The organism is Streptomyces sp. NPDC033131 (assembly GCF_055578365.1).
Window position 1 is genome coordinate 56,285 of record NZ_JBVIPA010000016.1, and the last position, 56,213, is coordinate 112,497.

Annotated in this window: 51 protein-coding genes (2 of these 51 running past the window's edge); 25 read left to right on the forward strand and 26 right to left on the reverse strand. The window is 71.6% G+C overall.

The window, feature by feature from the left end; translation table 11 throughout:
• Together ACZ5XS_RS21475 and ACZ5XS_RS21480 are read left to right on the forward strand one after the other, a co-directional pair.
• On the forward strand, positions 1-123 hold the final stretch of the coding sequence (locus tag ACZ5XS_RS21475) for an MFS transporter (protein WP_468653570.1). It extends 1,482 nt beyond the left edge of the window; the window shows 123 of its 1,605 coding nt (coding positions 1,483-1,605); its start codon lies off the left edge, out of view; it ends in the stop codon at positions 121-123.
• 206 nt (positions 124-329) lie between these two features.
• Positions 330-1,505: an acyl-CoA dehydrogenase family protein gene (locus ACZ5XS_RS21480; RefSeq protein WP_468653572.1), complete on the forward strand. Its 1,176-nt coding sequence runs from the start codon at positions 330-332 to the stop codon at positions 1,503-1,505.
• A gap of 39 nt (positions 1,506-1,544) precedes the next feature.
• Here the strand turns inward: ACZ5XS_RS21480 and ACZ5XS_RS21485 are convergent, their stop codons facing one another.
• Positions 1,545-1,985 (reverse strand): cell division protein SepF, encoded by a 441-nt coding sequence (locus ACZ5XS_RS21485; RefSeq protein WP_217238808.1) that lies wholly within the window; start codon positions 1,983-1,985, stop codon positions 1,545-1,547.
• 301 nt (positions 1,986-2,286) lie between these two features.
• On the opposite strand from ACZ5XS_RS21485, the gene ACZ5XS_RS21490 reads away from it, so the two are divergent.
• Positions 2,287-3,474 carry a DUF5685 family protein gene (locus ACZ5XS_RS21490; RefSeq protein WP_468653574.1) on the forward strand — a complete coding sequence of 396 codons (1,188 nt, stop codon included), beginning with the start codon at positions 2,287-2,289 and terminating at the stop codon, positions 3,472-3,474.
• A gap of 62 nt (positions 3,475-3,536) precedes the next feature.
• Here the strand turns inward: ACZ5XS_RS21490 and ACZ5XS_RS21495 are convergent, their stop codons facing one another.
• Positions 3,537-4,478: an ABC transporter substrate-binding protein gene (locus ACZ5XS_RS21495; protein ID WP_468653576.1), complete on the reverse strand. Its 942-nt coding sequence runs from the start codon at positions 4,476-4,478 to the stop codon at positions 3,537-3,539.
• Positions 4,479-4,898: 420 nt separating this feature from the next.
• On the opposite strand from ACZ5XS_RS21495, the gene ACZ5XS_RS21500 reads away from it, so the two are divergent.
• The 9 genes from ACZ5XS_RS21500 (at position 4,899) to ACZ5XS_RS21540 (ending at position 18,062) form a co-directional block, all read left to right on the forward strand.
• Positions 4,899-5,756, forward strand: a complete 858-nt coding sequence (locus tag ACZ5XS_RS21500; RefSeq protein WP_468653578.1) for an amino acid ABC transporter permease — start codon at positions 4,899-4,901, stop codon at positions 5,754-5,756.
• On the forward strand, positions 5,753-7,519 hold the full coding sequence (locus ACZ5XS_RS21505) for an FAD/NAD(P)-binding protein (RefSeq protein ID WP_468653580.1): 1,767 nt from the start codon (positions 5,753-5,755) through the stop codon (positions 7,517-7,519). The genes ACZ5XS_RS21500 and ACZ5XS_RS21505 overlap by 4 nt, the downstream gene beginning before the upstream one ends.
• 82 nt (positions 7,520-7,601) lie before the next feature.
• A complete protein-coding gene (locus tag ACZ5XS_RS21510) occupies positions 7,602-8,363 on the forward strand; it encodes an amino acid ABC transporter ATP-binding protein (protein ID WP_468653582.1) in 762 nt (253 codons plus the stop codon).
• A gap of 34 nt (positions 8,364-8,397) precedes the next feature.
• Positions 8,398-9,480 carry an LLM class flavin-dependent oxidoreductase gene (locus ACZ5XS_RS21515; protein ID WP_468653584.1) on the forward strand — a complete coding sequence of 361 codons (1,083 nt, stop codon included), beginning with the start codon at positions 8,398-8,400 and terminating at the stop codon, positions 9,478-9,480.
• A gap of 51 nt (positions 9,481-9,531) precedes the next feature.
• Complete coding sequence (locus ACZ5XS_RS21520; protein WP_468653586.1) at positions 9,532-10,314, forward strand: DUF1684 domain-containing protein; 783 nt, start codon at positions 9,532-9,534, stop codon at positions 10,312-10,314.
• A gap of 209 nt (positions 10,315-10,523) precedes the next feature.
• Complete coding sequence (locus ACZ5XS_RS21525) at positions 10,524-11,429, forward strand: S1 family peptidase (protein ID WP_217238813.1); 906 nt, start codon at positions 10,524-10,526, stop codon at positions 11,427-11,429.
• A 619-nt stretch (positions 11,430-12,048) separates the two neighbouring features.
• On the forward strand, positions 12,049-13,131 hold the full coding sequence (locus ACZ5XS_RS21530) for a S1 family peptidase (protein ID WP_468653588.1): 1,083 nt from the start codon (positions 12,049-12,051) through the stop codon (positions 13,129-13,131).
• Between the two features lie 492 nt (positions 13,132-13,623).
• On the forward strand, positions 13,624-17,061 hold the full coding sequence (locus tag ACZ5XS_RS21535; RefSeq protein WP_468653590.1) for a DNA polymerase III subunit alpha: 3,438 nt from the start codon (positions 13,624-13,626) through the stop codon (positions 17,059-17,061).
• Positions 17,058-18,062, forward strand: a complete 1,005-nt coding sequence (locus ACZ5XS_RS21540; RefSeq protein ID WP_468653592.1) for a DNA polymerase Y family protein — start codon at positions 17,058-17,060, stop codon at positions 18,060-18,062. The genes ACZ5XS_RS21535 and ACZ5XS_RS21540 overlap by 4 nt, the downstream gene beginning before the upstream one ends.
• 3 nt (positions 18,063-18,065) lie before the next feature.
• Here the strand turns inward: ACZ5XS_RS21540 and ACZ5XS_RS21545 are convergent, their stop codons facing one another.
• Positions 18,066-18,440 carry a cupin domain-containing protein gene (locus ACZ5XS_RS21545; RefSeq protein WP_468653594.1) on the reverse strand — a complete coding sequence of 125 codons (375 nt, stop codon included), beginning with the start codon at positions 18,438-18,440 and terminating at the stop codon, positions 18,066-18,068.
• A 93-nt stretch (positions 18,441-18,533) separates the two neighbouring features.
• Between ACZ5XS_RS21545 and ACZ5XS_RS21550 the strand changes: the two genes are divergently transcribed.
• Together ACZ5XS_RS21550 and ACZ5XS_RS21555 are read left to right on the forward strand one after the other, a co-directional pair.
• Positions 18,534-18,980, forward strand: coding sequence for a MarR family winged helix-turn-helix transcriptional regulator (locus tag ACZ5XS_RS21550; protein ID WP_468653596.1), 447 nt, complete (start codon positions 18,534-18,536; stop codon positions 18,978-18,980).
• Between the two features lie 183 nt (positions 18,981-19,163).
• The gene (locus tag ACZ5XS_RS21555; RefSeq protein WP_468653598.1) at positions 19,164-20,027 is read left to right on the forward strand and encodes an esterase/lipase family protein; all 864 of its coding nucleotides are present in this window, start codon (positions 19,164-19,166) and stop codon (positions 20,025-20,027) included.
• A gap of 54 nt (positions 20,028-20,081) precedes the next feature.
• On the opposite strand, the gene ACZ5XS_RS21560 is transcribed toward ACZ5XS_RS21555, so the two are convergent.
• Positions 20,082-21,146: a lytic polysaccharide monooxygenase auxiliary activity family 9 protein gene (locus tag ACZ5XS_RS21560; RefSeq protein ID WP_468653600.1), complete on the reverse strand. Its 1,065-nt coding sequence runs from the start codon at positions 21,144-21,146 to the stop codon at positions 20,082-20,084.
• Between the two features lie 159 nt (positions 21,147-21,305).
• On the reverse strand, positions 21,306-21,884 hold the full coding sequence (locus tag ACZ5XS_RS21565; RefSeq protein ID WP_468653602.1) for a dihydrofolate reductase family protein: 579 nt from the start codon (positions 21,882-21,884) through the stop codon (positions 21,306-21,308).
• Between the two features lie 138 nt (positions 21,885-22,022).
• Between ACZ5XS_RS21565 and ACZ5XS_RS21570 the strand changes: the two genes are divergently transcribed.
• On the forward strand, positions 22,023-22,472 hold the full coding sequence (locus ACZ5XS_RS21570) for a GNAT family N-acetyltransferase (RefSeq protein ID WP_468653604.1): 450 nt from the start codon (positions 22,023-22,025) through the stop codon (positions 22,470-22,472).
• A 31-nt stretch (positions 22,473-22,503) separates the two neighbouring features.
• Here the strand turns inward: ACZ5XS_RS21570 and ACZ5XS_RS21575 are convergent, their stop codons facing one another.
• Positions 22,504-22,638: a hypothetical protein gene (locus ACZ5XS_RS21575; protein ID WP_095749573.1), complete on the reverse strand. Its 135-nt coding sequence runs from the start codon at positions 22,636-22,638 to the stop codon at positions 22,504-22,506.
• 140 nt (positions 22,639-22,778) lie between these two features.
• Between ACZ5XS_RS21575 and ACZ5XS_RS21580 the strand changes: the two genes are divergently transcribed.
• Positions 22,779-23,396: a class I SAM-dependent methyltransferase gene (locus ACZ5XS_RS21580; protein ID WP_468653606.1), complete on the forward strand. Its 618-nt coding sequence runs from the start codon at positions 22,779-22,781 to the stop codon at positions 23,394-23,396.
• Between the two features lie 78 nt (positions 23,397-23,474).
• Here ACZ5XS_RS21580 and ACZ5XS_RS21585 read toward each other — a convergent pair whose 3' ends face one another.
• Complete coding sequence (locus ACZ5XS_RS21585) at positions 23,475-23,975, reverse strand: ribonuclease FAU-1 family protein (protein WP_468653608.1); 501 nt, start codon at positions 23,973-23,975, stop codon at positions 23,475-23,477.
• Positions 23,956-24,885: a GNAT family N-acetyltransferase gene (locus ACZ5XS_RS21590; RefSeq protein ID WP_468653610.1), complete on the reverse strand. Its 930-nt coding sequence runs from the start codon at positions 24,883-24,885 to the stop codon at positions 23,956-23,958. Before ACZ5XS_RS21590 ends, ACZ5XS_RS21585 begins: the two co-directional genes overlap by 20 nt.
• Positions 24,886-24,956: 71 nt before the next feature.
• On the opposite strand from ACZ5XS_RS21590, the gene ACZ5XS_RS21595 reads away from it, so the two are divergent.
• A complete protein-coding gene (locus tag ACZ5XS_RS21595) occupies positions 24,957-25,328 on the forward strand; it encodes a GntR family transcriptional regulator (protein ID WP_468653612.1) in 372 nt (123 codons plus the stop codon).
• Between the two features lie 385 nt (positions 25,329-25,713).
• On the opposite strand, the gene ACZ5XS_RS21600 is transcribed toward ACZ5XS_RS21595, so the two are convergent.
• A complete protein-coding gene (locus ACZ5XS_RS21600; protein ID WP_468653614.1) occupies positions 25,714-26,484 on the reverse strand; it encodes a DUF72 domain-containing protein in 771 nt (256 codons plus the stop codon).
• A gap of 21 nt (positions 26,485-26,505) precedes the next feature.
• A complete protein-coding gene (locus ACZ5XS_RS21605) occupies positions 26,506-27,600 on the reverse strand; it encodes a DUF5925 domain-containing protein (protein WP_468653616.1) in 1,095 nt (364 codons plus the stop codon).
• Positions 27,601-27,798: 198 nt separating this feature from the next.
• Between ACZ5XS_RS21605 and ACZ5XS_RS21610 the strand changes: the two genes are divergently transcribed.
• Positions 27,799-29,229 carry a GH39 family glycosyl hydrolase gene (locus ACZ5XS_RS21610; RefSeq protein WP_468653618.1) on the forward strand — a complete coding sequence of 477 codons (1,431 nt, stop codon included), beginning with the start codon at positions 27,799-27,801 and terminating at the stop codon, positions 29,227-29,229.
• 3 nt (positions 29,230-29,232) lie between these two features.
• Here the strand turns inward: ACZ5XS_RS21610 and ACZ5XS_RS21615 are convergent, their stop codons facing one another.
• The 7 genes from ACZ5XS_RS21615 to ACZ5XS_RS21645 all read right to left on the reverse strand — a co-directional run bounded on the left by ACZ5XS_RS21615 (position 29,233) and on the right by ACZ5XS_RS21645 (position 38,905).
• Positions 29,233-33,039 (reverse strand): lipopolysaccharide biosynthesis protein, encoded by a 3,807-nt coding sequence (locus ACZ5XS_RS21615; RefSeq protein ID WP_468653620.1) that lies wholly within the window; start codon positions 33,037-33,039, stop codon positions 29,233-29,235.
• Positions 33,032-33,832 (reverse strand): polysaccharide deacetylase family protein, encoded by an 801-nt coding sequence (locus ACZ5XS_RS21620; protein WP_468653622.1) that lies wholly within the window; start codon positions 33,830-33,832, stop codon positions 33,032-33,034. Before ACZ5XS_RS21620 ends, ACZ5XS_RS21615 begins: the two co-directional genes overlap by 8 nt.
• Positions 33,825-34,841, reverse strand: a complete 1,017-nt coding sequence (locus ACZ5XS_RS21625) for a glycosyltransferase family 2 protein (protein ID WP_468653624.1) — start codon at positions 34,839-34,841, stop codon at positions 33,825-33,827. Before ACZ5XS_RS21625 ends, ACZ5XS_RS21620 begins: the two co-directional genes overlap by 8 nt.
• A complete protein-coding gene (locus ACZ5XS_RS21630) occupies positions 34,838-35,659 on the reverse strand; it encodes a glycosyltransferase family 2 protein (protein ID WP_468653626.1) in 822 nt (273 codons plus the stop codon). The genes ACZ5XS_RS21625 and ACZ5XS_RS21630 overlap by 4 nt, the downstream gene beginning before the upstream one ends.
• 365 nt (positions 35,660-36,024) lie before the next feature.
• On the reverse strand, positions 36,025-37,122 hold the full coding sequence (locus tag ACZ5XS_RS21635) for a GNAT family N-acetyltransferase (protein ID WP_468653628.1): 1,098 nt from the start codon (positions 37,120-37,122) through the stop codon (positions 36,025-36,027).
• Position 37,123: 1 nt separating this feature from the next.
• On the reverse strand, positions 37,124-37,423 hold the full coding sequence (locus ACZ5XS_RS21640) for a hypothetical protein (protein ID WP_468653630.1): 300 nt from the start codon (positions 37,421-37,423) through the stop codon (positions 37,124-37,126).
• Between the two features lie 273 nt (positions 37,424-37,696).
• Positions 37,697-38,905, reverse strand: a complete 1,209-nt coding sequence (locus tag ACZ5XS_RS21645; RefSeq protein ID WP_468653632.1) for a S8 family peptidase — start codon at positions 38,903-38,905, stop codon at positions 37,697-37,699.
• Between the two features lie 295 nt (positions 38,906-39,200).
• Between ACZ5XS_RS21645 and ACZ5XS_RS21650 the strand changes: the two genes are divergently transcribed.
• Complete coding sequence (locus ACZ5XS_RS21650; protein WP_468653634.1) at positions 39,201-40,007, forward strand: SGNH/GDSL hydrolase family protein; 807 nt, start codon at positions 39,201-39,203, stop codon at positions 40,005-40,007.
• A 4-nt stretch (positions 40,008-40,011) separates the two neighbouring features.
• Here the strand turns inward: ACZ5XS_RS21650 and ACZ5XS_RS21655 are convergent, their stop codons facing one another.
• The 4 genes from ACZ5XS_RS21655 to ACZ5XS_RS21670 form a co-directional block, all read right to left on the reverse strand.
• Positions 40,012-41,658, reverse strand: a complete 1,647-nt coding sequence (locus ACZ5XS_RS21655; RefSeq protein ID WP_468653636.1) for a serine/threonine-protein kinase — start codon at positions 41,656-41,658, stop codon at positions 40,012-40,014.
• A gap of 156 nt (positions 41,659-41,814) precedes the next feature.
• Positions 41,815-43,551, reverse strand: coding sequence for an urease accessory protein UreH domain-containing protein (locus ACZ5XS_RS21660; RefSeq protein WP_468653638.1), 1,737 nt, complete (start codon positions 43,549-43,551; stop codon positions 41,815-41,817).
• A complete protein-coding gene (locus ACZ5XS_RS21665; protein ID WP_468653640.1) occupies positions 43,548-45,788 on the reverse strand; it encodes a tetratricopeptide repeat protein in 2,241 nt (746 codons plus the stop codon). The genes ACZ5XS_RS21660 and ACZ5XS_RS21665 overlap by 4 nt, the downstream gene beginning before the upstream one ends.
• Before the next feature lie 101 nt (positions 45,789-45,889).
• A complete protein-coding gene (locus ACZ5XS_RS21670) occupies positions 45,890-47,422 on the reverse strand; it encodes a DUF4331 domain-containing protein (protein ID WP_468653642.1) in 1,533 nt (510 codons plus the stop codon).
• A gap of 208 nt (positions 47,423-47,630) precedes the next feature.
• Here ACZ5XS_RS21670 and ACZ5XS_RS21675 point away from each other — a divergent pair, with 208 nt between their 5' ends.
• The 3 genes from ACZ5XS_RS21675 to ACZ5XS_RS21685 all read left to right on the forward strand — a co-directional run bounded on the left by ACZ5XS_RS21675 (position 47,631) and on the right by ACZ5XS_RS21685 (position 49,375).
• Positions 47,631-48,173, forward strand: coding sequence for a sigma-70 family RNA polymerase sigma factor (locus ACZ5XS_RS21675; RefSeq protein ID WP_468653644.1), 543 nt, complete (start codon positions 47,631-47,633; stop codon positions 48,171-48,173).
• Positions 48,170-48,979: an anti-sigma factor gene (locus ACZ5XS_RS21680; RefSeq protein ID WP_468653646.1), complete on the forward strand. Its 810-nt coding sequence runs from the start codon at positions 48,170-48,172 to the stop codon at positions 48,977-48,979. The genes ACZ5XS_RS21675 and ACZ5XS_RS21680 overlap by 4 nt, the downstream gene beginning before the upstream one ends.
• Before the next feature lie 126 nt (positions 48,980-49,105).
• The gene (locus ACZ5XS_RS21685) at positions 49,106-49,375 is read left to right on the forward strand and encodes a hypothetical protein (protein WP_217238842.1); all 270 of its coding nucleotides are present in this window, start codon (positions 49,106-49,108) and stop codon (positions 49,373-49,375) included.
• Between the two features lie 181 nt (positions 49,376-49,556).
• On the opposite strand, the gene ACZ5XS_RS21690 is transcribed toward ACZ5XS_RS21685, so the two are convergent.
• Together ACZ5XS_RS21690 and ACZ5XS_RS21695 are read right to left on the reverse strand one after the other, a co-directional pair.
• A complete protein-coding gene (locus ACZ5XS_RS21690) occupies positions 49,557-50,339 on the reverse strand; it encodes an ABC transporter permease (RefSeq protein WP_468653648.1) in 783 nt (260 codons plus the stop codon).
• Positions 50,336-51,283: an ATP-binding cassette domain-containing protein gene (locus ACZ5XS_RS21695; RefSeq protein WP_468653650.1), complete on the reverse strand. Its 948-nt coding sequence runs from the start codon at positions 51,281-51,283 to the stop codon at positions 50,336-50,338. The genes ACZ5XS_RS21690 and ACZ5XS_RS21695 overlap by 4 nt, the downstream gene beginning before the upstream one ends.
• A 63-nt stretch (positions 51,284-51,346) precedes the next feature.
• Here ACZ5XS_RS21695 and ACZ5XS_RS21700 point away from each other — a divergent pair, with 63 nt between their 5' ends.
• On the forward strand, positions 51,347-52,069 hold the full coding sequence (locus ACZ5XS_RS21700; RefSeq protein ID WP_468653652.1) for a TetR/AcrR family transcriptional regulator C-terminal domain-containing protein: 723 nt from the start codon (positions 51,347-51,349) through the stop codon (positions 52,067-52,069).
• Between the two features lie 45 nt (positions 52,070-52,114).
• Here ACZ5XS_RS21700 and ACZ5XS_RS21705 read toward each other — a convergent pair whose 3' ends face one another.
• The 3 genes from ACZ5XS_RS21705 to hmgA are packed head-to-tail and all read right to left on the reverse strand — an operon-like array spanning position 52,115 to position 55,401.
• Complete coding sequence (locus tag ACZ5XS_RS21705; RefSeq protein WP_468653654.1) at positions 52,115-53,272, reverse strand: type ISP restriction/modification enzyme; 1,158 nt, start codon at positions 53,270-53,272, stop codon at positions 52,115-52,117.
• A gap of 26 nt (positions 53,273-53,298) precedes the next feature.
• Positions 53,299-54,048, reverse strand: coding sequence for a GntR family transcriptional regulator (locus ACZ5XS_RS21710; protein ID WP_217238847.1), 750 nt, complete (start codon positions 54,046-54,048; stop codon positions 53,299-53,301).
• Positions 54,049-54,075: 27 nt separating this feature from the next.
• Entirely contained in the window at positions 54,076-55,401 is a 1,326-nt protein-coding gene (hmgA, locus tag ACZ5XS_RS21715; protein WP_468653656.1) for a homogentisate 1,2-dioxygenase, read from the reverse strand.
• Between the two features lie 158 nt (positions 55,402-55,559).
• Here hmgA and ACZ5XS_RS21720 point away from each other — a divergent pair, with 158 nt between their 5' ends.
• On the forward strand, positions 55,560-56,201 hold the full coding sequence (locus ACZ5XS_RS21720; protein ID WP_468653658.1) for a hypothetical protein: 642 nt from the start codon (positions 55,560-55,562) through the stop codon (positions 56,199-56,201).
• A protein-coding gene (locus ACZ5XS_RS21725; RefSeq protein WP_468653660.1) for a TetR/AcrR family transcriptional regulator crosses the window boundary here: on the forward strand, positions 56,198-56,213 show its 5' portion. 605 nt of this gene lie beyond the right edge of the window; only the first 16 of its 621 coding nucleotides appear in the window; it begins with the start codon at positions 56,198-56,200; its stop codon lies beyond the right edge, outside the window. The genes ACZ5XS_RS21720 and ACZ5XS_RS21725 overlap by 4 nt, the downstream gene beginning before the upstream one ends.

Sequence of the window (56,213 nt, forward strand, 5' to 3'; positions counted from 1 at the left end):
TTGCTGCTGGGGGCCGTGATGGCGTTGCGGTTGCCGCGCGTGATGCAGTGCGGGGAGGTCGGGGGCGGGGCCGTGGAGGTACCTGCGCCTCGGGAGGTCGCGGAGTCCCGCGTCTCCGCCTGACGGCGGCAACGTCTCCCACCCACGCACCGCCCGTGGCGGTTCTTGAGAGGTGGAGCTCTCCTGCGGGGGTGCACCGCCGTCGGCGGCTGCCCCTCGTCGCCTGTCGGTGCGTGGCTGGGCGATGACCTGGACGTGCGGGACGCTGCCTCGTATCGTCAGCCCCGCAAGTGCGTAACTAGCGGTGCTAGTTTTGGGAGGATCTGCTCATGGCTCCGTTCGACCCCGCCGACCCCCTCGGCATCGACGACCTGCTCGAGCCGGAGGACCTCGCCGTCAGGGAGACCGTGCGGGCGTGGGCCGGTGATCGTGTGCTGCCGTATGTCGCCGAGTGGTACGAGAGCGGTGAGCTGCCCGGGATCCGCGAGCTCGCCCGGGAGCTGGGCGGGATCGGCGCGCTGGGAATGTCGCTCAGCGGGTACGGGTGCGCCGGTGCGAGTGCCGTGCAGTACGGGCTGGCCTGTCTGGAGCTGGAGGCCGCCGATTCCGGGATCCGGTCGCTGGTGTCGGTGCAGGGGTCCCTCGCCATGTACGCCGTCCACCGGTTCGGCAGCGAGGAGCAGAAGCAGGGCTGGCTCCCGCGCATGGCCTCCGGTGAGGTCATCGGGTGCTTCGGGCTCACCGAGCCCGACCACGGATCCGACCCCGCCGCCATGCGGACGTACGCCAAGCGCGACGCCGGGGGAGACTGGGTGCTGAACGGCCGGAAGATGTGGATCACCAACGGGTCCGTCGCCGGGGTGGCCGTGGTGTGGGCACAGACCGAGGACGGGATCCGCGGGTTCGTCGTGCCGACCGACAGCCCCGGGTTCTCCGCGCCGGAGATCAAGCACAAGTGGTCGCTGCGCGCCTCCGTCACCAGCGAGCTCGTGCTCGACGAGGTACGGCTGCCGGCCGACGCCGTGCTGCCGGAGGTGACCGGGCTCAAGGGCCCGCTCAGCTGTCTGTCCCACGCCCGCTACGGCATCGTCTGGGGCGCCATGGGCGCGGCCCGCACCTGCTTCGAGGCCGCGGTCGACTACGCCAGGACGCGGGAGCAGTTCGGCCGGCCGATCGGCGGGTTCCAGCTGACCCAGGCCAAGCTGGCCGACATGGCGGTCGAGTTGCACAAGGGGATTCTGCTCGCCCATCACCTCGGGCGGCGCATGGACGCCGGCCGCCTGCGTCCCGAGCAGGTCAGCTTCGGCAAGCTCAACAACGTCCGCGAGGCCATCGACATCTGCCGTACGGCCCGGACCATCCTCGGCGCCAACGGGATCTCGCTCGAATACCCCGTGATGCGGCACGCCACCAACCTCGAGTCGGTGCTCACCTACGAGGGCACCGTCGAGATGCACCAGCTCGTGCTGGGCAAGGCGCTCACCGGGCTGGACGCCTTCCGCTGATTCCCCCGAGCAGCGGCAGGGCCGGTGAGCGGCCCTGCCTCAGCTCTGGTTGAAGAAGCCGTCCGTGCGGTGCGCGGCCGGGTCGCCGTTCACGATCTCCGTGTTGGCGGGGGTCAGCAGGAACACCCGGGTGGACACGCGCTCGATCGAACCGCGCAGGCCGAAGATCAGCCCGGCCGCGAAGTCGACGACGCGCTTGGCGTCGGCGGCCTCCATGGCCGTGAGGTTCAGGATGACCGGGACACCTTCGCGGAACAGTTCACCGATGGCGCGGGCGTCCCGGAAGCTGTCCGGGGTGACCGTGCCGATCCGGCGGCCCTTCTCCTCGGCGACGTCCGAGGCCACCTTGACCCGCGGGTCCGTGACCCAGGCCTCCCCGGGCTGCTCGGTCCCTTCGGAGTAGTCGTCGTCGTAGTAACGCTCGTCATCGTTGTCGTCGACGAGGCCAAGCCAGGCACTTGCCTTGCGTACCGATCCCATGGACGCCTCCTCTCACAGCGGTCTTTTCTGCTTTCCGCATCCCTATGGTCATCCATGATGCGGACGTCGCGCCAAGTGGATAGACGCCGCCCGGGGGGTTTGTGACGGTACTGGTGCACAGCGAATCCGTCGAGAGTCCAAGTGTCCCAAGGGTCGTTCCGCAAACGGCTGCTGACTGTGAGTGAAATATGATTCTTCACGGCGTACGGGTGATGGGCGGTGCGTACGGGTGAATGCAGCGATCGGTACGATGCCGCAGCTCACCGCAGTTCAACGCCGTACGGATCACCGGGGGATCGTCGTGTTCGGAATCGTCAGGCCCTGCCGTCACCGGCTCGGCGAGAGTCTCAGCACCCAGTGGATGGCCCATTTGTGCGGGCTGTGCCTCGCGCTGCGCAAGGACCACGGGCAGTTCGCGAGGATCGTCACGAACTATGACGGCTTGCTGATATCGGTTCTGACGGAAGCTCAGGCCGAGCGGGCCGGTGGCGGGCGGCGTACCGCGGGGCCCTGTCCGTTGCGCGGAATGCGTACCGCGTCCGTCGCGCACGGTGAGGGGGCGCGGCTCGCGGCCGCCGTTTCGCTGGTGCTCGCCTCCGCCAAGGTGCGCGACCATGTCGCCGACGGGGACGGGGTCCTGGCCCGCAAACCGGTGGCGCTCGCCGCGCGCCGGGTCGCCACGAGCTGGGGCCGGGCCGGGGAGCGGACCGGCTCGGACGTCGGGTTCGACACCGCCCTGCTCGTCGACGCGGTGGACCGGCAGATCGGCATCGAGGCGCTGGCGGGGCCGGGAACGCCCCTTTTGACGGTCACCGAACCCACCGAGACCGCGACCGCCGCCGCCTTCGCGCACACCGCGGTCCTCGCCGGACGGCCGGGCAACGCCGAACCGCTCGCCGAGGCCGGACGCCTCTTCGGACGGCTCGCGCATCTCCTGGACGCCGTGGAGGACAGGGGAGCTGACGCCGCGTCGGGTGCCTGGAACCCCCTCACCGCGACCGGGACTCCGCTCACGGAGGCCCGGCGGCTCGCCGAAGACGCCGTGCACGGGATACGGCTCGCGTTGCGGGAGGCGGAATTCACGGACGCGAAGCTCGCGCACCGACTGCTCGTGCACGAGCTGCGCACCTCCGTGGACCGGGCCTTCGGCACCGCCTCCTGCGCCCACGGGCCCGCGCCGACGGCGGCGATGCCGGGCGGACCGTACGCCCCGCCCGGCGGTCCGGGAGCCCCGCTGCCCCCGGAGCCGCCCCGCCGCGACCGGCGCGGGCTGCTCGCCGGGTGCGCGGTGTGGGCGGGACTCGCCTGCACGTGCCAGATGTGCTGCGGGCACTTCGACGACCCGTGGAGCGGCCGGCGCCGGGAAGGACTGTGCACCAACACCGACTGCAGCGGCTGCAGTGACTGCTGCAGCTGCTGCGACTGCTGCGGGAACTGTTGCGGCAGCTGCTGCGGTGGCGACGGGTGCGACTGTGGCTGCGACTGCTGACCTGCCTGCGCCTGATCTCGTCGATCCGCCCCCATGGGCGGGTCGACGCCCGGAAGCTTCGCCTACTCCTTGAGTTCCGGGGGCGAGATCTGCGAGGTCGTGATCGCCGAGCCCGTCGTCCCCCACTTCTTGAGGATCCTGTCGTACGTCCCGTCTGCGATGAGGCTGTTCACCGCGGCCTGGAAGGCGGGGGTGAGTTTGCTGCCCTTCTCGAAGGCGAAGCCGACGTCCAGGCGGTGGAACTCGTTGAGGAACTTCACGCCCTCCTGGTGGGCGACCGCGTACCGAAGGCCGTTGATCGTGGACATCACGATGTCACTGCGGCCCTGCTGGAGTGAGGACCAGGTGGCGCCCTGCTCGTTGTAGGTCTGCACCTTGTACGTCTTCCTGCCCGCGTCGGTGCACAGGTGCTGGTTGTCCTCCAGCGTGGCCTCGAAGGTGGTGCCCGCGCCGGTCGCGATGTTCAGGCCGCACAGCTGGATCAGGTCGGTGACCTTGGGCAGCTTGCTGTCCTCGCGGGTGGCGAAGCCCTGGCCGTCGTTGATGTAGGTGACGAAGTCGATGGCTTTGCGGCGCTCGTCGGTCACGCCGAAGTTCCCGACGCCGAGGTCGTACTTGCCGCTGTCGAGGGCCGGCAGGATCGCCTCGAAGCTCGCCTGCTCGGTCCTGAGTCCGATGCCGAGGACCTTGGCGACCGCGTTCGCGAAGTCGACGTCCTGGCCGGCCAGGGTCCTGCCGTCGTCCAGGATCGAGGTGCCGGGCGGCTGGCCGGAGACGCTGACGGCGATGGTGAGGTTCGACGCGCCGGAAGGCAGGAGGGCGGCCGCTGCCTCGTCCTTCCCGACGGCGGAGACGACGTCCTTGGTCGGGACCTCGTCGGACCGGGCGGAGGCGCTGACGGCGTCGTCCGTGCCGGAGCCGCACGCGGTGAGGAGCAGGGTCGCTGCGGTGATCAGGGCAAAGGGGATGATGAGCCTGTTTCGGGCACGCGTGGGCGTACGCATGGTGTGGCGGTCTCCTGGGAGCGAGAAGCGCTGGGTGAGGGGGAGCGCGTGTGAAGGCGAAAGAAAGGAAAGCGAACGGGGAGAACGCGAAAGCGCCCCGCCGGATCAACAGCTCAGGGCGCGCAGGGGGTCAGCTCAACAGGAAGAGGACCACACGCGACCGAAGTCGATGTGGGAGCGCTTGACCAGCCACTGCTGTGGATGCATGGGCCAAGTGGAGCAGGCATCCGGTGGTGCGTCAACCGACGTGAGACGTACGGCTCACAGTCCGGACAGCCTTGACAGTGAAGGGAATCGCACCCGTAGTCTCAGGGGACGGCCCTGCTGAGGGGCTCGGCCGTACCGCGCGGCACGTTCCGCGCGTATCCGTGTGAAGGCACCCACCCGAGTTCTCCCGACTCGATGCCACGGAGCCTTCGCATGTCCTCCGACACCCTCGCCAAAGCACCCGCCGCACCGGACGTCCCCGAGCACGCGGACTCCCTGCGGATCGTCCCGCAGCGCCGGACCGGCCAGTGGGCCGCCGCCCTCGCCGTACTGGTGCTGCTGGCGCTCGCCGTCAACTCCGTCCTGCGCAACAAGGCGTTCCAGTGGGACGTCGTCGCCGACCACCTCACCTCGGACGCGGTGCTGCGCGGCCTGTGGCTCACCCTGTGGCTGACCGCGCTCGTGATGGTGCTCGGCTTCGCGCTGGGCACGCTGCTCGCCGCGTTCCGGCTGTCCGCCAACCCCGTTCTCAGAAGCGTCGGTTGGGGTTACGTCTGGCTGTTCCGGTCGATTCCGATCCTGGTGCAGCTGCTGCTGTGGTTCAACATCGGTGTGCTGTACCCGCAGATCCTCGGCGTGCAGACGGTCGACCTGCTCGGCCCGGTCACCGTCGCGATCATCGGCCTCACCCTGCACGAGGCCGCGTATGCCGCCGAGGTCGTCCGCGGTGGCATCCTCTCCGTCGACCGCGGGCAGATCGAGGCCGCGCAGGCGCTCGGCCTGAGCCGGTGGCGCCGCTGGTGGCGGATCGTGCTCCCGCAGGCGATGCGCTCCATCGTGCCGCCCGCCGGGAACATGCTGATCGGCACCCTCAAGGGCACCTCGATCGTCAGCGTCATCGCCGTGCACGACCTGCTCTACTCGGTGCAACTCGTCTACCACCGCACCTACCAGGTCATCCCGCTGCTGATGGTGGCCACCGTCTGGTACACGATCGTCACCTCGGTGCTCAGCCTCGGCCAGCACTACGTCGAGAAGCACTACGCGCGCGGCTCGGAGCGCACCCGATGAGCGCTCACCGGCCCTCCCTGGTGATCGTCGGGGCCGGGCCGCGGGGAACCGGTCTGATCGAGCGGATCGCCGCCAACGCACCCGAGCTGTACGCCGGTCCGGGCCTCGACATCCACCTGGTCGACCCGCATCCGCCGGGTGCCGGACGCATCTGGCGCCCGGCCCAGTCGCCGCTGCTGTGGATGAACTCGCACGCCGAGGACGTCACCATGTTCACCGACGAGACGGTCGACATGGCCGGGCCCGTGCGGGAAGGCCCGACCCTGCACGAGTGGGCCGGCATCGACGGCCGCACCTTCGCGGACCGGCGGCTCCAGGGCGCCTACCTGAGCTGGGTGCACGAGCGGGCGGTGGCCGAGCTGCCGCCGGGCGTCGTCGTCCACCACCATCCACGCCGTGCCCTGCGGGTCGGCGGGCCGCCCCAGGGACGCCAGCAGGTGTGGCTGGAGGGCCGCGCCCGCCCGCTCCTCGCCGACCTCGTGGTGCTCGCCCTCGGCCACCTGGACGCCGAACCGGACGGTGAGCAGCGCGAGTTGGCGGCGTACGCCCGCGAGCACGGCCTCGTCCACCTCCCGCCGGACTTCACCGCCGACAGCGACCTGTCCCGGCTCGCGCCCGGCGAACCCGTCCTCGTCCGCGGCTTCGGGCTCGCCTTCGTCGACCTGATGGTGCTGCTCACCGAGGGCCGGGGCGGGCGGTACACCGGGGACACGTACGTGCCTTCGGGGCGGGAGCCGGTCCTGTACGTCGGTTCGCGGCGCGGAGTGCCGTACCACTCGAAGATCGGTTACGACTGGACCGGTGAACGGCCGCCGCTGCCCCGGTTCTTCGGGCCGGCGGAGGCGGACGGTCTGCTCGCCCGGCCGGGGGGCTTCGACTTCCGGCGGGACGTGTGGCCGCTGGTGGAGAAGGAACTGGGCTTCGCCCACTACCACCGGCTGTTCACGGTCCACCCCGAGCGGACCACCGTGGCCTGGAGTGTCTTCGAGGAGAAGTACGCGGCCGTCGACGACCCGGCCGGGCGGGCTGCCCTGGTCGCGTCCGCCGTGCCCGATCCCGCCGACCGGCTCGACCTCGGCGCGCTCGACCGTCCGCTTCAGGGAGTGCGGTACGGGTCGTACGAGGAGCTCCAGGAGGGGTTGCGCGGGTACGTCGACAGCGACCTGAGCCGCCGTCACGACCCCTCGTACAGCCCCGACCTGGCCGTCTTCCTCGGGTTGCTCTCCGTCTACGGCCAGTTGGTCCGGCTCGGGGACATCGGCCCCTGGTGGCACGGGTTCTTCAGCTATCTGGCCTCCGGGCCGCCCGGGCCCCGGCTGCGGCAGCTGCTCGCCCTGTCCCGCGCGGGCGTGGTCCGGTTCCTCGGCGCGGGCATGACCGTCAGCACCGGCGGCGGGGTGTTCCGGGCGTCGAGCGCCAGCGTCCCGGACTCCGTCGTGGAGGCCCGGGCACTGGTCGAGGCGCGGCTGCCCGAGCCGACGGTCGGGCGGGCCCGTGACCCGCTGCTGCGTGAGCTGCACGCCGACGGGGTGGCCGAGACGCCGGACGGTCTGCTCCGGGTGGACCCGGCCGACGGGCGGATCCTCGACCGGGCAGGCCGGCCGCATCCCCGGCGCTTCGCGCTCGGGCCGCACACCGACGCCCGCGCCCCCGGCGCGTTCACCCGGCCGCGCACCGGAGGGCCCGCGTTCCGGCAGAACGACGCGACGGCCCGGGCCGCGCTGGCCTTCCTGAGCGCACTGTCCGGACGGGCGGCCGCGTGAGACACCCCCTTCGACCGCCCTTCGCTCCCCTTCCACCACACTTCACCCCCTTCGGCTCCCTTTCGATCGCTAGGAATCCGCGATGACCGTCATGGTCGACATCAGGTCCGTCCACAAGAGCTTCGGCTCACTGGACGTGCTCAAGGGCATCGACCTCGCCGTGCGCGCGGGCGAGGTCACCGTGATCCTCGGCCCGTCCGGGTCCGGCAAGTCCACGTTGCTGCGCACCATCAACCATCTGGAGAAGGTGGACCGGGGCGCGATCAGCGTGGACGGGGTGCTGGTCGGCTACCGGCGCTCCGGCAACCGGCTGTACGAGCTGCGCGAGCGCGAGGTGCTGAGGCAGCGCACGCGCATCGGCTTCGTCTTCCAGAACTTCAACCTCTTCCCGCACCTCACCGTGCTGGACAACATCATCGAAGCGCCGGTGTCCGCGCTGAAGCGGCCCCGCAAGGACGCCGTGGAGTCCGCGCGCCGGCTGCTCGACCGGGTGGGGCTCGCCGAGAAGGCGGACGCCTATCCGCGGCACCTCTCCGGCGGGCAGCAGCAGCGGGTGGCCATCGCCCGGGCACTCGCGCTGGAGCCCAGGCTGCTCCTCTTCGACGAACCGACCTCCGCGCTCGACCCCGAGCTGGTCGGTGAAGTCCTCGACGTCATCAAGGACCTGGCCCACCAGGGCACCACGATGATCGTCGTCACCCACGAGATCGGGTTCGCCCGCGAGGTCGCCGACACCGTGGTCTTCATGGACGACGGGCGGATCGTCGAGCGGGGCGCGCCCGGTGACGTGCTGGACGCGCCGCGCCACGAGCGGACCCGAGCCTTTCTCTCCAAGGTCCTCTGAGGCCTGCAAGGCCTGCCAGGAAGGGTTGCTTTCCATGACCTCATCGCACGGCCGGCGCCTGCTGCACCTGGCCGCCGCCGTCGACCAGCGGGCGGTGTACGACGCCGACTCCTACGTCGCTCTGGCGCGGCTCGCCGAGCGCGGCTGTCTCGACTTCGTGACCCTGGACGACGGCTTCGCCCGCCCCGGCCCCGACGCGCTCGGCGTCCTGTTCCGGGTGGCGCCCGCGACCAGCAGGGTGGGCCTGGTGGCCACGGTCACGACCACGCACACCGAGCCCTTCCAGGTCCAGGCGGCCGTCGCGACCCTCGACCGGGTCAGCCGCGGCCGGGCCGGCCGACGGCTCGACGTGGCGACCACCGAGGGCGTGGCCCGCCTCTTCGGCCGGCGGAACGTCGACCCGGCGGCCGAAGCGCTGTGGCAGGAGGCCGGTGAAGTCGCCGCACCGGCCGCGAAGCCGGGGGACGGCCGGGAGGACGACGCCGGGACACGGGACGTGGCGACCGGCCGTTTCGTCGACCGGGCCAAGCTGCAGCACGTCGGCTCCACGGGCTCCGCCTTCTCGGTCACGGATCCCTCGCTCGTGCCGAGACCCCCGCAGGGCCACCCCGTGCGTGTGGTCGACGCCACCGAGGGACCCGCCCGGCGGACCGCCGCCCGCTACGCCGACGTGGCGCTCGTCCAAGCCGTGAGCCCGGCGCAGCTCGCTGCCGTACGGGATCAACTCCGGGAGGCCGCCTCGGAGTTCGGCCGGGACCCGGACGACCTGCGGGTGCTCGCCAGTCTCGTCGTCGACCTCGGCGGCGGCGAGTACGCGGCCGAGCCCGGCCACGGCGGGGGCGGCCCCCGCCAGACGCCCCAGGGGCCGCTGTACCGGGGCGGTCCCGTCGACCTCGCCGAGCTGATCGGCGCCTGGTACGCGGACGGTACGACGGACGGCTTCCACCTCATACCCGCCGAGCCCCGCCGTGACCTGGAGCGGCTGGTCAACGGCACGGTTTCACTGCTGCAACACCGGGGGCTGTTCCGCACGTTCTACCCGGGCAGCACTCTCAGGGAGCACCTGGGACTCCCCCGGCCCGCCAACCAGTACGCCGGGACCGGGGGAGCGTCATGACACCGCGCCCACACCTGCGACTCGCCGAACCGGCGGGGAAGGGCTGATCACATGAGGACGGACGCGTCCGACGCGTGGAGGCGGTGGCACGAGCACCGCGTCGAGACAGCGGCGGCGCCCTACGGACCGCTCGCTCTGACCGGCACGTACTGGCTGGAGGACTTTCCGGACGGGCGACTTCCGGACACCCCCGGTGCATGGAGCGTCGAGGGCGGGACGGTCGTCCTCACGGCCGCCGAAGGGGACGGTCTCACCGTGGACGGCCGGCCCTTCGCCGGCGAGGTGCGGCTCACCGTGGATCCGGGCGCGGCTGCCGCCGCCCGGGTGGCCCACGGGGAGCGGCGGCTGGTCGTGCTGGTACGCGAAGGCGTTTGGGGCGTGCGCGACTTCGACCCCGCCTCCCCGGCCCGCCGGGCGTTCCGGGGCATCGAGGCCACCCCGTACGATCCGCGCTGGTCGGTGCCGGGACGGTTCACCCCGTACGGCGAGGACCGCACCGTACGCGTGGAGAACGCGGACGGCCGGGCGCGCGGGCTCGGCCTCGGCGGGCAGCTGGCCTTCACCCTGGACGGGCGGGAACTGACGCTTCAGGTGACGGTCCAGGGTGACGGCTCGCTGTGGGCGGTTTTCGGCGATACCACGAGCGGGAACGGCAGTTACCGTTTCCGGTTCCTGCGGCCCGCCGCGCCGGACGCCGACGGCCGTACGACGGTCGACCTCAACCGGGCGCTGCTGCCGCCGTGCGCGTTCGCCGACCACTTCGTCTGCCCTTTCCCGCCACCGGGGAACGGGCTGGACGCCGCGGTCGAGGCGGGGGAGCGCAACCTGCTCTGAAAAGCGGTCATCTCGCGTAGACCACAGAGATCGTTTAAATGTTGACGGCCGAAAGGCGCCCTTGCGCCTACCGTCCGTTCGGCCGAATATTCCCCACAGCGCTTGTCAGGAGCACGACGTGTCCGGAATCCGGGCACCCGGCACCTGGCTGCGCCTCACGGGCCCGAACCCCACGAGGGCCCCCGACTTCCCATGTGGAGGAACGAAAAGTGAGGATCAAGCGCACCACCCCCCGCAGCGGCATCACGAGACGGACCCGGCTGATCGCCGTGACCGCCGGACTCGCAGCCGCCGCAGCCATCGCGGTCCCCAGCGCGAACGCGTCCGACACCCCCAGCACTTTCAGCGCCACCGCGCTCAAGAGCGCCGGCAGTTCGGTGCTCAAGGCCGACGTCCCGGGCACCGCCTGGGCGGTCGACAGCAAGACCAACCGTCTCGTCGTCACCGTCGACAGCACGGTCTCCCAGGCCGAGATCGCGAAGATCAAGGAGCAGGCGGGCGCCAACGCCGACGCGCTCACGATCAAGCGGACCCCCGGCAAGTTCAACAAGCTGATCCAGGGCGGCGACGCCATCTATGCGAGTAGCTGGCGCTGCTCCCTCGGCTTCAACGTCCAGAACAGCAGCGGGGTCCAGTACTTCCTGACCGCCGGTCACTGCACCGACGGCGCGGGCACCTGGTACTCCAACTCGGGCCGCACCACGGTCATCGGCTCGACCACGGGCTCCAGCTTCCCGGGCAACGACTACGGCATCGTGCGGTACTCCGGGTCCGTCAGCAGGCCCGGCACCGCGAACGGTGTGGACATCACCCGAGCGGCCACGCCGAGCGTGGGCACCACCGTCATCCGCGACGGCTCCACCACCGGTACGCACAGCGGCCGTGTCACCGCCCTCAACGCGACCGTCAACTACGGCGGCGGCGATATCGTCTCCGGTCTGATCCAGACCAACGTCTGCGCGGAGCCCGGCGACTCCGGCGGTTCGCTCTACGGCAGCAACGGCACCGCATACGGTCTCACCTCCGGTGGCAGCGGCAACTGCAGCTCCGGCGGCACGACCTTCTTCCAGCCCGTCACGGAGGCCCTCAGCGCCTACGGCGTCAGCATCTACTGAGGACCTGGCGACCTTCGGCACCCGTACGGCCCAGCCTGCAGCCGGCAGCAGGCGAGCCCCCGCACACCACTGGTGTGCGGGGGCTCGCCCTTGTCCGGGCACCGGGGCACCGCCGACGTACACGCGGTCATCCCCGGTGAGCAGGCGCAGGCGGCAGCCCCTGTGACACGTCCACGCCGGGCCCTGGGGGGTGCCGTGACGACGCGACACGGCGACCGGTGCCTTCCGTTGCACAGCGGCCGGTGCCTTCCATGGCGCAGCAGCCGACGCCTCCTGCGGGGCAGCAGCCGACGCCTCCTGCGGCGCAGCAATCGGTGCAGGAGCAATTCCCCTCCGCCGACCCTCGGCCGAACTCCGATGCCTGAGGGGCGGTTTCAAGACAGGACTAGACCTCACAGGCTGATGGATATTACTCGCACGTAGTGTTTGCAGGGCGAAGGGCCTGGGGTGACCGTGGACAGTCAAAACGAAGGGGGCGCGCAACCGCGTTCTACGCGCGTCCGGAAGTCGACCTTGTGCGCCCCCTGTGGGGTTCGGAAGAGTGGTCGCTCGTCAACCAGCCTTCCGGTCCACGAGGTCCCCACAACCTCCGGGCCGACCCCCCACAGGAGGACGCGAGTTGAAGCACCGACGCATACCCAGGCGGCGGGTCGCCGTGGCAGGTGCGGGCATCACCGCGCTGGTCGCCGCGGGAGTCACCTTCCAGACTGCGAACGCCAGCGAGCCTGCGAACACCCCTGAGCCCCGGGCCCTTTCGGCTCTGGCGGCCGGAAAGCTCGCCTCGACGCTCGGCCAGGACCTCGGCGCCGACGCGGCGGGCACGTTCTACGACGCGAAGACCAGGAGTCTCGTGGTCAACGTGGTCGACGAGGCCGCGGCCGAGACCGTCGAGGCGGCCGGGGCCCAGGCCAGAGTCGTGGCGAACTCCCTCGCCGAACTGAAGAGCGCCCGCAGCACCCTCACGCAGGACGCGACCATCCCCGGCACCTCCTGGGCGACCGACCCGACGACCAACAAGGTCGTGGTCACCGCCGACCGCACGGTCTCCGAGGCCGAGTGGGCGAAGCTGACCAAGGTCGTCGACGGGCTCGGCGGCACGGCCGAACTCCAGCGCACAAAGGGGGAGTTCAAGCCCTTCATCGCGGGCGGCGACGCCATCACCGGCGGTGGCGGGCGCTGTTCGCTCGGCTTCAACGTCGTCAAGGGCGGCGAGCCGTACTTCCTCACCGCCGGGCACTGCACCGAGTCCGTCTCCACCTGGTCGGACTCCAGCGGCACCGAGATCGGCACCAACGAGGTCTCCAGCTTCCCGGACGACGACTACGGCCTGGTCAAGTACACCGCCGACGTGGACCACCCGAGCGAGGTGGACCTCTACAACGGCTCCTCCCAGCAGATCACCGGCGCGGCCGCGGCCACCGTCGGCATGGAGGTCACCCGCAGCGGCTCCACGACCCAGGTGCACGACGGCGCGGTCACCGGTCTGGACGCCACCGTGAACTACGGCAACGGCGACATCGTCAACGGCCTGATCCAGACCGACGTCTGCGCCGAACCCGGCGACAGTGGCGGTTCGCTCTTCTCGGGCAGCAGCGCGATCGGCCTCACCTCCGGCGGCAGCGGCGACTGCACCTCGGGCGGGGAGACCTTCTTCCAGCCGGTGACCGAGGCGCTGTCGGCGACCGGTACGCAGATCGGCTGACCCTGGCCCGCGGGTTGCCGGATCGCCTGATCCGGCACCGTGATCCGGCTTCGTGAAGTCCCGCCCCGCGCGCGAGGGGCGGGACTTTCGCGTCGTAGTCGTACGGGAACGGCCTGGCGTGGTCCAGGCGGTCCGTGCGGCCCGCTCGGCCGGCATGGTCCGCGCGGCCTGCGCGGCCTGCTTCGGCTGTCGCTTTCCGCGCTGCCCCGCCGTCGGCGGCGGGGCAGCTGGAGCGCGACCACGCCGGGTACGAGCAGCGTCGCCCGAGGGGTCACGGTGTCCTTCGCCTCGCCGGGAAAAGGGGTACTCGGGGTGTCGGCACCGGTGGTCTGCGTCATGCCCCCACGGTCCGGGCCGTGGGGTGTTTGCGCAGGTGGGAGGGGCCCGAGCGGAGGTCGCACACACATTCGAGATTTGGTCTATGGTGGGGGTGAGGTAGCTGGGAACAAATGTTCGATAGCCCCGTCGGGCTCACGAGTGCGGGAGGTGTGTGTGCCGGGCTTCACGCATCTGCACACCGTCTCCGGGTTCTCCCTGCGGTACGGAGCCTCACACCCGGAGCGGCTGGCCGAGCGCGCCTGTGAGCGGGGCCTGGACGCCCTCGCCCTGACCGACCGCGACACCCTCGCCGGCACGGTCCGCTTCGCCAAGGCCTGCGCCAAGGCGGGGGTCCGCCCGCTGTTCGGCGTGGACCTCGCGGTGGAGACGCCCGAGGGCGGACGGCAGGAGCGGCGCCGCACGCCCGTGCGCGGAGGCGCCTTCATCGACGAGTCGGCACCCCGTGTCACCTTCCTCGCCCGGAACGGCGCCCGCGGCTGGGCCGACCTGTGCCGGCTCGTCACGGCCTCGCACGCGGGGGAGGGCGCGCCCCTGCTGCCCTGGGCCGACAACACGGCCGACGGCCTGACCGTCCTGCTCGGTCCCGCCTCCGACGTCGGCCGCGCCCTCGCCGCGGGGCGCCCCGACCGCGCCGCCAAGCTGCTCGCCCCCTGGCGGGAGGTGTACGGCGACGCCCTGCGCCTCGAAGCCGTCTGGCACGGCCGCGAGGGCACCGGCCCCGGCTCCCTGCGGCTTGCCGCCCGTACCGTCGGCTTCGCCGCCGAGCAGCGGATCCGGCCCGTGCTCAGCAACGCCGTCCGGTACGCCGATCCCGGCCTCGGCCCGGTCGCCGACGTCCTGGACGCGGCCCGCCGTCTGGTTCCCGTCGACCCGACGAAGGAACTGGACTCCGGCGAGGCCTGGCTCAAGGACGCGCCCGCCATGCTCGGGGTGGCGGAACGGATCGTCGAGGCCGCCGGCTACCGGCGCGACACCGCCCACCGCCTGCTGGAACAGACCCGGGCGACGGCCGCCGAGTGCCTGGTCGACCCTGAGGACGACCTCGGTATCGGCAGGGTCCACTTCCCCGAGCCGCACCTGGTCGGCGCGGACCGCCGCACCGCGCAGCGGACGCTGGCCTCGCGGGCGGCGACCGGAATGGTGCTGCGCGGGTACGACCGCTCCCCGAAAGCGCGGCACTACTGGGAGCGGATGCACCGGGAACTGGACATCATCGCCCACCACGGCTTCGCCTCCTACTTCCTGACGGTCGCTCAGGTGGTGGACGACGTACGGGACATGGGCATCCGGGTCGCCGCCCGCGGCTCCGGTGCCGGCTCCCTGGTCAACCACCTCCTCGGCATCGCGCACGCCGACCCGGTCGAGCACGGGCTGCTGATGGAGCGCTTCCTGTCCAAGGAGCGGGTCGTCCTGCCGGACATCGACATCGACGTGGAGTCCGCGCGCCGTCTGGAGGTCTACCGCGCGATCATCGGCCGGTTCGGTGCCGAGCGGGTGGCGACGGTCGCGATGCCGGAGACCTACCGGGTGCGGCACGCCATCCGTGACGTGGGTGCGGCCCTGTCCATGGACCCGGCCGACATCGACCGCATCGCCAAGTCCTTCCCGCACATCCGTGCCCGCGACGCCCGCGCGGCACTGGAGGAACTGCCCGAACTCAGGAAGCTGGCGGGGGAGTTCCAGCGAGAAGGGGAGCGCTACGGGAAGCTCTGGGAACTGGTCGAGTCCCTCGACGCCCTCCCGCGCGGAGTCGCCATGCACCCCTGCGGAGTGCTCCTCTCCGACGCCTCCCTGCTCTCCCGTACGCCGGTCATGCCGACCAGCGGCGAGGGGCTGCCCATGGCGCAGTTCGACAAGGACGACGTCGAGGACCTCGGGCTGCTCAAGCTCGACGTGCTGGGCGTGCGGATGCAGTCGGCGATGGCGCACGCGGTCGCGGAGGTGGAGCGGGCGACGGGGGACCGGATCGACCTGGACGCGGTGCCGGACGGTGATCCGGAGACGTACCGACTCATCCGTTCCACCGAGACGTTGGGCTGTTTCCAGATCGAGTCACCGGGGCAGCGGGACCTGGTCGGCCGGCTGCAGCCGGCCACCTTCCACGACCTCGTCGTCGACATCTCGCTCTTCCGGCCGGGTCCGGTAGCCGCCGACATGGTGCGGCCGTTCATCGAGGCGCGGCACGGGCGGGCACCGGTCCGTTACCCGCACCGGGACCTGGAAGAGCCGCTGAAGGGGACGTACGGAGTCGTCGTCTTCCACGAGCAGATCATCGACATCGTCGCCATCATGACCGGCTGCGGGCGCGGCGAGGCGGACCGGGTGCGGCGCGGGCTGTCCGACCCGGAGTCGCAGGGGCGGATCAGGATCTGGTTCGCGCAGCACGCCGCGGCCCACGGCTACGACGCAGAAACGATTCAGCGAACCTGGGGGATCGTCGAGGCCTTCGGGTCGTACGGCTTCTGCAAGGCGCACGCGGTCGCCTTCGCCGTACCGACGTACCAGTCGGCGTGGCTGAAGGCGCACCACCCGGCCGCCTTCTACGCCGGGCTGCTCACGCACGACCCCGGGATGTACCCGAAGCGGCTGCTGCTGGCGGACGCGCGGCGGCGTGGGGTGCCGATCCTGCCGTTGGACGTGAACAGGTCGGCGGTCGCCCATCGTATCGAACTGGTGTCTGAATCGAAGGTGTGGGGGCTGCGGTTGGCCCTCTCCGACGTCCACGGCATCAGCGAGGCCGAGGCGGCACGGATCGCGGACGGGCAGCCGTACGCCTCGCTGCTCGACTTCTGGGAACGGGCCCGCCCGAGCAGGCCGCTCGCCCAGCGGCTCGCGCAGGTCGGTGCGTTGGACGCGTTCGGTGCCAACCGCCGTGATCTGCAACTGCACTTGACCGAGTTGCACCGGGGAGCCCGGGGCAGTGGCAGCGGCGGAGGTCAACTCCCGCTGGCGGGCGGCAGAAAGACGGCCCCGGCCGGGCTGCCCGACCTCTCCTCGGCGGAGAAACTGAGCGCCGAGCTGGGTGTGCTGTCCATGGACGCCTCGCGCAATCTGATGGACGACCACCGGGCGTTCCTCGACGAGCTGGGCGTGGTGCCGGCACGGCGGCTGCGGGAGGCACGGCACGGGGAGACCGTGCTGGTCGCGGGTGCCAAGGCGGCCACCCAGACGCCGCCCATCAGGTCCGGCAAGCGGGTCATCTTCTCCACCCTGGACGACGGCACGGGCCTGGTCGACCTCGCCTTCTTCGACGACTCCCACGACGCCTGCGCCCACACCGTCTTCCACTCCTGGCTGCTGCTGGTGCGCGGGGTGGTGCAGCGCCGCGGCCCGCGCAGCCTCAGCGTGGTGGGCGCCGCCGCCTGGAACCTCGCCGAACTGGCCGAACTGCGCGCCGAGGGCGGGCTCGACGAGGTGGCGGCACGACTGGCGGAGCCCATGCCGGAAGGGCGCGGGGATTCGACGGGCGGCAGGCGAATCCAGATGCCCACCGGATACGAACTGCATCCGTGGGCCGATCTGCGCCCGGCGGGCGAAGAGCCCGCGAAGGTACGGAAGTTGTGGCACCAGAGTCCGGGGAGTGCGGGATGACCATCCTCTGCGTACGTTTCCAGCTGCCGCCGACGGAGGAGGCGGCCCTGCCGGGGCTGCTCGGATTGCTCGAGGAGTTCACGCCCGTCGTCCAGGCGCTGCCGCCGGACGGGGCGCTGGCCGATCTGCGGGGCGCCGAACGGTACTTCGGGCGCGGTGCGGTGGAGCTGGCGTCGGTGATCCGGGTCCGGGCGCTCGCCCTGTACGGCGTCGACTGCGTGATCGGTGCCGGGCCGGGCCCGATGCTGGCCCGCCTCGTGCTGCACGACGCCGAACCGGGGGTGACCCGCGCGGTGTCCGAAGAGGCCGTGGTGGAGTTCCTCGCCGACAAACCCGTCGCCGCGCTCCCCGGCGTCGGCGCCGCCACCGCCCGGACCCTGGGCGAGTACGGCCTCGACACCCTCGGCCTGGTCGCCGCCGCCCCCCTGTCCACCCTCCAGCGTCTGGTCGGCGCGAGGGCGGGCCGCGAACTGCGGGAGAAGGCGGGCGGCATCGACCGCGGGCGGGTCGTACCGAACGCCGTGTCCCGTTCGCTGGTCACCGAACGCCCCTTCGACCGCGACGAGTTGGACGCCGACCGGCACCGCCGGGCCCTGCTCTCGGCGGCCGAGGAACTGGGCGCCAGGCTGCGCGCCCTCGACAAGGTCTGCGGCACCCTGACCCTCACCGTGCGCTACGCCGACCTCCCCCACTCTCGAACAAGCTCGAGCGGGGGGACCCCCACCTCGACGACCCGCACCCGCACCCTCAAGGAGCCGACCGCGCACTCGGCCGCGCTGACGAAGGCGGCCTACGGCCTGTACGAGGCTCTTGGTCTGCAGCGCGCCCGGGTCCGCTCGGTCGCCCTGCGCGCCGAGGCCCTCGGTCCCGCCGAACTGGCCTCCTACCAGCTCGCCTTCGACCCCGTGGACGAGAAACTGCGCCGCATCGAGGAGGTCGCGGACCGCGTGCGGGCGAAGTTCGGGCCGCGGGCGGTGATGCCGGGGACGCTGGCCGCGTAGCGGTCAGTTGGCCCACGGGGGTGTGATGCGGGTGCCGTCGGCGAGTTCCGCCTCCAGGCCGATGGAGGTGGTGACCCAGGAGGTGGCGAGCTCGCTCGTCGGGTTCTCGACGGCGAGGGTCGACCCGGCGTTGATGATCACCGTGTCGCCCGCGGCGACGCGGTGTGTGTGGCCGTCGAGGGTCATCAGCAACTCGCCGCCGAGCACATGGAAGATCTCCTCCCGGTTGACGGTGTGCGCGGGCGCCCTGGTCCCGGCCGGGATCTCGCCGCGCCAGGCGCACAGCTCCGTGCTGCCGGTGCGGGGGGAGGCGTAGGAGACGAAGCGGGCGCCGTGGATCTCGTGGGTGACGGCTTCGGACGGGCGGACGACGGGCATGGGCTCTCCGATGGCAGATAGTCAAGCTTCTTGACTAGTTGACTTTATGGTCAAGCAGCCTGACCAAGTTGTCAACGGTGTTTCAATGCTGTCGTGCAGAATTCCGAAGCCATGGCCCTGTCCGCCGCTCTGCTCGCCGTCGCGGGCGAGCTCACGCAGCGCATCAACGAGGGTGTCGTCGCCCGTGGCTTCGAGGGGATCAGGCCCGCGCACGGCTTCGCGTTCGCCCGGCTCGCCCCCGACGGGGCGACGGTCACCGAGCTCGCCGCGCACCTCGGCGTCACCAAGCAGGCCGCCAGTCAGCTGGTCGACGAGATCGTGCGCAAGGGGTACGCCGAGCGGCGGCCGCACCCCGGTGACGCCCGGGCCCGGCTGGTCGTGCTGACCGGGCGGGGGTGGGCCTGCACCCGGGCGGCGGAGGAGGCGGCCGCGGAAGCCGTGGGGGCGTGGGTGACGCTGCTCGGTGAGGGCGCGGTGCGCGCGTTGCGCGACCAATTGGGGCGCATCGCACCCTATGGTCCCATCAGGCCGACCTGGTGACGATTCTTCAGTTCTTTATCAGGGGCTCCGGCCATCGATGGTTACCACTGGAAGTTTTTACTGACGCGTAACTTCACAAGTGCACTACTCGTCCGTAACTTGACGAGTGAACAGCATCCTCGTGATCCGGATCACAGGGCGTAGAGCCGTCGCAACTCCCTTGAGCCGCAAGGAGATCACCCGATGCTGCCCTGGAAACGAGTGCTCAGACCCCTGGCCGCACTGCTGCTGACCGCCGCGGTAGCCGTCGTCCCCGCCACCACGGCCCAGGCCGCCGACGCCTCCGGCCAGGGAGGCTGGAACAACTACTCCTGCAAGCCGTCCGCCGCCCATCCCCGCCCCGTCGTCCTCGTGCACGGAACCTTCGCGAACTCCGTCGACAACTGGCTGGCCCTCGCGCCCTACCTGAAGAACCGCGGTTACTGCGTCTTCTCTCTCGACTACGGCCAGCTGCCCGGCGTCCCGCTCGTCCACGCCCTCGGCCCCATCGACAAGTCGGCCGAGCAGCTGAAGGCCTACGTCGACAAGGTGCTCGCCGCGACCGGCGCCGCCGAGACCGACCTCGTCGGCCACTCGCAGGGCGGCATGATGCCCCGCTACTACCTCAAGTTCCTCGGCGGAGCCGCCAAGGTGAACGCCCTTGTCGGCATCGCGCCCAGCAACCACGGCACCACGCTCTCGGGCTTCACCCGCCTCCTGCCGTACTTCCCGGGCATCGAGGACCTGCTCACGACCAACACCCCCGCCCTCGCCGACCAGGTCGCCGGCTCCGCCTTCCTCACCGAGCTCAACGAGGGCGGCGACACCGTGCCCGGCGTTCGGTACACGGTCCTCGCCACCAAGTACGACGAGGTGGTCACGCCGTACCGGAGCCAGTTCCTCAGCGGACCTGGCGTGCGCAACATCCTGCTCCAGGACCTGTGCCCGGCCGACCTGTCCGAGCACGCCGTCATCGGGCTGTTCGACCGGATCGCCTTCCACGAGGTGGCCAACGCCCTTGACCCGGCGCATGCCACCCCGACCACCTGCGCGTCGGTGCTCGGCTGAGTGCCGCCGGGGCCTGACCGGCCTGAGCCGCAGGTCAGGCCCCGGAGCCCCAGGTCAGCGACCGTGCCGGCCGCCGCCCACCGCACGCCGGCGCACCGAGGCGAACAGCACCGCCGAGCCGAGCGCCAGCGTCGCCGCGCCGCCCACGGCGAGATACGGCGTGCCGCCGTCGCCACCGGTCTCGGCGAGGTTCCCGGTGTCGCCGGCCGCCTTCACCTCGGTGGGCGGGGAACTCTCGCCCTGGGCGGCCGGCCCGGCCTCCGGACGCGCCTCCGGACTCGCCTGCGAATCCGTCTCCGGCTCGGCCGACGTCCTGGCGTCCTGGTCACCGTGGCCGTTGTGCTCGACTGTCGACTTGTCGGTGCCGTCCTCGATCTGCTCCTCGGAGGGAGCGGAGGCGGTCGGGGCCGCGGACGCGCCGCTCGTCGTACCGCTGTCACTGTCCCTGCCGCTGTCACCGCTACCACTACCGCTACCGCTATCGCCGCCGAACGCCACGTCCGAGCAGGAGTAGAACGCCTCCGGGCTGTCCGAGCGCTGCCAGATCGCGTACAGCAAGTGCTTGCCGGAGCGCTGGGGGAGGCTGCCCGAGAAGGTGGAGAAGCCGCCGGACGTGCCCGGGTCGGTGGCCGTCGCCACCGGGTTGGCCAGGTCCAGGTCGTCCCAGCCGAGCGGCTGCGCCGGGTCGTAACCGGCCTTGGTGATGTACACCGTGAAGGTCCCCTTGTGCGGGGCGGTCACGCGGTACTTGAAGGTGTACGACCCACTGCTCACGCCGGTCGCGGGCCAGTCGGCGCGGACCAGGTCGAGCCCCTTGAACTCGTCGTTGTTCGCGCTGCACAGCCTGCCGTCCGGGATCAGCGCCTGGTGCTGTCCGTCCGCGTTGCCGATGCGGACGCCGTTCCAGTCGTAGAGCGCCTGCGTGCCGCCGGCCGCGACCGCCGCCCGGCACGCGTCCGACGCCGGGCTCTCGGGGCCCTCCGCGTAACACTGCGAGACCCGGCTGACCGGGTCGCCCATCGATCCGTGCGCGGAAGCGGGGGCGGCGGACAAGGTGGTCAGGGCCAGCGGGGCCAGGCCGAGAACGGCGACGGTGACGGCCTTGCGGCGTGCGGGCATGGGGGATCTCCTCGAACCGGAACAGATGCGTGCCGGATCAAAGAAACCGTGAAAAGGCCTGCTGGGGGCGGCTGGAGGCGATCTTTATGGCCGCCTTAAGGGAGGGCTGAGGCGTAGATCAGGTACATGACCGGCCTGCGTCACGGTGGCGGCGGCGAACTACGACACGGCCGCCTCGCGCGCCACGCGGTGGCGGAGGTAGACGACTCTCGAGGCGAAGGTGCGGGTCTCGACGAGTTCGAGATCCACCCGGCGCTCGTGCTGGGGAAAGAACGGAGTGCCACCGCCGACCAGCACCGGGTAGACCATGGCCCGGTACTCGTCGATCAGATCCGCCGCGGCAGCCTCGGCGGCGAGAGTCGCGCCGCCGATCGCGATGTCGCCCTCTCCCGGCTCGGCTCGCAGCCGCTCGATCTCCTCCGCCACGCCGCCGGAGGCCAGGCGGGCATTGCCCTGCACCGACGACAGCGTGGTGGAGAACACCACCCTCGGCAGCGCCTTCCACAACGCGGTCCACTCGAGATCGGATTCGTCGAGCGACGGATCCTGGTCGGCGGTCTCCCAGTACAGCATCGTCTCGTACAGCCGTCGTCCCAGCAGGTGGACGCCGACCTCTCGAATCTCGTCGATCCAGAAGCGAAAGACCTCCTCGTCGGGCACCGTCCAGTCGAAGCGGCCGTCCGGCCCGACGATGTAGCCGTCAAGTGAGACGCTCATCGAATAGGTCACGCTGCGCATGAGAGATCCTCCTCGGTCACGGGCTCGACGGTACGACCGCCGTAAGCCGCGGAACTCATCGCGACGCGCGGGATCTCCTGAGCCTCACCACTGGCCGGGCCCGGTGCACGGCGCATCGGTCCCGGTAGCGTGCGCGCCATGACGCACGAGGAGATCCGGCCCGCGACGACAGCCGACGTACCCGCCGTGAAAGCCGTCACCGACGCCGCGTACCACCACTACATCGAGCGCATCGGGACGGTGCCGCAGCCCATGCGGGCGGACCACGCGGCGAACGTGGCCGAGGGGAAGGTGTTCGTGACGGGGGAGCCCGTGATCGGGCTGGTGGTGATCGAGGCGTACGAGGACCACCTGTACCTGGACAACATCGCCGTCCACCCCGACGCGCACGGCAGGGGCGTGGGGGGACGGCTGCTGCGTTTCGTGGAGGCACGCGCGCGTGCGCTGCGTCTGCCCGAACTCAGGCTCCACACGCACGCCATGATGTGGGAGAACCAGAAGATCTACCCGAAGTACGGATACGAGGTCGTGGAACGGCGCGTCGACGGGCCGTACGACCGCGTTCACTACCGCAAGCGGCTGCACTGACGGGAGATCGGGCCGGGCAGGCTCGTGCCTCTCACCCGTCCGGCCACCACGTGCGCGCGATGTCCTTTCGGACCTCCGGGCGTCCCGCGGGGCGCTCGTCGGCCTCCTCGCGGACCTGGCGGGAGTCCGTCTTCTTCAGGGGCTTCTGCACGGTCACACGGCGCATGGCTGCCTCCTTCAGGGTCTACCGAGTTCCGCGTTCTCACGGAGGTAGACCCGTTAAGGGAGACTTCCTCATCGGTTGCTGTTCTGTCAGTGGCCAGTGTCACGATTCGACTGTCAGTGGCAGGTGTCACCCTTGGGCGCATGACACACGAGAGTGACGGAACGACTTCGGTGGGTGTCGACTGGGACGCTCGGGCCGCCTCATTCGACGACGAGCCGGACCACGGTCTGCGCGACCCGCGGGTGCGCCACGCCTGGGCAGGACGCCTGCGCGACTGGCTCCCCGAGCGTCCGTCCGACGTCCTCGACCTCGGCTGCGGCACCGGCAGCCTGTCGCTCCTCGCCGCCGAACAGGGCCACCACGTCACCGGCGTGGATGTGTCTCCGGCCATGGTCGGCCTCGCGCGCGCCAAGTCGGCCGGCCGTGACGCCGTGTTCCTCCTCGGTGACGCGACGGCACCGCCCGTGGGGGAGGAGCGCTTCGACGTCGTGCTCGTACGGCACCTGCTGTGGGCGCTGCCCGACCCCGGCCGCGCCGTGCGGCACTGGCGGGAGTTGCTGCGCCCGGGAGGGCGGCTGGTGCTGGTCGAGGGCGTATGGGGGACGGTGAGTCCGGTGGGCATCCCCGCCGACCGGCTCGCCGCCCTCCTCGCCCCGATCGCCGGGCAGGTGCGCGTCGACCGGCTGTCGGACGACGCGCTGTTGTGGGGGAGGGAGGTGGAGGACGAGCGGTATGCGGTGGTGGCGGTGGTCCGTTGAGGACGGTCAGGAGTGGCGGGGTGGGTGGTCGGCTGGGGACGGTCAGGAGTGGCGGGGTGGGTGGTCGGCTGGGGACGGCTACGACAGCAGCGCGTCGAAGCCGCCCGCGCGCGCCAGCGCCTCCAACTCGTCAAGGGCGGCCACGGCGGCGGCCGCCGCCTCAGGGTCCCGCTCCGCGAGACCGCTCTCGGCGAACTCGTCCTCGTCCAGGCGGAGCACGTCCGTGCCGTCGGCCGAAAGCCACAGGTCCAGGTCGAGGTCCTCCACGACGACTTCGGCACTGGACCGCGTGGCCGGGCGGGTGATGTCGCAGTACCAGCCCTTCAGATCACCGGACGCGGCGCGGACCTCCTTCACCGCGTACCAGCGGTCCCGCCAGTAGTACTCGGTGAACACGTCGCCGGGCTCGAAGCGGACGAAGCCGAAGTCGCGGACGCCCTCGCCGGCCCAGGCGGCGCGGACGACGAGGCGGGTGCCGTCGTCGCCGAGGAGCCCGGCCTCGTAACGGATCTTCGTGCGGCCCGCCTTGACCAGGACGATCTCCAGGAGGACCGAGGGGTCAGCCGAGTTCGCGGACATACCGCACCTCCGTGGCGCAGATCTCGTACCCGAACCACTTGTTGATCGCGATCATCGGGCCGTTGCCGGTGTCGTTGCCCGTGAACGCCTGCGTGAATCCGGCGGTACGCGCGCGGTGCAGGGAGTCGTTCTTGGCGAGCTTGGCCAGGCCCCGGCCGCGGAAGGCGCGGGCGGTGCCGGTCATGACGGTGCCGTAGCGGGTGCCGCCGTCGGTGCGGGCCATGCTGAAGGCCGCGGGGCGGCCGTCGGCCACGGCGACCGAGGTCAGCTCGGGACTGAACAGAGGGTGGTACCAGGTCTCCGCCAGCCAGGCCTCGTAATCGGTGAACTCGTAGGCGATGTCGCTCGGTTCGTCCGACATCGTCTCCGAGTCCAACTCGAACAGCGGGCGCGGATCGTCCGCGAAGTCGGCACCCGTGCGCAGTTCGACCCCCGGCGGCAGCGGCCCGAGCGGTGGCAGGTCGCCGTTCGCCAGGTCCAGGCGGAGGAAGTGCGCGGAGCGGCTGCCGTGGTAGCCGTGCCGCTCGGCGAAGACACGGTTGCCCGGTTCGTCCAGGACCCAGGCGAAGAGCTTGGTCGCGCCGTGGGCGGTCAGGTGCTCCTCGGCGGCGCGGACCAGCAGCGCGCCGGCGCCGCGGCGCGTCCGCTCCGGGTGCACGTAGACGTTGACGTAGCCCAGTCCGGCCTCCGGGCTGTCGTGGACGAGCCCGACCTGGGCGGTGCCGATCACCTCGCCGTCCTCCTCCGCGACCAGCGGCCGGTAGTGGGCCTCGGGCCGGATGTGGGCGAGGTCGTGGGCCAGGGAGTCCGGGGTGACGAGGAAGAACGGAAGCGCGAGGTGGCGGACGCGGGCGAAGCCCTCGATGTCGGCTCGGACCTCGGGCGCGAGGTCGCGCACGATCACAGTCATGTACGCGCACGCTACGGGGGCGACGGACCGCGGTGCCTCTCATTTTCTGGCGGGTGCGGGACAATCACCCCGTGACCTTGAAGATCCACATCGATGAGAGCGCCCCGCCGTACGAGCAGGTGCGGGCCCAGATCTCCGAGCAGGCCCGGTCGGGGGTGCTGCCGGTGGGATACCGGCTGCCCACGGTGCGAGGGCTGGCCGAGTCACTCGGACTCGCCGCGAACACCGTCGCCAAGGCGTACCGGGCGCTGGAGGCGGACGGGGTGATCGAGACCCGGGGGCGCAACGGAACGTATGTCGCCGCCGCGGGCTCGGCGGCTGAACGGGAAGCCGCGCTGGCCGCACAGGCGTACGCCGAGCGGGTCCGACGGCTCGGCTTGGACGAGGACGCGGCGCTCGTCGCGGTGCGGGATGCCCTGCGGGCGGCTTACGGGACGGGCTGAGCCGCGTCTGGAACCTTCCCCCCGGGGGCGCCGGAATCAGGAGCGTCCGGGGCCGTTCCCCTCTTGGGGGTCGGAGTCGTGGCGTCCGGGGTCTTTGCCCCGGGGCACTGGAGCCGAGGACGTCCGGGCTTTTCCGGGGGGCACCGGACTCAGGGAGGCGTGGGCTCTTTCCTCCTCTTGGCCCGCGCCCCCCCCGAGTCCGGTCCCCTGGGGCACCGGAGCCGAGGACGTCCGGCTCTTCCCTGGGACAACGGACTGGGACAACGGACACGGGGAAGCGCGGGGTCTTACCTGGGGCCCCGGACTCGGGAAGCGCGAGCCCTTCCCTGGGGCCCCGGACTCGGGAAGCGCGGGCCCTTTTCTGAAGGGACCGGAGCCGGGAACCTCAAGCCCGCTCCAGGTGCTCCGGCGCTCGGGTGACGTCCCAGCCCTCCGCCCGCGCCGCCCTCGCGAAGGTCATCGCGTCCTCCACCGCCGCCCCCGTCGGGTCGTTGTTGAAGTACGCGAACACGTCCTGGCTCCCGGACCACGTCTGCGTGATCCGCTCGGCCCACGTCTTCAGGGCCCGTCGGCCGTAGTGCGGCCAGGCGCGGGCGCGGCCGACGTGGAAGCGGACGTAGCCCCAGTCGGCGGTGCGCCACAGCGGAGTCGCCTGGCGGGAGCGGACGTCCGCCCAGCACAGGGCGGCGCCGCGGGATTCCAGCACCTCGCGCACCTCGCTCGTCCACCACGAGTCGTGGCGCGGTTCGACCGCGACCCTCGTCCCGACCGGGAAGCAGGACAGGCAGCTGTCCAGCAGTCCCGCATCCGCGCGCAGTGTCGGTGGCAGCTGGAGCAGGACCGGTCCCAGGCGGTCGCCGAGGCCCGCCGCGTGGCTCATCAGGCGGTGCACCGGCTCCTCGGGGTCCCGCAGCCGTTTGATGTGGGTCAGATAGCGGCTGGCCTTCACCGCGACGACGAAGTCCGGCGGGGTGCGCTCCCGCCAGGCCTCGAAGGTCTCCCGGGACGGCAGCCGGTAGAAGGCGTTGTTGATCTCGACCGTCGCGAAACGCGCCGCGTACTCCTCCAGCCACAGCCGCGTCGGGCACCCGGCCGGATAGAGGACGCCCCGCCAGTCCTTGTACTGCCACCCCGAGGTGCCGAGGAACAGGGTCATATCCCCATCAAAGCACGTGCCCTACAGGTACAGCCCCGCGTCCGTCCCCGGCCGGGGCTCCGGCACCGAGGTCGGCGAGGTGCCCCGGCGCAGCGCGTACAGCTCGGCCAGCGTCGCGCCCTCGCGGCCTACGCCCTCCTCGGTGCCCAGCCAGCTCACCGCCTCCCGGTGGGTCAGCCGGCCCACCTCGATGCGGGCCAGGCAGCGGCCGGGGCGGACCACGGCCGGGTGCAGGCGCTCCAGGTCCTCGTTGGTCGTGACCCCCACCAGGACGTTGCGGCCCTGGCCGAGCAGGCCGTCGGTCAGGTTGAGCAGCCGCGACAGGGCCTGGCCCGCCGTGTGCTTGGCCTCCCCGCGGATCAGTTCGTCGCAGTCCTCCAGGAGGAGCAGCCGCCAGCGGCCCTTGCCCGTGGAGTCGTCCTCGCCGATCGCGATGTCCATCAGATAGCCGACGTCGGAGAAGAGGCGCTCGGGGTCCAGGACGCAGTCCACCTGGCACCAGTCCCGCCAGGAACGCGCCAGCGTCCGCAGCGCCGACGTCTTGCCGGTGCCCGGCGGGCCGTGCAGGAGCAGCAGACGGCCCGCGATGCCCTCGGGGGTCGTCTTCATCAGGCGGTCCATCGCGTCCGCGACCGGCGCGGTGTAGTTGTCCCGCACCTCGTCCCAGGTGCCCGCGGAGATCTGCCGGGTGGTGCGGTGCGGGCCACGCCTCGGGGAGACGTACCAAAAGCCCATGGTCACGTTCTCCGGCTGCGGTTCGGGCTCGTCCGCCGCGCCGTCGGTGGCCTGGTCGAGGACCTTTTCGGCCAGCTCGGGGCTGGTCGCCGTCACCGTGACGTCGGCGCCGCGGTTCCAGCGGGAGATCAGCAGGGTCCAGCCGTCGCCCTCGGCGAGGGTCGCGCTGCGGTCGTCGTCGCGGGCGACGCGCAGCACCCGGGCACCCGCCGGCAGCAGCGTCGTCCCGGACCGCACGCGGTCGATGTTGGCCGCGTGCGAGTACGGCTGCTCGCCCGTCGCGAAGCGGCCGAGGAACAGCGCGTCGACGACGTCGGACGGTGAGTCGCTGTCGTCGACGTTGAGCCGGATCGGCAGAGCGTCGTGTGGGTTCGCAGACATGCCGCCATGATCCGGCACGCGGACGTCGTGTGCACCCGCTTTCCGCGGTGCACCGCCCGCGTTCCTTCGGCACGGGCGGTGCACCGCGGCGCGTCACGAGCGTCCCGCGCTCCCGGCGTATCCCCTTCGTCCTGTTACACAGCTGTGCGCCCACGACATCTGCCCCAGGAGGCGTCCTGCCGGATACCGTTGCCCTTGATGGGACGTCATGGGTGGAATTCGGGGGTGGGGCGGTGGCGGCTCACCGCGCTGCTCGGTGTCGGCGTGGCCGCACTGGCCTTGGTGGTGACCCTCCTCAACACGCTTCCCGGGGGCGGCTCGGGCACCGAGGGCACCTCGCGCGACGGGGACAAGGTGCACGGCACGCCCACCGCCACTCCGGCCGCGACACAGCCGGACGTGGGCTGGGGCTTCACCCACACCCAGTTCAGCGCCGACGAGGGCAGTGCCGCCGCCGTCGGGCGCGTCGAGGGGCTGCTGTCGAAGGCCGGGGGCCTGCCGCAGATCCAGCACCTCATGGGCTGGGGCGCCGACAACCCCGAACCGGTCGAGGGGCGTTACGACTTCGAGGCGATGGACCTCCGCGTCGACTTCATGCGCGCGTCCGGCGGCACACCCGTCATCACGCTGTGCTGCGCCCCCGACTGGATGAAGGGCGGCGAGGCCGGCGTCGACAACACCGACTGGAGCCAGGCCTCCCTGGAGACCGCCCCCGAGCGTGAGCACTACCAGGACTTCGCCGACCTGGCCGCGACCGTCGCCAAGCGCTATCCGGACGTACGCCACTTCATCGTCTGGAACGAGTTCAAGGGCTTCTGGAACGACGCCGAGGCCCGCTGGGACCACGAGGGGTACACCGAGCTCTACAACCTCGTCTACAAGGCCCTCAAGAAGGTCGACACGGACATCATGGTCGGCGGGCCCTACCTGGTCATGGACAGTCTCGACCCGAGGTCGGAAGACGCCTCCGCGACCTTCAAAGGCCCCTGGGGCGCCATGGACCAGCGCGTCCTGGACGCCTTCGAGCACTGGAACAGGCACAAGGCGGGCGCCGAGTTCGTGGTCGTGGACGGGTCCAGCTACACCCAGGACGACGAGCTGCTGCCCGACGAGTTCGCGGCCACCGACAAGTTCACGGCGGTGGGCGACTGGGTGCGCGCGCGGACCGGTGATCTGCCGCTGTGGTGGGCCGAGTACTACGTCGAGCCCGCCGACGGCAACGACGAGCGCAAGGGCTGGTCCGAGACCCGCCGGGTCGCGGTCCAGGCGGCCGGGATGATCGCCATGGTCAAGGGCGGTGCCTCCTCCGGTTTCTACTGGAACCCGGAGAAGGAGAAGGGCTCCGACTGCCCGGGCTGCCTGTGGACACCGACCGACAGCCGCGGCGGGGGCGAGAAGCTGCCCATGTACGACCTGGTCGCGCGCTTCAGCCAGGAGTTCCCGCCGGGAACCGCCTCCAAGGAGGTGCCGGTCGCGGCCGCCGACGGGTCCGAGGTCCGGGTCCTGGCGACCGACGAGGTGATCCTGGTCGTCAACACCCTCGACCGGTCGGTCAGCGCGAAGATCGACGGCAAGGACGTCACGATGCAGGCGTACGAGGTCAGGTGGCTCGAACGCCGAGCCACCTGACCCTCACTTGATCGTCATCAACCGCTGCACCAACGCGGCCAGCAGCACCGCCAGCAGCGGCAGCGAGAACCAGAAGGTGCTCTGCAGCCACTGCAGTTGCCGCACGCTCGGCCGCACCGCGACCCGGACGACCTCCCGCGCCGACAGCAGCACGATCAGCGCGAGCGCCGCGAGGGCCCCCACCACCGACCACGGCGTCCAGGTCACCTGCGGTCCGATGGGACCCGGATCCGCGGCCGGGACCTTGCCCTCGGGCTGCTTGCGCAGCGCGTACATCGTCACGTCCTCGTTGACGAAGACCTTCTTCAGTTCCCTCCGGTCGTCCAGGTTCTTGATCAGCCGCGGTTCCCAGCCGGCCGCGTAACCCACGTCCAGCTGGAGGTAGACGACCTGACTGCGGTTGACCATCAGATACGAGTTCGGGCCCGCGTCCTTGAGCGCCTTGACCAGGCCGGACACCAGCACCGGGTCGGTCGGGGCCAGCGTGGGCAGGTACTCGACCTTCTCCATGTCCTTCGCGCCCCACGGCAGCGACGGCGTCACCACGTTCACCGGGTCGTCGCTCAGCCACAGCAGACGTGCCGTCGGGTCGTCGTGGGCGTACACGTACTCCATGGCGGCGATCTCGCCGGTCCGGGTCCGCTCGAAGGGCTCGTTGCCCCACCGGGCCACCAGGAAGCCGCCGATCAGCACCAGCCCCGCCATCAGCGCGGCCAGCGGGGCGAGGCTCACCCGGTCCTTGTCGCGTTCCTCGACGGTGACGCCGGTGCGCGGGAACAGCGCGAGCCCGGCGAGCAGGGCCGCGCCCGGCAGGGCGAACATGAAGACCCGCAGGGCCATTTCGCCGCCGTACGACTGCATGCCGAAGCCCAGGAACGGCACGAACGTGAGGACCAGCAGCGACCGCTCGCGGTACTTGTGCTCGCGCCTGCGCCACCAGCCGTAGCAGGCGAAGGCCATCACACCGCCGGCGAGGAGCACGCGCGCGTAGAGGACGAGTTTGTGGGTCGAACTGCCGCCCTCGATACGGCCGGACACGGACGAGGACACGTTGCCGCCGACCCCGCCGACCCCGCCGAACATCTCGTCGAAGTGCCCGGACCAGTACGGCTCGGCCATGAAGCCCACCCAGGCGGCCACCAGGACGCCGAACAGCACCGGCAGCCCCCGCAGTTCGCTGCGGCCGACCAGGACGAGCACCGTCAGCACGCCCAGCATCACGAACGGGGTGAGCTGGTGGGCCGGGACGCTCGCCGCGAACAGGCCGATCACCACCGCCAGCAGCACGGCCCGCTGCCGCCGGTTCGTCGGCTCGACCTCGATCTCGCCGGGGCGCCGCCCGGTCCAGATCACGCCCGGTGCCCGGAACCAGACGAGCAGGATCGCCACGAAGACCAGGTACAGGAGATACGTGAAGCCCTGCGGGGAGAAGTAGTCCTGGCCGACCCAGCCGCTGAGCACGAAGATCCAGATGCCGGTCCACTTGGCCCGCCAGCTCGCCCGCATCGACCGCACGAGCAGGAACATCGGCGCCAGGTAGAGCAGTTGGACGGCGAGCGGCCACCAGCGGATGATCTCGGTGAAGTCGTCGACCCCGCAGGCCTTCAGGACGAACGCGGCGGCCGCGAAGAACCCCGGCCAGCTCCAGCGCGCGTCCAGGTCCGGCACCGCGGACCCGGTCCGGTCGATGTAGTCGAGGAAGCCGAGGTGCTGCCAGGCCGTCGCGAACCGGGGCTCGGCCTCGATCACGGCGGGCAGCGCGTGCAGCGAGACCACCGTCGCGAGCAGCGTGACCAGCAGCAGCGCCCGGTGTTCGCGGCCCAGCCACAGCAGCGAGGCGAAGACCAGGACCAGCAGCCCGGCGCCGACGAGCGTGGCCTTCGGCAGCACGGAGACCAGTCCGAGCCCGCCCATCCGGTCCAGGTCGGCCTCGCCCAGCCGCAGCGCGGGCACCCAGTACAGCAGCAGCGCGGCGGCCAGCAGGCAACCGAGGACCACACCGAGACGGGTGGGCAGCAGGGCCCTCGGCCCCGAGGCGGGCCGCACCTCGGGCTCCCACACCTCTTCGTGTACGGGCGTCTCCCGTGCCTCTTCGCGTACGAGGGCCTCCTCTGCCGCTGCCTCTTCGTCTGCCTCGAACGGCGCGTCGACCTCCGCCTCGGCCGGACCCAACGACGCCTCCGACCCCGGCTCCCGGGCCTCGACCGGCAGCCCCAGTTCCGGCTTGCGGGCCCAGGCGGGCCGGTGGTCCTCGGGCACCGCGGGCGCGCCCGTGGGCGGGGTGCCGGGGCCCGGGCGCACATCGGGCCGGCGTTCCAGGTGGTCGAAGTCGACGTGGATGCCCAGGCCGAGGGTGTCCTGGTCCAGTGCCCAGCCCGGCCCGCGCTTGTGCGCCGCGGCGGGCGCCTCGCGCGCCCCCAGGTCGGCGAGGTCCCCGTCGGGCGCCGCGCCCTCGGGCAGCTCGGCGCCCGACGCACGGACGATCCTGTACAGCCTGGGTGCGGCGAGCGCGACGATCACCGCGAGGGCGGAGATCTCCGCGACGCCCGCGCCGGTCAGGCCCATGCGGGGGAGCAGCAGCAGCGTCAGGCCGAGCACCAGGGCGCACAACAGGCCCTGCAGCCAGGCCAGTCCGGCGGTGCGGCTCTGCGCGCGCAGCACCGCGAAGTACGTCTCCATGACGACCCGCAGGAGCCCGCCGACCGCGAACCAGCGCAGCAGCGGGGTGGCCGCGTCCGCGTACCCCGCGCCGAAGACGCCGAGGATCCACGGCGCCCCGAAGAACAGCACCCCGGCCACCGGCAGCATGATCCGCGCCATCCGCTTCAGCGCGGCCCGGGTGTTGGAGGCCAGCCGCCGCGGGTCGTGCGAGCCCTCGACGGTCAGCGAGGCGCCCATGTTGATGGCGAGCAGGTTGACCGTGCCGCCGATGGTGGCGGTGATGTAGAAGTACGCGTTGTCCTCGGAGCTGACCTGCGAGGCGATGATCACGGGGATCAGATAGACCACGGCGAGCGAGAACAGCGAGCCGGTGTAGTCACCGGCCAGGAACCGCCCGACCTCCCGCCACGTCGGCGGATGCGCGTGCTCCTCGGTCGCCCCCACCTGCCGGGGCACCAGACGCCGGAACACCAGCCAGCCCAGCGGCAGCACGGAGAAGGCGATCGCCGCGACCCAGGACACGAACACACCGGTCATGGGGACGGCCACCGCGAACGCGACCAGCAGCCCCAGCTTCACCGCGGAGAACACGGTGTTGCCGACCGGTACCCACAGCGCGCTGCGCAGCCCGGTCAGCACCCCGTCCTGGAGCGTGAGCAGGTTCCAGGCGACGACGGCCACGACGAAGCCCAGCCCGCTGACCGGCGCGTTCAGGAAGCGGTACGACGGCCCCCACACGTCCAGCGTCAGCAGGAAGACACCCGCGGCCAGCGCCACGACCACCGAACTGCCGACGTACGTGCGGAAGATCAGCCGCCCGGTGGCCCGGCCCGCGACCGGGATGAAGCGGGCCAGCGCCCCGGTCAGGGTCACCGCGGTCAGACCCGCGAGCAGCTTCATCGCGGCGATCGCGGCGGAGCCCTGGCCGACCGCCGCCTCCGAGTAGTAGCGGGCCGCGGCCAGCCAGAACCCGAGGCCTAGCACCGCGGAGATGCCGGTGTTGAGCATCAGGGCGTAGGCGTTGCGGAACAGCTGGCTGCCCCCCGGCGACCGGCCGAGCCCGGGCAGCCGGAGCCTGCGCCCCGACTGCTCGGGCGCCCCGGTCGCGGGCGAGGTGTCCTCGGTCGTGGTCGTGGTCGTGTCAGACACGGGAACGGATGGCCTTTCGGCGGACCTGACGTGCTCTGCGGACCAGGGCGTATCCCTTGGTGAGGGCACGGTCCCCAGCGAAGTTCCGGGCGATCCCACGGCCCTTGACGAGCCGCTCGAACTCCTCGACGCCCGTGCTGCGGCGCACGGTGACGCGTCGCAGGGCGTACGGTCCCTGGCGGCGCCGCGCGAGGCTGTTGCCGACGGCGAGCGCCTGGCCGTACCCCGTCTCCCGCACCGCCTGCCGCACCCGGCGGCTGGAGTAGCCGTACGGGTAGGCGAAGGAGGCCGGGGCGGTGCCGAGTTCGTCGGTGACGATCTCCCTGCAGTGGATCAGCTCGTGGCGCAGTGCGGCGTCGTCGAGCTGGTCCAGCTGCGGGTGGGTGTGGCTGTGCCCGCCGATCTCGACGCCCGCCGCTGCCAGTTCGCGGACCTGGGCCCAGTCGAGCATGGTGTCGAGGCTGTCGCCGGTGTCGTGCGGACCGCGGATCCAGCCCGTGGAGACGAACACGGTGGCGGTGAAGCCGTGCTGGGCGAGGACGGGCAGGGCGTGCCGGTGCACGCCCTCGTAGCCGTCGTCGAAGGTGATCAGGACGGGCCGCGCGGGCAGCGGGCGGCCACCGCGCCAACAGGCGGCGAGATCGGCGGCGGTGACCGGGGTCAGGCCCAGATCGCCGATCAGCGCCAGCTGGGCCGCGAAGTCCCCGGGCGTGACCGACAGTTCGCGGGTCGCTTCGTTCGGTTCGGTGCCGATCGCGTGGTACATGAGGATCGGCACGGGTGCCTCAGTCATGTCTGCCCCCCTCGCTGTCCGACAGCCGAGCCACCGTGAAGGTTGCCCCGCCCCGGCGGGCCCGCACACTTCCCACCACGTATCCGCCCGCCGCCGTGAGCACCCCGGCCACGATCGCACCCGCCCGGCCCGCGCCGCCCGGCCGGGCCAGCAGGGCGTCCCGCAGCCCGCGCGCCACGCCGGCCGGCAGGACCCGGGTGGCGTACCGGCGCTCCGACTCCAGTCCCTTGCCGGCGCCGACACTGCGCGCCACCAGGGCCTTGGACAGGCCCTCGGCGTACGCGCGGGTGCGGAAGTACGCGAAGTGCTCGCGCGCCTCGGGCACCCGGTGATGGATCACCGCCCGGTCGTCGATCAGGAGGACCGCGTCCGGCCGGGCACGGGCGAGGCGGATGCACAGCTCCGTCTCCTCGCAGCCCAGCGGCCTCTTGTCGCCGTCGCGTCCGATGCCGGTGGCGAAGCCGCCCGCCGCCTCGAAGGCGGCGCGCCGGAAGGACGCGTTGCCGCCGAGCACGTTGCGCACCCGCACCAGGCCGGGCGGCAGCCCCCTGTACGTGCAGCCCACCACCCAGTCGAACTCCGCGGGAAACCAGGCCGGCCGGCGGCCCGAGGCCCAGATGGGCTCCGTACGGCCGCCGACGGCCATCACCCGCGGATCCGCGTACGCCTTGGCGAAGTGCGCGAGCCAGTCCCGCTCGGCGACGGCGTCGTCGTCCAGGAAGGCGACGACCTCGCCGCGCGAGGCGGCGATGCCGGTGTTGCGGCCGGCGGACAGGCCGCGGGGGCCCGCGTTGGCGAGCACCCGCACCGCCGTGCCCGCCCCGGACTCCTTGTATTCCTTGTACTCCTTGGTGAGCCGGTCCAGGAGTGCCGCGTTGTGGTCGACGACCAGCAGGGTTTCCAGGGCAGGCCGGGACTGCGCACGCACCGAGGAGACCGCCGCGAGGATGTCCTCCCAGCGGTCCTCGGTGTAGACGCAGATCACGACGGAGATGTCGGGACCGCTCAAGACACTTCTCCCCGGACCGAGTCGAGCATCGGGGAGGGGTGCCTGCGGCTGCGCAGCGCACGACGGTTGGAGCGCTCCCGCAGGATGACCTTGAGCACCCTGATCCCGTCCCGCACGGCCCGCAGGTTGCTGGTGCCGTGGATGCGGAGGTACTCGTGGCTCGGTATCTCCTGCACCTTGAGCCCTGCCTTCACGACCCGGATGTTCATCAGGGTCTCGACCTCGAAACCGGTGCAGTCGAGGTCGATCTTGTCGAGGCAGTGCCGCCAGAACGCGTTGTAGCCGTAGCAGAGGTCCGTGTAGCGGGCGCCGAACTTGCGGTTGACGGTGGTGCACAGCGCCCAGTTGCCGAGCTTGCGGATGAAGGTCATGTCGTCGGTGCCGCCGCCGTTGGCGAAGCGGGACCCCTTGGCGAAGTCCGCGCCCGAGACGAGGGCGGAGACGTACGACACGATCTCGTTGCCGTCGGCCGAGCCGTCCGCGTCGACCATCACGATGATGTCGCCGGTGCAGGCGTTGAACCCGGTGATCAGGGCGTCGCCCTTGCCCTTGCCGCGCTGTTCGACCACCTTGACGTCAGGCCACAGTTCGCGGGCCACTTCGACGGTGTTGTCGGTGGAGTTGCCGTCCACCAGGACCACTTCGTGGATCCAGTCCGGAAGGGTCTTGAAGACGTAGGGGAGATTCTCCGCCTCGTTCATGGCGGGAATCACCACGCTCACCGGCGGCGCGATGGCCAGGTGAGAGGAGATCGGTCGGTAATGGCTGGTCACGAAGGCGTCCTGGCCCGACGTGGCCGGCCGCAGATCGAAGCTCATGAGTCTGGTCCCTCTCGTCCGGTGGACCGCCCGCCCCTGGGCGGCCCGGCTGTGTGTCCGGTTCGAAAGGGGGGTTTCTCACGCACGGCACCGCGGAATGGAACTCCGCACCCACCGGGTGAGCTGGCAAAGCTGGCCGGCCTCCGACAACGGCTGCCGACCGCGCGGCACGACTCGGTCACCAGTACGGTCACCGAGCACGGCACCCCCCTACCGCGCCCCGCGCCAGGCCATCGCGGTCCTTGAGCCCTCCCCTAGAGCCGCGCAATGATGGACCGATGCGGGTGAGATGTACGACGGTATTGACGATTGAACCCGTATGGCAAGACCTATAACGAGGCCTCACGTTTTTGTTGGTTTGACCGTTACCGACGGGACGAGCGGATCTTTCCCGCCCGCTTGAGCAGTTTGTCGGCCGGCTCGAACAGCTCCGGCCGGGACACCACCGCGTTGCGCAGTGCCCGCACCGGGGCGCGGCGGACGCGATGTCCGACCGCCACCGGGTGACGCCTGGTCACCCACCCCTCGGACACCTGCAGCTCACGTGTCTTCAGGGAGTCCTTGTATTCCTTCTGACCCCGGCCGAGGTCCAGGTAGGCGATGCCGTCCGCCGCGGCCGCCTCGGCCATCCGCAGATGCAGCACCAGGCCGGGGGAGTACTTCGAGAACGCCGGGTCGTAGGCAGGGAACCAGCACGCGAGCACCCGCTCGGTGCGCAGTCCGAAGTGCGCGGCGACCGGCTTGCCGCCCGCGTAGAGCACGGACAGGATCCCCGCGAACGACTCGGAACGCGTGTGGAACAGGTGCTCCACGAGCCGGGTGATCCAGTCGTGCGCGAAGCGGTCGCTGCGCCCCGTCCTGCGGTACTGCGCGGACTTCCAGTCCATCAGGGTGCGCAGGGCCGCCGGGTCGCGTTCGTCGTGCACGTACGTCACCTCGCCCGCGTCCCGGCCCAGCCTGCGCTCCTTGGCCAGCGTGGTGCGTGTGAACTTCGGTGCCTGGGTGCGGAGTTGGGACAGATAGGCGTCGTAGCCCTGGTCCACGTCCATCACCGGCGACGGGAAGGTTGCGGTGGCCCCGGCCTCGAAGGCCCGCTGGCCCGCCACCAGGTGGTCGAACTCCCACAGGGCGAGCCCGCAGGCCCGCAGCAGCTCCCGGGCGTCCCAGGTGAACCCGGGCCGGTGCACCACGCCCTGGGCGTCGGAGATGCCGAGCCCGATGGCCCGGCCGATGCCGGTGGCGGTCCGCTGGTACGGGAGGAACGCGGCGACCTCGCCGTCCTCCCGCACCACCGCGATCCGTACCCCGCGCCGGTAGCGGCCCACCGCGAGCGCGAACTCGGGGGACAGGAACGGGTTCGCCAGCTCCGGGGAGCCGAGCAGGTGGGCCTTGGACTGCATCGCCGTCCACGCCGTCCGGTCGGCCGCGCTCAGCTCGCCGGGACGGTACACGCTGATGTCCACGTCAGATGCCCTGCCTTGTCGTCGTACGGCCACGCGGTCGTCGTACCAGAACCAGCAGGAGGAGAACACAGCTGATCACGGTCACGGCGACGATCCCGCCGCGCACCGACCAGCTGTGCAGGGCCAGCATGCCCTGGGCCACCAGCATGTTGACGACGACCGAACCGGCGAGCGCGGCGATGGTCCGGCCGAACGGTTCGAGGCCGCGCAGTGCGGCGCCGATGGCCGCGGCGGGCGCCGCGAGCAGGAAGAACAGGGTGAGCGGGCCGCGCAGGGGTGAGTCGGAGCCGGCGAGTGCCAAGGCCGCGCCGAATCCCCCGACGGCCGTGGCGGCGCCCGCGAGCAGCGGTGCCAGGTCCCTCCCCGGTCCTGGCGACGCTCCCTCGGCGCCGTCCGTCGACGCTGTTGAAGATGTTGTGCCACGTATGGACTGCATTGGCGACTTTGCCCCCCGAAGCGCCGGATGCCGGGCTTCAATGTCGCTCAGTCGCGCGGGAGCCGTCAAGACGGCGAAGCCGGACAACAGCGGTTCCCCGCACCCGGTACCGGGTGCGGGGAACCCCTTCCTGGTTGCCTACGGCACGATCTTCAGCAGGCGGTTGGGCGAACCGGTGCCCGCGCTGGTGACCTTGCCGGTGGTCGAGCCGTTGACGAGGGCCGTGGCGACCTGGGCCGGGGTGGCCGAGGTGTGACCCGCCAGGTAGACCGCCGCGGCGCCCGCGACGTGCGGGGTCGCCATCGACGTGCCGGAGATGGTGTTCGTCGCGGTGTCGCTGGTGTACCAGCCCGCGGTGATGGAGGAGCCGGGGGCGAAGATGTCCAGGACCGAACCGTAGTTCGAGTAACTGGCCCTGGCGTCGGTGCTGGTGGTGGCGCCGACCGTGATCGCCGAGGCGACGCGGGCCGGGGAGTACGAGGAGGCGTTGGCGCTGCTGTTGCCGGCCGCGACGGCGTAGGTCACGCCGCTCGCGATGGAGTTGGCGACCGCCGTGTCCAGAGTGGTGGAAGCGCCGCCGCCGAGCGACATGTTGGCGACCGAGGGGCCCGAGTGGTTGTTGGTCACCCAGTTGATGCCCGCGATCACACCGGCGGTGGTGCCGGAGCCGGCGTTGTCGAGCACGCGGACCGCCACGATCTTCGCCTTCTTGGCGATGCCGTAGGTGGAGCCCGCGATGGTGGTGGCCACATGGGTGCCGTGGCCGTTGCCGTCGGAGGCGACGGTGTCGCCGTCGACGGCGTCGTAGCCGTACGAGGCGCGGCCGCTGATCTGGGAGTGGGTGATGCGCACGCCGGTGTCGATGACGTACGCCGTCACACCGGTGCCCGCGCTGTCCGGGTAGGTGTAGGTGCCGGACAGCGGGAGCGAGGTCTGGTCGCTGCGGTCCAGGCCCCAGGGCGCGCTGGACTGGGTGGTGTCGGTGAGCCGGACGCGCTGGTTCTGCTCGACGACGGCCACCGACGGGTCGGCGGCGAGTCTCTTGGCCTCGGCGGCGGAGAGAGTGGCGGTGTAGCCGTTCAGCGCGGCGCCGAACGTCTTCTTCACCGAGCCGCCGTACTCCTTGATCAGGCTCCTGCCCTCGCTCGAGGAGGCCTTGAATCCGGCGTCCTTCTTGAGCGTGACGATGTAACTGTCCTTGACCGCGGTGGGGGAGCCGGCGGCCAGGACCTTGCCCTCGGCCGGGGCGGCATGGGCGGGGAGGGCGGTGAGCCCGCCCACGAGGGCGGCGGTCGCCAGGCTGGTTATCGCGGCGAGCCGGACCTTCTTGCTACGCAGTTGTGCCATTACGAGGGAGTCCTCCTCATAGGCGACGCGTGCCCGGGTGGGGCGCGCGTCTGTGGGGGGTGCGCGCGTCGTCGCACACACGGCCGCGGAGCGTCGCGTTCCGTTCCACGGCTGAGTAAAGAGTCAGTGGTCTACGGGTGTAGATCAAGGGGCTTGAGGGTCTGTCATATGTTTGTCATGGACGCGTAATCGAATGGGTCGTCAGTTGGCCCGGAAAGTCTTGGCATGAACACTTCCCGTCAACACGCGTAGTTGCTACGACGGTTGTGGCAGAGATCCTGCTAAGGGAGGTTCCATGAGACGTTCCCGATTTGCCGCATACGTCGGCTCGCTCCTCCTGGCCGTCGCCACCGCCCTCACCGGGGCCACAACCGCCCACGCAGCCCAACTCGCCGCACCGGGCGGGTATGTAGCGCTCGGCGACTCCTACTCCTCCGGAGTGGGAGCGGGTAGCTACCTGTCCGCGAGCGGCAACTGCAAGCGCAGCACCAAGGCCTATCCGTACCTCTGGGCCGCCGCCCATTCACCCTCGTCGTTCGACTTCACCGCCTGCTCGGGCGCCCGAACGGGTGATGTTCTGGCGAATCAACTCACCCCGCTCAGCGCCGCCACCGCCCTCGTCTCGATCAGCGTCGGAGGCAACGACGCAGGCTTCGCCGACGTCATGACGACCTGTGTGCTCCAGTCCGACAGTTCCTGCCTGTCCCGGATCAACACCGCGAAGGCGTACGTCGACTCGACGCTGCCCGGCAAGCTCGACAGCGTCTACTCGGCGATCCGCTCCAAAGCACCGGCCGCCCGTGTGGTCGTGCTCGGCTACCCCCGCTTCTACAAGCTCAACACCACCTGCGTCGGCCTCTCCGAGACCAAGCGGAAGGCGATCAACGACGCGGCCGACTACCTCGACACCGCCATCGCCAAGCGTGCCGCGAACTTCGGGTACGCCTTCGGTGACGTCCGCACCACCTTCACCGGCCACGAGATCTGCTCCGGCAGCTCCTGGCTGCACAGCCTCAACCTGCTGAACGTCGGCGAGTCGTACCACCCCACGGCGGCCGGCCAGTCCGGCGGCTATCTGCCGGTGTTCAACGGCCTGGCCTGACCCCTCAGGGGGACGGCGAAGTGGAAGCGGAGGCCCCGTCCGACGGGGTCTCCGTCACACAGGTCACCGAGAACGGCACCGAGTTGGACGTCGTCTCCACCGGAGAGCGGACCTCGACACCGATCTCGTTCTCGAGGCTGCCGTTCTCGTCGTTCGTCGTCACGAACGCCGTGTCCTGACGGGTCAGGCCGCCGCCCTCCGGGAACGAGAGGGTCTTCCACTCCTGATCCATGATCTCGCCGTCCTTGGACACCCAGCGGTACGTCACCTCTGACGGCAGACTGCCCACCGTGAGCGTCGCCGTGAAGGCGGGCGCCTCGCCCTGCGGCGGCGGGCAGGTGCCGGTGTACTCCGTGTGCGAACCGGCCACCGTGACCTTCACCGACGGGGGCGGAGCCGCGGTCGTGGGACTGCTGCTGGGGCTCGGACTCGGGGAGCGGGTCGGCTCGGCCGTGTCACTCCGGTCCGGATCGCTCACCGACGGCGAACTCAGACTGGACGGATCCTTCGCGGGCCCCCCGGCCTCCTTGCCGTCGTCATTGTCGAGCAGGGCGTACATGAGTCCGGCGACCGCCAGCGCGAGCGCGGCGATGCCCGCGATCAGGACGACGGCGGCGCGGCGGTTGCGGTGCGGCCGCTCCGCCGTGCTGGTCGTGCCCCCGGACTGCGTCCAGGCCGGCGGGACCGGTGCCGTCGGCGGCGACTGGTCGCGGCTCGGCGGGTGGGCCGGCCGGTACGGCGGCTGCTGGTGCGCGACGGTCGTCGGCGCGTAGGGGGATGCCGGTACGGCGTCCGCGCCGAGCGTGCCTCCCCCGGAGGGGGTACCCCCCGCGCCGATCACCCGCAGATCCTGCTCGGCCCGGTCGGCGGACAGCCGTTCCCCCGGCTCCTTGCGCAGCAGCCCCTCGATCACGGGGGCGAGCGGACCCGCCCGGTGCGGCGGCGGCAGCTCCTCGTCGACGATCGCGCGCAGCGTGCTGAGCGGCGTGTTCTGGCGGAACGGTGAGCTGCCCTCGACCGCCGCGTACAGCAGTACGCCGAGCGACCACAGGTCGGACTCCGGGCCGGGCGTGCGGCCCAGCGCCCGCTCCGGTGCCAGGAACTCGGGCGAGCCGATGACCTCGCCGGTCATCGTCAGCGCGGAACTGCCCTCGACCATGGCGATGCCGAAGTCGGTGAGCACCACGCGTCCGTCGTTCGACAGCAGGACGTTGGCCGGCTTCACGTCGCGGTGCAGCACCCCGGCCTCGTGCGCGGCCCGCAGCGCGGCCAGCACGTCCGCGCCGATGTGCGCGGCACGCTGCGGGCTGAGCGGCCCCTCGGCCTCCAGGAGCTCGGCCAGGGAGATGCCGCGGACCAGCTCCATCACGATCCAGGGGCGGTGGTCCTGGGTGGCCACGTCGTAGACCGTCACCACGTTGGGGCTGGAGATCCGGGCCGCCGCCCACGCCTCCCGCTCCAGCCGCGCGTACATCCGCTCGATGTCGGCGCCGGGCAGTCCGGAGGGCGCGCGCACCTCCTTGACGGCGACCTCGCGGTTGAGCAACTCGTCACGGGCCCGCCACACCGTTCCCATGCCGCCCTCGCCGAGCGGGGCAAGGAGACGGTAGCGGCCCGCGATCAGACGTTCACTGCCCGGTTCTTCGGACATTGGGCCCCCATTCGCAGCCGACTCCTATACTTCCCGTGTCGCGGCGGGACACGCCGGAGGGGTATCACCGCATCAGTGGTCGAGTGCCCGTGAACCTCAGCCCGCAGGGCTGGAATCCCGCGCCCTCAGGGTGGGGGAGGATGTCAAAAAAGTAGCTCAGCCGAGTACAGATGTCGCCCCCTTGAATACCAGTCCGGCACCAAGGGCCACGACGACGAACGCAGAGCCCAGCGGTACGGTCCGGCGCATCAGCGCCGTGACCGGCCCGTTGACCCAGCGGGGGCGCTTGTCCAGAACCCGCGAGACCCCGGTACCCAGCTTGACGACGGCGAAGCCGGCCGCGGTGAGGGTGAGGGCGAGCCCGACGCCGTACGCCACGACGAGCAGCAGACCGAACCAGGCCTGCCCGAGCGCCGCCGCGCCGACGAGTACGACGACGGCGGAGGGGCTGGGCACGAGGCCTCCGGCGAAGCCGAGGAGGATCGTGCCGCGGAGGGTGGGGGCGGTGGCGTGGGTGTGGGTGAAACCGCCGTGGGTGTGCTCGACGGTGTGGGGGTGGCTGTGGGGGTGGTCGCTTTCGTGGCTGTGGCTGTGGCTGTGGTCGTGGCCGCGGTCGTGACTGTGCTCGTGTTCGGGGTGGGGATGCGCATGGGGATGCGGGTGTTCGTGTGGGTGTCCGGTGGGGGTGGCTTGGCCGTGAGCGCCGACCAGGACCGGCGTGCGCTCGTGGGCGTGCTCGCTGTCGTGCGGGTGCGGGTGCGGGTGCGGGTGCGGGTGCGGGTGGGGGTGTCCGTGTCCGTGTCCGGGTCCGTGGTCGTGCGGGTGCGGGTGCCCATGGGCCTGCTGTCGGTTGCGCCAGGCCCGTCGTACGAGGGTCGCGCCCGCCGCCGTCACCAGGGCGCCGCTCGCGATGCCCAGCCATGCGATCACCGAGGGCGCCGCCGCCGAACCGGCCGTGACCAGGAGGCCGAGGGCGACCACGCCGAGGGTGTGGGTGACCGTCACCGAGGCGGCGAGGGGCAGGACGTCCTTCATCCGGGCCTTGCCGCCCCGGGCGGCGGCCACCGCGGCCATCAGGGTCTTGCCGTGGCCCGGTGCCAGGGCGTGCATGGCCCCGAGTGCGACGGCGATGAGGAGGGCGAGCGCCGCGAAGCCGACGGTGAGGTCGTTGCGGGCGACCAGGGAGTCCAGGGCCCGGGTCCAGCGGTCGGCGCCGCGCGGCAGGACGGAGGCGGCGGGCGCGTCCTCCTGCCCCTCGACGAGGGCCGGGCCGCCGGGCCGTACACGCAGGGCGGCGGTCGCGGTGTCGGCGGGGGAGGAGAGCAACTCCTCGGGGTACTCGGTCAGTTCACCGGACAGCGACTTCGTCGGTACGTCCGACTCCGTGAGCGTCGTGCGGTCGCCGCGCGCGGTGATCTCTCGCCAGCCGGGGCCGGAGTCCGTGGCCGCGCTGCGGAAGCCGAGGGTGACGGTGTCGTCCTCGGGCAGCGGTGCCGTCAGGCGGCACTCCAGGCGGAGGGTGTCCAGGCCGGCCTGACCGGGGCGCAGGCGCGCGTCGCTGCTCTTCGCGGTGAGGGCGACCGCACGGCCGTCGACGGTGACCCGGCTCGCGTCGGCGGCCCGCGCACACCGCTGCCGGGCCCACTCGGTCATACCCAGCCGCTCGATGTCCGGCCCGGCCTGGGTCGCCGGGATCTCGGCGAGGTCCTCGACGTGGTCGACGCGCAGTTCGCCGGGGGTGGTGACGAGGCCGTCGTAGTGGTTGACGGTGAAGTTGCCGAGGGGGTGGGCGCCGGCCGTACCCGAGGGGACGAGCACGAGCGCGCACGCTGCCGTGAGCACGGCCGCGGCGGAGGCGAGGACGCGTCGGCGCCGGCGGGGCTGGGGCTTCACTTGGCCGCCTCCAGGGTCTTACGGGCCTCACGGGCGCCCAGGGGTGAGAAGCCGGGGCTGAGGTCCAGGGCCGCCTTCAGATGGGTGCGGGCCTGCCGCTCGTTGCCCACGGCGTGTTCGATCACACCGCGGTGGTGGAGGAAGGCGGCGTTGCGGTAGCCGGTGGCCGTGGCCCGGCGCGCGTACGGCAGGGCCTCCTCGTCGCGGCCGTTGACGTGCAGGGCCCAGGCGAGGGCGTCCGCGGTGTGCACGGTGTGGCGGCGGGCCCATTCGGCGCGGGCGGCGCGCAGGGCCTCGGCCTTGTCGCCGTGGTCGGCGGCGGCGAGCGCGGTGTCGAGGTCGGCGTTGACACCGCCCGCGCGGGCGAGTGCCGTCCAGGCGTCCACGAGGGCGTACTGGTCGCCCGCCTTCGCCCGGTCGCCCTCGGCGCCGCGGGCCTCGTACAGCTCGCCGAGCTCGACGAGCGGGCCGGGCAGCGGGTAGCGGGCGACGACGGCCTCCATGCCCTCGATCGCGGCGGCCCGGTCGCCGCTCGCGGCCTGGGTGCGGGCGCGGCCCTCCAGAGCGGGCAGGTAGGCGTCGTCGGCGGCGAGGGCGCGGGCGTAGTGGGTCAGGGCCGTCGCGTACTCTCCCTGGTTCCAGGCGAGTTGGCCGAGCGCGGTGGCCACGTACGCCACGTCTCCGGGGGCGGTGGCCGACGCGAGCGCCTGCTCCAGCACCCGCCGCGCGGTGGCCACGTCGCCGCGCAGCTCGTGCACGTACGCGTACCGCGTGAAGACCGGAATGCCCGGCCGGCGTTCGTCCGCGAGGTCGGCGGCCTTCGCCGCGTCGTCGTAACGGCCGAGTTCGACGAGTGCGTCGATCCGGGAGGACAGGGCGCGCTCGCTGTAGGGGTTCTGCTTCAGCGCCTGGTCCGCGTAGGTCAGCGCGTCCTCGAAGTCGTGCCGGGCCGCGGCGAGGGCGGCGCGGCCTGCGAGAGCCTGGACGTTGTCCGGCTCCAGGCCGAGGGAGCGCCGCAGAGCCCGCTCGGCCTGCGGGTAGCGGGACGGGTCGCCCTTCGTCCTGGCCTGCTCGACATAGGCGATACCGAGGGTGGCCCAGCCGCCGAAGTCCCGTGGCTGGGAGCGCAGATGAGCCTGCAGCGCGGTGATACTCGCGTCGAGATCACCGCCGGTGAGCAGTTCGGGCGACACGGCGGCGGGTGCGGAGGCGGCCGTCGCCGTCCCGCCGTCCCGCACGGCACCGACCGCCACGGAACCGGCGGTGAACGCGACGGCCAACAGCACCGCACAGCCGGCGAGCTGAGCGCCCCGCCAACGCCGCCCGGCAGCCGCCACCCGCCGCACGGCGGCAACGCGCTGGTCGGCCACGGCGATCTCGTCGCCCCGGACGGGACGGGTCGCCTCCGGCACACCTCGGGTGCCGGGCCGAGGGCCCGCTGACGCGGCCTTGGCCTCCGGCCGGGTCCCGCCCCGCGCCCGGACCGCCTCGGCGTCGGCCCCGGCCCTCGCGGGTGTCTCCGGGGCGAACTGGCCTCCCGGCGTACTGCGGGTTGCGGTCCGGGGCCCGGTCCTCGACGCGGCGGCTTCCGGCGCGGCCTGGTCGGCGAATCGGGAATCGGCCGACGAGACGTCCGCCTCCGGCCGGGTCGCGGTCCGCGGCTGGGCCGCTTCCGGGACGGCCCCGGGCCTCGGAGGGGCTGTACTCGAGTCCGCCCCGGATGTCGGCGGGGCCGACTCGGGGCCGGCCGCGGTTTGTGGCGGGGCGGTCGTGGGAGTGCCCTCGGCTTCTCCCGGGGCGATCTTCGGCGTGCCCTTGGCGTTCGGCTCGGTTGTCTTGGGGGTGTCTTCCGCCTCCGGCGCCGCCGTCTTGCCTGTGTGCCTCGCCTCCGGCGCCGCTGTCCTGCGGGTGTGCCTCGCCTCCGGCTCCGCTGTCCTGCGGGTGTGCTTCGCCTCCGGCTCGGCCTGCTCCGGGGCGAGGGCGGTTGGCGCAGCCGCGGAATCCGGGCCGGCGCCCGCCCCGGGCACGGTGGCCGCACTCGCCCCGTCCATGGGCATCGGCACCGGCACAGCAGCCACCCCCGCACCGCCTTCGCGTTCCGGCCCCGCGCCCCTACCCGCACCGCCCGTGCGTCCCGGCTCCGCGTCCACACCCGGCCCGCGCCCGCGCTCCGGCAGTGCCGTCGGCTCTGCGCCCTGGTCGTTCTCCGGTGCGCTGTCGTTCGTACGCCGGGCCATGCCCTCTCCTCGGTCGGCTTGCTGTGCAGGGAAGTCGCGGCGCGGCCCGCGCCGTGGGGGAAGGTTGGGTGCGGGCCGCGCCAGTCGGTGGGGAGTACGGATCAGTACGCCCGATTCCTCATCCGGCGCCACCACACGAGGGCCGAGCCGACCAGGAGGATGCCGGCCGCGCCGGCGCCCGCGGAGGCGGCGATCAGGGTGGTGTCGCCGGATCCGCCCGCACCGGCCGGCTGGAGGGCGTCGCCGATCTGGCTGCGGACGTCGTTGCCGTCGGTCGTGCCCTTGGCGAGCGGGCCGCGTGAACCCTCGGTCGGGAGGGCGACGTACGGGAAGGCCTTCTCGAAGTCCTTGTCGTTCTTGTCGACGGCGTCGCCCAGGTCGTTCTTCGCGCCGAGCAGTTCACCCTCGACGACCTGCAGCGAGGCGTCGATCACGTCGTCGGTGAGGCGGCGTCCGTTCGGGAAGCCGGCGTTGTCGCCGTCGAGGACACCGAGGCGCTTGGGGTCGGAGACCGGCTTGATCGAGGTGTTCAGGCGCAGTTCCTCCGCCGCGACCACATGCGGCGGCTGGTTGAGGCCCTTCACGCCCTTGAGGAAGACGTCGACGAGGTCGTTGCGCGGCTCGTCGGGCGCGTCGATCTTGTAGATCGCCTCGATGAGCTTCGGCAGCTCCGGGTTGGTCACGTTCTCGAGGAACTGGGCGTCGTCCCGGGGCGCGGACGCGTTGAACTTGTCCTTGTCCTTGATGGGGTTGACGACCTCGTTGACCAGCGGCATGCCGAGCCGCGAGACCTGGGAGTAGTAGCCCTGGGCGTTCTTGCGCTGGGTCGTCGACCAGATCCCGACGATCGGCTGCTCGGCCGACTCGGTGATCATGTGGGTCGGCACCTGGAGGGCGATGGAGTTGACGTTGTAGCCCTTGAGCGTGTCGTTGCCGACCTCGGTGAGGTTCCCGCCGTACAGCAGGTCGAAGACGCGCAGGTCCAGGAAGAACGGGTCGTCGGCCTGGCCGGCGAACGTCGTCGAGCCGCCGGGCAGTTCGTGGACCGCCTGGTCGCGCAGCTTGGCGTAGTCCGGCATGGACGCCTTGCCGACGTTCGACGGTGCCACCGGCACGTCGTCCGCGACCTTGGTCTTCGACACCATCCGCTGGTGCTTCAGCTTGATCAGTTCGATGTCGTACGTCTGCGTGACGTTGAGGTCCGGGTCGTCCAGGCTCTCGACCGGCCCGGTGTTGTAGAGGAACGTCTTCTCGTTCTTGACGTGCGTCTTGAAGGTGAAGCGGTACAGCAGCTCGCCCTGCGCGTCACCGTTGTTGTCGATGTGGAGGTCGTACTGCGCGTCCTCGGCGAACGGGAAGAAGTTCGGACCGCCGGCGGGCTCCTCGAAGGGGGTCCAGTTCGCCACGATCGTCGTGGTGTCCGGCTTGTCCGGGCTGACGAACGCGTACACGTCCGTGTTGTCGTACTGGGGCTGCCCCGAGATCAGGGGGGCCTCCCGGTGGCTGGAGGCGGCGGCCGCCCCCGGTTCCAGCGCGGTCACACCGGCGGCTGCGAGCCCGCCGGCGGCCAGCGCACCACATACGAGAGTCGCGAGGTGCTTGTGTCCCGCACCGCTCCTGGAGATAGGTGTCATGCCGTCCGTCCTCAGTCCAACTTGCCTGACGCCGGGGGATTCGGAGCGGGGGCGGGGCCGGATTGGTCGAATCTGAAAAGACTTTTTCTCGCTGCCGGACCCGCGTTTTCGGCCCGCTGATCCGTAACCCCATCCGGAGGTGTGTTCGTTGCGAATACCGCGTGGGACGGGGCGGGCAGGGTGCGGTGTGCGGAGGGGGGGAGCCGGGGTGGAGGCTGACGAGCTTCTGGTCCTCGTGGCGGGCGGTGACCAGAGGGCGTTCGAGGAGCTGTACGGGCTGGTGTCCGGGCCCGTGTTCGGGCTCGTGAGGCGGGTCGTACGGGATCCGGCGCAGTCGGAGGAGGTGTCGCAGGAGGTGCTGCTGGAACTCTGGCGGTCCGCGGGGCGGTTCGACCCGGGGCGGGGCAGTGCCCTGTCCTGGGTGCTCACCCTCGCCCACCGCCGGGCCGTCGACCGGGTGCGCAGCGCCCGCGCGGCCGGTGAGCGCGAGCAGCGGGAGGCCCGGCGGTCCCATCACCCCGCCTTCGACCAGGTCACCGAGGAGGTCGAGGCCGGCCTCGAACGCGAGTCGGTGCGCCGCTGCCTGAACCGGCTCACGGCCCTGCAGCGCCAGTCCGTCACCCTCGCTTATTACGAGGGGTATACGTACCGTGAAGTGGCCGAGCGTCTCTCCTTGCCGCTCGGCACGGTGAAGACGCGGATGCGTGACGGACTGACCCGCATGCGCGACTGCCTGGGAGGTGTGGCATGAGTCTTTTTCGCCGAGAGGACGTCCACTCCCTGGCCGCGCCCTACGCCCTGGACGCCCTCGAACCCGACGAGCGACGCCGTTTCGAGAAGCACCTGAAGAAGTGCGACAGCTGCACCGCCGAGGTGCGCGCGATGGCCGAGGACGCCGTCCGGCTCGCCTGGTCGGAGGCCGCGGCGCCGCCGCCCGCGATGCGCGAGCGGGTACTGGCCGCCGTACGCGCGACTCCGCAGGTGACCGCTCCCCGGCAGGAGGCGCCGCGCGCGCGTACGCCCCAGTTGCCGCCGCACGTGTGGGGCATGCAGCCGCCGCCGCGCGTACGTGAGCGGCGGCGGATCCCCCTGTTCGTGCCCTTCGCGACGGTCACCGCCGCCGCGGCCCTCGTGGTCGCGTCCCTGTTCGCCGTCCAGGCGGGGCAGACGGAGGACCGGCTGAACGCCGAGCGGGCACAGGCGCGTGAGATCGCCCACGTTCTCGGGGCTCCCGACGCGCGGGCGACGACGGGGCAGGACGCCGACGGCCGCAGAATCGGAGTGATCGCCTCCGCATCCGAGGGAAGCGCGGTCGTCACCCTGAGCGGATACGGCGACCTGCCGAGCGACCGCGTGCGCCAACTGTGGCTCATGCGCCCCGACGCGCAACCACGCTCCCTCGGGCTCTTCGACGACGACACGCCCTTGGTGGCGTCCGGTCTCGACACCTCCGCCACGTCACTCGCTGTGACCGTCGAGCCCGACGGTGGCTCACCGCAGCCCACTACTCAGCCGGTTGTCCAACTCGCCCTGAAATCAGTTGGATTCGGAGAGTGATCAGAGAGGAGTCGTCAACCTGCTTACGGGGAAGGTGAATCCTGTGACCGCGATACACGAGTGCCCCGAGGGGGCGATAGGGTTACCCTGCCCGGGCCGGGTGGACTCGTACGGGTGGGGAGTGACATGGAACAGATAACAGTGCGCAGCAGGGCACGTGTCCCTGCGATCACCTGCGGGAGCAGCGCGACCAGTTCGCGCCTCGACCGCCATCTCTCGGTACTGGGCGGTCCTGCCGTCCCGCAGCGGGAGACAGTCGAGGCGACCTCGCTGATGCGTGAGCTGACCGCGCGTGACACCCCGCAGGAGCGCAGCCCGAGGGGTGCGCGAGTGAGCCGGGTCCTGCTCTTCGCGCCACTGCGCCGGCTGCGCCGTTCGCTGTTCGGCGGGCGCTGAGCCCCCGCTCAGACGTTTCTGATCCGCGCTCAGGCGGCCATGCCGCTCCGGCCGGTGCTGCGATCCCGTCGTCCGTCATCCCCACGGCATGCAGCGTCGTCCAGGTGTGTCCGCCGAGCGCGGATACGTTTCTTTCCCCTCCCTCCCGTCGCCCTCGCGTCCACCCCGCAGGTCCGTGGGTTCAGCGCTCGCCGTGCGCGTACCGGTGCACGGCGAGCGGCACGAACGCCGCGAGGAGGACCGCGCACCAGACCAGCGACCCGGCGACGGGATGCGCCACCGGCCAGGCCGCCCCCTCCGGTACCGGGGCGTTGCCGAAGAGGTCCCGCAGGGCCGTCGTCACCGCGCTGATCGGATTCCACTCGGCGATCGTCCGCAGCCAGCCCGGCAGGCCGTCGGCCGGGATGTACGCGTTGGACAGCAGCGGCAGCAGGAAGGTCGCGCCGCCCAGCTGGCCCGCGGCCTCCTCGCTCCGGGTGAGCAGGCCGAGGAAGATGCCGATCCAGGTGGTGGCGAACCGGAACAGCAGCAGCAGACCGAAGGCGCCCACCGCCTCCAGGGCGCTCCCCTCCACGCGCCAGCCCACCGCGAGGCCGACCAGCAGCAGGGGAACCGTACCGGCCGCCGTGACGACCAGGTCCGCGACCGCCTGCCCGAGCGGTACCGCCGCCCGGCTCATCGGCAGGGTGCGGAAGCGGTCCATCACGCCCCGGTGGGTGTCCCCGGCCGCCTGGAACATCCCCGTCATGATCCCGTTCGCGGCCGTCGCCACCAGCAGGCCCGGGAGCAGGAACGCGCGGTACTGCTCGCCCGGCATCGCGAGCGCGCTGCCGAAGACGTAGCCGAAGAACAGCAGCATGCTGATCGGCATGGTCTGGGTCAGGATCAGCAGCCCCGGGTTGTTCCGCATCCGCCGCAGCTGGCGGCCCAGCATCGCGGTTCCGTCGTAGGCCAGTGTGGTCATGCCGCACGCTCCTGGTGGTCGTCGGTGAGCCGGAGGAACACGTCGTCGAGGGTCGGTGGGCGCAGGCTCGCGTCCAGCAACGGCACACCCGCCGCGTCCAGTTCGCGCACCAGGCGGGGGATGGTGAGCGTCGAGTCCCGGCTGACCGCGCCGACGGCGTTGCGCTCGTGGTCGAACGAGGGCTGTGCGCCGGTGAGTCGATCCAGCACGGCCGCCGCCTTCGCCAGCACGTCCGCGTTCGCGACGACGACCTCGACCTGGGTCCCGATGAGCGACTTGAGCTGGGCCGGCGAGCCCGTGTGCGCGACCCGCCCCCGGTCCACCAGGGCGATGTCGTCGGCGAGTTGGTCGGCCTCCTCCAGGTACTGCGTGGTCAGCAGCACGGTCGTGCCGTGGGCCGTGAGGTCGCGCACGGCGGCCCAGATCAGGTTCCGGCTGGCCGGGTCGAGCCCGGTGGTCGGCTCGTCCAGGAACAGCACCTCGGGGCGGCGGATCAGGCTCGCCGCCAGGTCGAGGCGGCGCCGCATTCCGCCCGAGTAGGTGGACGCGGGCCGGTCGGCGGCCCCGGCGAGCCCGAAGCGGTCCAGGAGCTCGCCGGCCCGCTCGGCCGGCCCCCGCACCCGGTGCAGCCGGGCGAACAGGCGCAGGTTCTCGCGCCCGGTCAGGTCCCCGTCGACCGACGCGTACTGTCCGGTGACGCCGATCCTGCGCCGTACCGCCGCCGCCTCACGCACGAGGTCGTGCCCGGCGATCCGCGCGGAGCCCGCGTCGGGGCGCAGCAGCGTGGTGAGCAGCCGCACCGCCGTGGTCTTGCCGGCCCCGTTCGGGCCGAGGATTCCGCAGACCGTGCCGGTCGCCACCGCGAGATCCAGGCCGCGCAGGGCGTGGACGGCACCGAACCGCTTCTCCAGACCTTCACTAAGTACAGCGTACGTAGAAGTCATGCTCCGACCATAGCGCACTACGTACGCTGTACGTAACTAGGATGGTGGACGAGGTGATGATCGATGGCGGGCCGAGCGGCCGTACCCGAAGTGATCTGGGCCCGTCCCGAGCGGACGGGCCGGGGGCCGAAACCGGCGTTCACGCGTGCGGACGTCGCGGCCGCGGCCGTGCGGATCGCCGACGCGCAGGGGCTGGACGGCGTCTCCATGCGGCACGTCGCGGCCGAACTGGGCTGCGGAACGATGTCGCTCTACAACTACGTGCCGCGCAAGGAGGACCTGTACGAGCTGATGCTCGACGCCATCGGCGCCGAGCACGAGATGAGCGAGCCGTCCGGCGACTGGCGCGCCGACATGCTGCGCAACGCCCATGAGACCCGCGCCATCATGCGCCGCCACCCGTGGGTGCCGCGCCTGATGGCGGGGATCTACGGCTTCAGCCCCAACACGCTGCGCTATCTGGAGCACTGTCTGGCCTGCCTCGAACCGCTCGAGCAGCCGTACAGCATCAAGATGGAGCTGGTCGCGCTGCTCAACGGCGTCGTGACGACGTACACCGCGAACGAGCTCGCCACCGCCGAGCGCACCCGCTCCATGCCCTGGTCCGAGGAGGAGGAGAACGCGGTCCGTATCGCCTACCTCGGCAGCCAGGTGGCCACCGGTGCCTATCCGCGGCTGGCGGCGGCCTTCACGGAGGACTCGGGGCCGATCGACCTGGAGGCGGTGTTCGAACGGGCGCTCCATCGGGTCATGGACGCCTTCGAGCCCAGGGGTCGGAGGAGCTAGGGGGCAGCGGGCTGCGGTCAGGGGTCAGGGGTCAGGGGGCACGGGTCAGATCAGGGTGAACTGGCCTTCCGGGCCTTCCTCGTGGTGGTCCAGCACCGACGCCGGCCTGCGTGCCGCCTCCGGCACCGGCAGGACTCCCGCCTTGCGCAGTTCCTCCGCGGTGATCGGCGCCGTCACCGTCAACTCCTCCTGGCGCGGCCTCAGCTCCGCCAGCAGCGCCAGCACCGTGATCAGCTCCAGCAGCTCCGACGTCCACGCCTGGGGCCAGGCCGCCGGGCGGATCGCCTCCAGCGTGCCCGGCTCGGGGTGGGCGGTGCGGACCGTGAACCACTGTTCCAGTACGCGCGTCCCGCTCACCTCGAAGTCCCAGGACTCGGGCGGCACCGGGGAGATGCGGCCCTCGTCGAGGTACAGGGCTTCCTCGTCTCGGTCGTAGCGCAGGGTCAGGGGCCGGGAGGGCAGGGGTGCGCGGACGTACGGGCGGCGGCCGCCGGGCAGTTTGGGACGGTCGCCGTCGCGGCGCATCAGCCACAGGACGCGGTGGCCGAGTTCGACGCCGTGCGCCCAGAGCCCGGGGTCCGCGGTGAGGGGGACGGTGAGGCCGGGGCGTACCGCCGTGACGGTCCAGGCCAGGAGGTCCGCCGGGGTGAGGGAGAGGCCGAGACGGGTGGCGAGGTGGTCCAACAGGCCGGGTGCGAGGTTGGGTTCCTCGGCCCCGGGGCGGCGGTAGAGGGGGCGGATGCGGCCGGGGCGCAGGAGCGGGAGCAGGGAGGTGGCGTGCAGGAGGGGGCCCGGGGCGTCGGGCGTCTCCGTGACGAAGATCTGGTGCTCGTCCGCCACCCGCCACAGCTCGGGCCGGGCCGCGTCGATCAGCCGGTGGTCGGGGATGAGCCACTGTTCGTCGAACGGCGCGTGCAGTACGCGTACGGGCTCGGGGCAGGGGCCCGAGGCGCGGATCAGCTTCTCCGTGCCGCCGGACCGGCCCGGCAGCCGGCCGACCGCCGACCGCAGGGTGCGCGAGCGGGTCGGCTCGAACAGGGCCTCGCGGTCCGGGCCCTCGGCCTTCATCAGGGCGTCCCAGCGGGCTCTGAGTGAGGCCGCGTCGGGCCCCGTCGGCCACCCCCGGCCGAGCCGCGGCGGTGCGACGGACCACGGCATGAGGTCCGCCAGCGGCGGAGCGTCGTCGTGCGTCACGCACGGCATCGTACGACCTGGCACGGACGGCCGGCTCAGGTGGCGTCCAGCGTCACCGTGAAGGAGAAGCGGTCGCCCCGGTAGTGGATGACGGCGGCGTCGAGGACCCGCCCGTGGGTGTCGTAGGTGACGCCCGTGTAGTGCAGGATCGGGCTGAGCAGCGGGACGTGGAGCAGGCGTGCCGTCTCCGGGTCCGCCAGGCGGGCCTGCACGGTGTCCGTGATGCGGCTGATGTCCGCCCCGACGACGTCCCGGAGCACCTTCGTCATCGGCCAGCGGGCCAGGTCGTCCGGGTCGATGTGCGCCGCGAGTTCGGGACGGACGTAGTTGCGGGCGTGGTTGGTCGGCTCGCCGGTCTTCTCGTCGCCGCGCAGCCGGTGGTACGTCGCCACCTCGGCGAGATCCGGGAAGTACTCGGCGACCTCGGCCGGCACGGCCGCCTTGCCGTGGTCGAGCAGCCGCGTCGCCATGCCGGACTGCTGGGCCACGATGGCGTCCACCGAACCGAGGAGCCGCACCGGGGCGCCCCTGAGGGCGTCCGGCTCGATGAACGTGCCGCGCCTGCGATGGCGCGTGATCAGGCCCTCGTCCTCCAGCTCCTTCAGTGCCTGCCGCATGGTCAGCACGCTCACCCCGTAGTGGCCCGCCAGCTGCTCCTCGGTGGGCAGCCGCAGCGGGTCCTGCGGTGAGCGGCCCAGTATCGAGGCCCGCAGCGACTGCGACACCTGGTACCAGAGCGGCAGCTTGCGGTTCAGGACGATCGAGTCCGGGGCGAAGGAGGTCACGGGGCCATCCGTACCGGTCGGGAATCCTCAGTGCAAGGGGCGGAAGTGCCGCTCCAGGCCCTGCCACACGTCGTCGTAGCCCTGTTGCAGATGCTCCGCCTGAGCCGCGTGGGGTGTCAGGGTGACCGGCCAGCGCGTCTCGAACATGAACGCCAGTCCGTCGTCGACCTTCTGCGGCCGGAGTTCGGCGGCGCTCGCCCGGTCGAAGGTGTCCCGGTCCGGGCCGTGCGCCGACATCATGTTGTGCAGCGAGCCGCCGCCGGCCACGAAGCCCCCCGGACCTGAGGTCTTCGCGTCGTAGGCGCCCTCGATGAGTCCCATGTACTCGCTCATCACGTTCCGGTGGAAGTACGGCGGCCGGAAGGTGTCCTCGCCCACCAGCCAGCGCGGCGCGAAGACGACGAAGTCGACGCCGGCCAGGCCGGGGGTGTCGGACGGCGACGTCAGCACCGTGAAGATCGACGGGTCGGGATGGTCGTACGAGATGCTGCCCAGCACATTGAAACGGCGCAGGTCGTAGACGTACGGCACATGGTTGCCGTGCCAGGCGACCACGTCGAGGGGCGAGTGGTCGTACGTGGCCGTCCAGAGGTTGCCGCAGAACTTGTTGACCACCTCCACCGGACCCTCGACGTCCTCGTAGGCGGCGACCGGCGCGCGGAAGTCCCGGGGGTTGGCGAGGCCGTTGGCGCCGATGGGGCCGAGATCGGGGAGGTGGAAGGGGGTGCCGTAGTTCTCGCACACATAACCGCGGGCGGAGGCATCCAGCAGCTCCACACGGAAGCGGACCCCACGGGGAATCAGCGCCACGTGTCCCGGCTCCACCTGCAGCCGCCCGAACTCCGTGCACAGCAGCAGTCCGCCGTGCTCCGGCACGATCAGCAGCTCGCCGTCGGCGTCACTGAAGACGCGGTCCATCGAGGTGTCCGCGTGGTACAGGTGCACGGCCATGCCGGTGCGCTGGGTCGCGTCGCCGTTGCCGCCGAGGGTCCACAGGCCGGCGAGGAAGTCGGTGCCCCGCGCGGGTTCGGGCAGGGGGTCCCAGCGCAGCCGGTTCGGATCCGGCGCGGTCTGCGTGAAGGGCGCCGTACGGATCCGGCCATTGTCGGTGCGCGTGAATGCCGGGTGCGCGGCCGAGGGGCGGATGCGGTACAGCCACGAACGGCGGTTGTGCGCCCGTGGCTCGGTGAACGCCGTACCGCTGAGCTGCTCCGCGTAGAGCCCGAGGGGGGCGCGCTGCGGCGAGTTGCGGCCTTCGGGCAGCGCGCCCGGGACGGCCTGCGAGCTGTGCTCGTTGCCGAAACCGGAGAGGTGGGTGAGTCCCTCGGCGGTCTTCCGCGCGTCCCCGTGCATGATCGCTCCCTTGCGGTCTGATTCCTATGCATCACCGTAGGATTGCGGTTTCCCGGGCGCAAGGGGGACGCGCGACCTCCTCACGGATGACGTCGGGCGCCCGGAACCAGACTCCAGGGGGATACGAGGTGTCGCACCGGTGTTCTACGCTCCCCGGCATGGCGTGGACGCGGGCACTTCTTGCTGCGCTCGCGGTCTGTGTCCTGCTGCTGACAGGATCCGCGGGCTGTGGCACCAGCGGTGCGGACGAGCAACAGAAGCAGAGGAACGAGGCCTCACCCTCACCGGTGGGCGAGGTCGTCGGGGAAACGGACGAGGAGGGCCACCGCTACCGTGAGGTGGACGAGGAGGACGCGCCCGACGTCGGCATCGAGGTGCAGCCCGCCGACGACGACAGCTGGAGTGTCCGGCTGACCCTCGAGGACTTCCGCCTCTCGCCCGCCGGCGCGAAGCCCGAGGCGGTGGCCGGCCGCGGGATCGCCCGCCTCTTCGTGGACGGTCATCCCGTCGCCCGTCTGCGCACCACCGAGTACCGCCTCTCCGCGCGCTACGTCCCGCACGGCACCCACCACGTCACCGCGCGCCTGTACGCCGACGACGGCACGGTGTGGGCCGTCGACGGCGAACCGGTCGAGAGCACGGCGGACATCACGGCGTCGGGACCTTCGGGGGCCTCGCGGTCGTCCCCGCACTCGGGGCCGGAACCCACCGGCACCGCCAACGGCGCGCTGAGTGCGCCGGACCCCGTGCTCCGTACTGAGGAGCGAGCTTCCCCGGACCGCGGCGGAAAGGCATCATGAAGCCCGTGCCCC

Coding starts and splice junctions, on each gene's coding strand:
- ACZ5XS_RS21480 (WP_468653572.1), top strand. CDS start 330: ATGGCTCCGTTCGACCCCGCCGACCCCCTCGGCATCGACGACCTGCTC.
- ACZ5XS_RS21485 (WP_217238808.1), bottom strand. CDS start 1,985: ATGGGATCGGTACGCAAGGCAAGTGCCTGGCTTGGCCTCGTCGACGAC.
- ACZ5XS_RS21495 (WP_468653576.1), bottom strand. CDS start 4,478: ATGCGTACGCCCACGCGTGCCCGAAACAGGCTCATCATCCCCTTTGCC.
- ACZ5XS_RS21500 (WP_468653578.1), top strand. CDS start 4,899: ATGTCCTCCGACACCCTCGCCAAAGCACCCGCCGCACCGGACGTCCCC.
- ACZ5XS_RS21505 (WP_468653580.1), top strand. CDS start 5,753: ATGAGCGCTCACCGGCCCTCCCTGGTGATCGTCGGGGCCGGGCCGCGG.
- ACZ5XS_RS21510 (WP_468653582.1), top strand. CDS start 7,602: ATGACCGTCATGGTCGACATCAGGTCCGTCCACAAGAGCTTCGGCTCA.
- ACZ5XS_RS21515 (WP_468653584.1), top strand. CDS start 8,398: ATGACCTCATCGCACGGCCGGCGCCTGCTGCACCTGGCCGCCGCCGTC.
- ACZ5XS_RS21520 (WP_468653586.1), top strand. CDS start 9,532: ATGAGGACGGACGCGTCCGACGCGTGGAGGCGGTGGCACGAGCACCGC.
- ACZ5XS_RS21540 (WP_468653592.1), top strand. CDS start 17,058: ATGACCATCCTCTGCGTACGTTTCCAGCTGCCGCCGACGGAGGAGGCG.
- ACZ5XS_RS21545 (WP_468653594.1), bottom strand. CDS start 18,440: ATGCCCGTCGTCCGCCCGTCCGAAGCCGTCACCCACGAGATCCACGGC.
- ACZ5XS_RS21555 (WP_468653598.1), top strand. CDS start 19,164: ATGCTGCCCTGGAAACGAGTGCTCAGACCCCTGGCCGCACTGCTGCTG.
- ACZ5XS_RS21560 (WP_468653600.1), bottom strand. CDS start 21,146: ATGCCCGCACGCCGCAAGGCCGTCACCGTCGCCGTTCTCGGCCTGGCC.
- ACZ5XS_RS21565 (WP_468653602.1), bottom strand. CDS start 21,884: ATGCGCAGCGTGACCTATTCGATGAGCGTCTCACTTGACGGCTACATC.
- ACZ5XS_RS21570 (WP_468653604.1), top strand. CDS start 22,023: ATGACGCACGAGGAGATCCGGCCCGCGACGACAGCCGACGTACCCGCC.
- ACZ5XS_RS21575 (WP_095749573.1), bottom strand. CDS start 22,638: ATGCGCCGTGTGACCGTGCAGAAGCCCCTGAAGAAGACGGACTCCCGC.
- ACZ5XS_RS21580 (WP_468653606.1), top strand. CDS start 22,779: ATGACACACGAGAGTGACGGAACGACTTCGGTGGGTGTCGACTGGGAC.
- ACZ5XS_RS21585 (WP_468653608.1), bottom strand. CDS start 23,975: ATGTCCGCGAACTCGGCTGACCCCTCGGTCCTCCTGGAGATCGTCCTG.
- ACZ5XS_RS21590 (WP_468653610.1), bottom strand. CDS start 24,885: ATGACTGTGATCGTGCGCGACCTCGCGCCCGAGGTCCGAGCCGACATC.
- ACZ5XS_RS21600 (WP_468653614.1), bottom strand. CDS start 26,484: ATGACCCTGTTCCTCGGCACCTCGGGGTGGCAGTACAAGGACTGGCGG.
- ACZ5XS_RS21605 (WP_468653616.1), bottom strand. CDS start 27,600: ATGTCTGCGAACCCACACGACGCTCTGCCGATCCGGCTCAACGTCGAC.
- ACZ5XS_RS21610 (WP_468653618.1), top strand. CDS start 27,799: ATGGGACGTCATGGGTGGAATTCGGGGGTGGGGCGGTGGCGGCTCACC.
- ACZ5XS_RS21620 (WP_468653622.1), bottom strand. CDS start 33,832: ATGACTGAGGCACCCGTGCCGATCCTCATGTACCACGCGATCGGCACC.
- ACZ5XS_RS21630 (WP_468653626.1), bottom strand. CDS start 35,659: ATGAGCTTCGATCTGCGGCCGGCCACGTCGGGCCAGGACGCCTTCGTG.
- ACZ5XS_RS21645 (WP_468653632.1), bottom strand. CDS start 38,905: ATGGCACAACTGCGTAGCAAGAAGGTCCGGCTCGCCGCGATAACCAGC.
- ACZ5XS_RS21650 (WP_468653634.1), top strand. CDS start 39,201: ATGAGACGTTCCCGATTTGCCGCATACGTCGGCTCGCTCCTCCTGGCC.
- ACZ5XS_RS21655 (WP_468653636.1), bottom strand. CDS start 41,658: ATGTCCGAAGAACCGGGCAGTGAACGTCTGATCGCGGGCCGCTACCGT.
- ACZ5XS_RS21665 (WP_468653640.1), bottom strand. CDS start 45,788: ATGGCCCGGCGTACGAACGACAGCGCACCGGAGAACGACCAGGGCGCA.
- ACZ5XS_RS21670 (WP_468653642.1), bottom strand. CDS start 47,422: ATGACACCTATCTCCAGGAGCGGTGCGGGACACAAGCACCTCGCGACT.
- ACZ5XS_RS21680 (WP_468653646.1), top strand. CDS start 48,170: ATGAGTCTTTTTCGCCGAGAGGACGTCCACTCCCTGGCCGCGCCCTAC.
- ACZ5XS_RS21685 (WP_217238842.1), top strand. CDS start 49,106: ATGGAACAGATAACAGTGCGCAGCAGGGCACGTGTCCCTGCGATCACC.
- ACZ5XS_RS21690 (WP_468653648.1), bottom strand. CDS start 50,339: ATGACCACACTGGCCTACGACGGAACCGCGATGCTGGGCCGCCAGCTG.
- ACZ5XS_RS21695 (WP_468653650.1), bottom strand. CDS start 51,283: ATGACTTCTACGTACGCTGTACTTAGTGAAGGTCTGGAGAAGCGGTTC.
- ACZ5XS_RS21700 (WP_468653652.1), top strand. CDS start 51,347: ATGGCGGGCCGAGCGGCCGTACCCGAAGTGATCTGGGCCCGTCCCGAG.
- ACZ5XS_RS21705 (WP_468653654.1), bottom strand. CDS start 53,272: ATGCCGTGCGTGACGCACGACGACGCTCCGCCGCTGGCGGACCTCATG.
- hmgA (WP_468653656.1), bottom strand. CDS start 55,401: ATGCACGGGGACGCGCGGAAGACCGCCGAGGGACTCACCCACCTCTCC.
- ACZ5XS_RS21720 (WP_468653658.1), top strand. CDS start 55,560: ATGGCGTGGACGCGGGCACTTCTTGCTGCGCTCGCGGTCTGTGTCCTG.